Below are 57,671 nucleotides of genomic sequence, written 5' to 3'. Positions count from 1 at the left end.
TTCGGTGAGGCCGCCAGGGCCGAGTGCCTCGAGTACGTCGAGAAGAACTGGACCGACCTGCGCCCCAAGAGCCTGCGCGAGGCCATGGCCGCGGGCTGACGGAGCAGCACGGCTTCGCGGTCGAGTGATCGGTTACGCCCGGGCAAGCACTCTGAGTGGGGGGATGACGGTGGTGAGCGGCGCTGTGAGGACCGCGAGCGGTATCAAGGCGGGGCCGGGGGGCAACAGCGGTGAGCCCGCGCGGCGCGACGTGGTGCCGTCCTTCGTGGGGTCGCAAGCCACGGTGCAGAAGTCGGGGATGATCCTCCCGCAGAACCTGCCGGAGCGCTCCTGGGAGCGGATCGGGACCGACCTGCGCGAGCTCGTGAACTCCTCCGCGTGGTGGCTCGCCGACTGGCTGATCTACGGGGAGGCCACCTACGGGTGGCGGCGGTACAAGGAGGCGATCGAGCGCACCGGGCTGGACTACCAGACGCTGCGCAACTACGCCTGGGTGGCCCGGCGGTTCGAGCACTCGCGCCGGCGGGACGGCCTCAGCTTCGCCCACCACGCCGAGGTGGCCCGCCTGGCGCCGCCGGAGCAGGACTACTGGCTGCGCAAGGCCGAGCAGCAGAAGTGGTCGCGCAACGAACTCCGCCGGTCGGTCCGGGCCAGCCTGGCCGTGCAGAGCGACACGGCCGAGATCCCCCCGGGCGGCGACGAGAAGCAGGACGTGCCCCGGCTGGCCGGTCCGGCGGCCGCCGAGAAGCGCCGGCAGAAGGTCACCACGCTGACCATCGAGCTGTCCGTCGGCCGGCTGGAGTGCCTCGCGGAGACGGCGGCCGCGCACGGCCTGTCCGTCGACAAGTGGGTGGCCCAGATGCTGGAAACCGCCGACCGCAAAACCGCCTAGAGGCGCGCCCGAACGTGCCGGCAACGCCCGTTGCCCGTGTCGCGCCGAGACGGCGCGTGCGGCCGGACACCTCTCACATCGGAGCCAGTTGATGATCCTTCAGGGAAAGCGGGTCGCCCTGCCCCCGGCGCCCGTCGTCCACAAGCGGTTCGAGGCGCACGTGGCGGCCGCCCCCGACGCCGTGGCCGTCGTCCGGGCCGGCCGGCAGGTGACGTACGCCGAGCTGGACGCGAAGGCGAACCGTTTCGCCCACCTGCTCGTCGCGCGCGGACACGGCCGGGGCGCGAAGGTCGGCGTGTGTCTCGACTACTCGGTCGACATGCTCGTGGCCATCCTCGGCACCCTGAAGGCGGGCGCGGCCTACGTACCGTTCGACCCGGCCTACCCGGAGGCCCGGCTCCGGCTGTTGCTGGGCCAGGTCCCCGGTCTCGCCCTGATCGTGGCCTCCCCCGCGACGGCCGCGATGGTCGAGTCCGCGAGCGTCGACGTCATCGACCTGGAGCAGCTGGCCGGTCACCTGGCAGGTCTCCCGGCGACCGCGCCCGACGTCCCCGTCACCGGGGACGACGTCTGCTACGCGGTCTTCACGTCCGGATCGACCGGTACGCCGAAGCTCACCGCGGTGCGGCACGAGGGCTGGTTCAACCTGATGAACTGGCTCCAGGTCGAGTACGGCCTGGACAGCGGGTCGAACAACCTGGTCGTCAGTGCCTTCGGCTTCGACCTCTCCCAGCGCGCCCTGATGACCGCCCTGTTCTGCGGCGCCACCCAGTACCTGCTGGCGAGCCGGAACTTCGACGCCATGATGGCCTACCGCATCCTGAACGAGCACGACATCCGCACGGTCCACTGCGCCTCCAGCACCCTGTACCTGCTGGTGGACTGGGAGACCGCGCGCGGCGGCGACGCCCTCACCCGGCTGGACTACGTCCTCTTCGGCGGCGAGGCCCTGAAGGCCGGGCGGCTCACGGACTGGGCGCGGCGCGAGGGCAACACCTGCACCCTCCTGCACCAGTACGGGGTCGCCGAGTGCACGGACGTCGCGACCTCGTACGACCTCGCCGGGTACCGGCCCGGCGAACAGGACGTCCCGCCGGTCGGCAGGCCGGCGTACAACACCGACATCCACCTCCTCGGCGAGGACCTGCGCGGCGTCGCGCCCGGGGAGCAGGGCGAGATCTGCATCTCCGGGGCCAGCGTCGGCGCGGGTTACCTCAACGCCGGTCCCGAGAACCGGAAGTTCACCACGATCACGGTCGACGGGGAGCCGCGCCGGGCGTACCGCACGGGTGACCGCGGCTACGTGAACGAGGCCGGCGAGCTCGTCGTCCTCGGCCGGATCGACGCGCAGGTGAAGGTGCGCGGCATGCGCATCGACCCCACCGACATCGAGCGCGCGCTCGCCCGGCTGGCCGGGGTCCGGGAGGCCGCCGTGGTGGTCACGTACACCGAGTCCGGCGACGCCGAACTCGTCGCCTTCGTCGTCCCCGCGGGGGACGGCCCCGCCGAGAACGACCTGCGCACGGGCCTCCTGGAGACGCTGCCGCGGAACATGGTCCCGGCCAGGTTCCTGAACATTCCGCGCATTCCGCTGAGCCCGCACGGGAAAGCGGACCGCGCGGCGCTGGCCGATGCTTGCCGAGCCTGAAGACAATCGAGAGGACTGTGATGATCGCCGATCGTGTGCGCGCCATTTGGTGCCGGGAACTCCAGCAGGAAGACATATCGGTCGACGATGATTTCTTCGCCCTCGGCGGCCAGTCCCTGATCATGGTCAACATTCAGGGTGCCTTCATGGACGAATTGGGCGTCGAGGTCCCCATCGACCAGATGTTCCTCAACTCGACGGTGGCGTCGATCTCGGCGTACATCGAGTCCCAGGGCGCGGTGACCTCCTAGCATCGGGCGTGGTCGACGCCGCGCCGTGTCTCGCCGGCGAGACACGGCGCGGCGTCGGTGCGCGTTCTCCACCGCGTTCTCCGCCGCGTTTCCCGCGCTTTCCCCGCCGCGTTCTCCGCCACTGGTTCCCTTCATTCCGCCAGTGCGGACGGCTAGCATCGCATTCATGCCCGGCAGCGGTTGTTCCGTCCGCCGCGCCGATAGCGCGCCCCCCTTGCAACGGCTTGTCCGGTTGCGGCCGCGCTGCGTCAAAAACCACCTGCTAAGAGAGGCGTAGGCGCCATGTACGACGTGATTGTCATAGGTGCTCGTTGTGCGGGTTCGCCGACGGCCATGCTATTCGCGCAGCAGGGATATCGCGTCCTGCTCCTGGAGAAGGCGAATTTCCCGCAGGACACCCTGTCCTCGCACTACCTGCACCAGCCGGGCGTGGCGCTCCTCAACAAGTGGGGGCTGCTCGACAAGCTCCGTGAGGCGGGCTGCCGGCCGATCAACCACGAGAGCTACCAGGGTCCCGAGGTCCGCCTCGACGGCTTCTCCCTGCCGGTCGACGGCCAGCGGACCACGTACGCGCCGAGGCGGTTCGTGCTCGACCCGATCCTCGCGGCCGGCGCGGTCGCGGCCGGGGTGGAGTTCCGCGAGGGCTGCGCGGTCAACGACCTGGTGTTCGAGGACGACCGGGTCGTCGGAGTGCGGTACACGACGCCCGACGGCGCCGAGGCGACGGACCGGGCGCGCCTGGTCGTCGGCGCGGACGGCATGCGCTCGCTGGTGGCCCGCAAGGCCGGTGCGCCGAAGGTCATCGAGCACGCGCGGATGACCTGCGTCTACTACAGCTACTGGGCCGGGGTCCCGTCGAGCTTCGAACTGTACGAGCGGCCGGGGCGCTGGGTGGCCGCCCTCCCCACCAACGACGACCTCACGCTGATCATGACCTACTTCCCGCAGGACGAGTACAACGAGGTCCGCAAGGCGGCGGAGGCCGCCTACCTCGAGGCCGTCCGCACGACGGCGCCCGACCTGTTCGAGCGGATGTCGGCCGGCACCCGCGTGGAGCAGATGTACGGCACCGGGCACCAGGAGAACTACTTCCGCAAGGCCTACGGACCCGGGTGGGTCCTGGTCGGCGACGCGGTGCACCACAAGGACTCCATCACCGCCCGCGGCATCACCGACGCCTTCGTCCAGGCCCAGGCGCTCACCGACTACATCGGGGCGGGCCTCCACGACGACGCCGCGCTCAAGGCGGCGCTGCGGCGCTACGAGAACGACCTGGGCAACAACGCCCTCAGCCTCTACCAGGGCGTGCTCAACGTGGCCGAGCTCAAGCCCGAGGGGCGCACGGAGATGCTGCGCAAGCTGGTCGGTCACCAGGACCTGATCGACCGCTACTTCTCGACGACGTCGGGCGCGATCTCCCTCGACGACTTCTACAACGCCGACCTGTTGACGGTACTCGATCAGTAATTGAGCGGCGGACCGCTCACTGGTAGTTCTGCCGATTTTGGAGAAACAATGATTCCGTTGTCGTTCGCGCAGCGCCGGCTGTGGTTCGTGGACCGGTTCGAAGGCCCTTCGCCGACCTACAACGGCGCTTTCGCCCTGCGGCTGACCGGTGAGCTGGACGTGGATGCGCTCCGGGCGGCGCTCCACGACGTCATCGACCGGCACGAGGTCCTGCGCACGGTGATCGTCGAGGACGGCGACGGCGTCCCGCACCAGCAGGTGCTCCCCCCGGAGGAGAAGCCGTTCGAACTGACGGTCGCCGAGGTCACGCAGGAGGAGCGGGCGGCGGCCGTCGCCGAAGCGGCCACCCGGACCTTCGACCTGGCCGCCGACGTGCCGATCCGCGCCACGCTGGTGCGGACCGGCCCGCGCGCCCACACCCTGGTCCTGGTGGTGCACCACATCGCCCTGGACGGCGAGTCCCTCGGACCGCTGCTCCGCGACCTGAGCGTGGCGTACTCGGCGCGCGGGTTCGGCGCGGCCCCGGTGTGGGAGCCGCTCCCGGTGCAGTACGCGGACTACACCCTGTGGCAGCAGGACGTCCTCGGTGACGAGTCCGACCCGGACAGCCTCGCCGCCCGCCAGCTGGCGTACTGGCGCGAGGCCCTGGCCGGCATGGTGCAGCCGCTGGCCCTGCCGACGGACCGCCCGCGCCCCAAGCGGACGAGCCCCCGCGGCGGCCTGGTCGAGTTCCCCGTCGACGCCGCCCTCGTCGGGGCCGTGGAGAAGTTGGCCGCGGAACAGGACACCACGGTGTCCATGGTCATGCAGTCGGCGCTCGCGGTGCTCCTGCACCACCTCGGCTGCGGCGACGACATCCCCCTCGGCGGGCCGATCGCGGGCCGCACCGACGAGGAACTGCGCGACCTCGTCGGGTTCTTCGTCAACACCTGGGTGCTGCGCGTCGACGTCTCCGGCAACCCGACCTTCCTGGAACTGCTCGGGCGCGTGCGGGAACGGGCCCTGGCCGCCTACGACAACCAGGACATGCCGTTCGAGCGGCTGGTGGAGCTGCTCAACCCGGACCGGTCCACCGCCTACCACCCGTTCTTCCAGGTGATGCTCGCCTGGCAGGAGCCGCTGGGCGCCCTGGACTTCGCCGGACTCGACGTCGAGTCCGAGACGCTCGACACCGGAACGGCCAAGTTCGACCTCTTCTTCAACATGATCCCGAACGCCTCCGGCGGGGCGGGGGTCCGGCTGGAGTACGCCACCGACCTGTTCGACCAGGGCACGGTCGAAGGCCTCGCGGACCGGTTCGTGCGCGTGCTGGGCCGGCTCGTGGCCGACTCGGGACGCGGTGTCAGCGGCATCGACGTCCTCGACGCGGCCGAACGGGACCGGCTGCTCCACCGGTTCAACGACAGCGCCACCGAGCAGTCCGGGCTGACGGTCCCGGAGCTGTTCGAAGGCCAGGTGGCCAGGACCCCGGACGCCCCGGCGGTCCTGTGCGAGGGCCGGACGCTGACCTACCGGGAGCTCGACGACCGGGCGAACGCCCTCGCGCGGGAACTGGTCCGCCGCGGCGCCGGGCCGGAGGACCTGGTGGTCCTGGCACTGCCCCGCACGGAGGACCTGGTGGCCGGCCTGCTCGGCATCCTCAAGTCCGGTGCCGGCTACGTGCCGCTGGACCCGCAGTACCTCGCCGGACGGGCGGAGACCGTGCTGTCCGAGGCACGCCCGCGTTTCGTGGTCACCGACACCGCGACGGGCCGGGACCTGCCCTCCCACGACATGACGAGCGTCAACATCGACCACCGCGCCACGTGGGAGGCGACCCCGGGAACACCCGACGACGCCCCGCGCAGCGCGCCGCCCGGCCCGGACAACCTGGCCTACGTGATGTACACCTCCGGCTCCACGGGCACGCCGAAGGGCGCGGCGATCACCCACCGCAACGTCGTCAACGGCGTGCGGGAACTGGTCCGCGTCCTCGACGCGCCCCCCGGCTGGAAGATGCTGGCCGGCACCTCCGTGAACTTCGACGTCTCCGTCTTCGAGCTGCTGACCACCCTGTCCACCGGCGGCACGGCCGAGGTGGTGGCGAACGCGCTGGAGCTCGCCGACCGGGACGGCTGGGACGGCCACGTCATCAGCGGGGTCCCCTCCGTGCTCGGCGAACTGACCGGCCACCTGGAGAAGGCGGCCGACGTCCGCACGGTCGTGTTCGCCGGCGACGTGCTCCCCGCCCGGCTGGTGCGCCAGGTGCGCGAGGCCCTGCCCGGCGCGCGGATCGTGAACTCCTACGGGCAGAGCGAAAGCTTCTACGCCACCACCTTCGCCCTCCCGGCGGCCGAGGAGTGGGCGGACGGCGACGTCGCGCCCATCGGCACCCCGCTGGGGAACATGCGCGCGTACGTGCTGGGCCCGGGACTCGCCCCGGTGCCGCAGGGCGTCATCGGTGAGCTGTACGTCGTCGGTACCTGTCTCGGCCGCGGCTACCACGGCCGCCCGGGCCTGACCGCCGAGCGGTACGTGGCGAACCCCTTCGGCCCCGCGGGCGAACGCATGTACCGCACCGGCGACCTGGCCCGCTGGAACGCGCACGGCCTGCTGGAATGCGTCGGCCGAGGCGACGGCCAGGTCAAGGTGCGCGGCTTCCGCATCGAGACGGCCGAGGTCGAGGCGGCGCTCACCGCGCACCCCGGCATCAGCGAAGCCGTGGTGATCAGCCGCGAGGTGCCCTCGGGCGGGCGGCGGCTCGTCGCGTACGTGGTGCACACCGGCGAGGGCGGCGTCGGCGACGACGGCGCCGGCGGCATCGGCGACGTGGACGTGCAGGCCGGAGCCTCGGCCGCCGAGCTGCGCAAGTTCGCCGCCGCACGGCTGCCCGACTACATGGTCCCGTCGGCCTTCGTCGCGGTCAGCCGGCTGCCCCTCGGGCCGACCGGCAAGCTGGACCGCTCGGCGCTGCCCGAACCGGAGTTCCTGGGCGAGGCCTACCGGGAGCCCCGCACCGAGGCCGAGAAGATCATCACCGCCGCGTACGCGGACGTGCTCGGCGTGGACCGGGTCGGCGTCGACGACGACTTCTTCGCGGTGGGCGGCGACAGCCTGCGCTCCATCCAGGTCGTGGCGCGGGCCCGCGCCCGCGGCCTGACCCTCACCACCCGGGAGATCTTCGAGAGCCGCACGGCGGCCCGGCTGGCCGAGGTGGCCTCCGACCGCCGGGACGAGGTACCCGTGCTCGCGGAGCTGGAGGGCGGCGGCGTCGGCCCGATGGCCCTCCAGCCGGTGGCGCGCCACGTGTTCGAGCACGGCGGCGGGACGGACCGCTTCGCCATGTCGATCGTGCTGGAACTGCCCGCGGGCATCGACGGGACCGGGCTGGCCGCGACGCTGGACGCCGTCCTCGACCGGCACGACCTCCTGCGCTCGCAGCTGGTGGGCGGCGCAGAGCCCTCCCTCGTCGTACGCCCGCGGGGCGCCGTGCGGGCGGCCGACCTGATCCACCGCGTCCCCTGCGACGGCCGGTGGGACGACCCGTCGGCCCTGGAGGCGGCGAAGGCCGAACTCGACGCCGCGGCCGGCCGCCTCGACCCGGAAGCCGGGACCATGGCGGACTTCGTCTGGTTCGCCGCGGCCCCGGGCGCCGGCCGGCTGCTCGTCGTCCTGCACCACCTCGTGGTGGACGGCGTCTCCTGGCGCATCCTCATGTCGGACTTCGCCGAGGCGTGGCAGCGGGTCCGCTCCGGCTCCGCACCCGAACTCCCCGAGGTCGGCACCTCGGCCCGCCGCTGGGCCGCGGCCCTGGAGACCGAGGCCCTCTCCCCGGAGCGGGAGGAGGAGCTGGAGTACTGGCGGGACCTGCTCGAAGCGTCCGACCCCCCGCTGGGCGCCCGGCCGTTCGACCCGGCCGTGGACCTGATGTCCACCCTCGACACCGTGCGGGTGCAGCTGCCCGCCGACGTCACCGAGGCGGTCCTGACCACCCTCCCCGCCGCGTTCAAGGCCACCGGCACCGACGTCCTGCTCGCCGCGCTCGCCCTCGCGGTGAACGAGTGGCGCGGCGCGGACCGCTCCACCCTGGTCCGGCTGGAGGGCCACGGCCGCGAGGAGGACGTCGTCCCCGGCGCCGACCTCTCCCGCACCGTCGGATGGTTCACCAGCATGTACCCGGCCCGCGTCGACGTGCGGGGAGTGGACCTGGCCGACGCACTGGCGGGCGGCCCCGCCGCCGGCCAGGCCGTCAAGCTGGTCAAGGAGCAGCTGCGCGGGGTCCCGGACAAGGGCATCGGGTACGGACTCCTGCGCTGGCTCAACCCGGAGACCGCCGAACAGCTCGCCGAGTACCCGGCGCCGCAGATCGGCTTCAACTACCTCGGCCGGATATCCGACACCGACGTGCCCGAGCACCTGCGCGCCGACGGGTGGGTGCCGGCGGACTGGTCCTCCGAGCTCATCCCCATGCCCGACCCGGACCTGCCCGCGCTGTCCGCGCTGGAGGTCAACTCGGTCGTCACGGACACCGCGGACGGCAGCCGGCTGCAAGCCGTCTTCATGTTCCCCACCGGAGTGCTGTCCCGGACCCGGACCTCCGAACTGGCCGAGCTGTGGACCCGGGTGCTGCGCGGTATGGCCGCGCACGCCGCACGCCCGGGAACCGGCGGCCTCACGCCCTCGGACGCCCCGCTGGTCTCGGTGCGGCAGGCCGAGATCGACGACTGGGAGGAGCGCTACGGCCGGCTGGTCCAGGTCTGGCCGCAGGCCCCGGGCCAGTCCGGCATCCAGTTCCAGGCGGCGCTCGCCGACGGCACCTTCGACGTCTACCACATGCAGTTCGTGCTGCACCTGACCGGGCACGTGGACCCGGCGCGGATGCGGGCGGCCGGGCAGGCCCTCCTCGACCGGTACCCGAACCTGCGCTCCGCGTTCCTCGCCGGAGCCGACGGCGATCCCGTACAGGTCGTCGCGGAGCACGTCGACGTGCCCTGGCGGCACCTCGACCTGACCGGTCTCGGCGAGGCCGAGCAGGAAGCGGAGCTGGGCAGGGCCCTCGCCGGGGACCGGGCCGACCAGCTCGACCCCACCCGGCCGCCGCTGTTCCGCCTGGCCCTGCTCACCTGCGGACCGCAGAAGGCCAAGCTCCTGATCACCGCCCACCACACCCTCTTCGACGGCTGGTCGTCGCCGCTGGTCATCAAGGACCTGGTGCGGCTGTACGCCGGGACCGAGGAGCTCGCCCCGGTCCGCAGCTACGGCGACTACCTGGGCTGGCTGTCGAAGCAGGACCGGGACGCGTCGGCCGCCCGCTGGAAGGACGAGCTCGACGGATTCGACCAGCCGACCCTCCTGGCCGCCGGCCTGCCCGAGAAGGGCGAGGCCTCCCGCCTCGGCCGCGTCGAGGTCCCCCTGTCGATCGACAAGGGGCGGGAACTCGCCCGGCGCGCCGCCGAACTCGGGGTCACCCTGAACACGCTCCTCCAGGGCGCGTGGGCCGTCCTGCTCTCCACGCTCACCGGGCAGCAGGACGTGGTGTTCGGCGCCGCCGTCAACGGCCGCCCCGCGGACCTGGTCGGTTCGGACGAGATGGTCGGCCTGTTCATCAACACCCTGCCGACCAGGGTGGTCTGCCGGCCGGACCACACCGTGGGCCAGGTCATCACCGACCTCCAGGACCGGCAGATCTCCCTGCTCGACCACCACTACTACGGGCTGGCCGACATCCAGCGCGGCGTCGGACTGCCCGCGCTGTTCGACACCATCGTCGTGTTCGAGAACTACCCGATCGACCGCGAGGGCATCGTCGAGGCCAACGACTCGGCCGGCTTCACCATCGACGCCATCCGGCCGTTCGCGGGCTCGCACTACCCGCTCACCCTCAACTCCTCCGACCCCTACCTGCGGCTCTCCCTCGACTACCAGACCAACCTCTTCGACCACGCCGCGGCCGAGGAGGTCGCCGCCCGGCTCGTCCGGGTGCTGGACCAGGTCCTCGAAGACCCGCAGAAGCCCGTCGGCGCCCTGGAGGTGCTGTCGGACCAGGAGCGGGACTGGCTGGTCAGGGGCGTCAACGACACCGCGGCGGAGGTGGCCGCGGACACCCTGCCGGACGCCTTCGAGGCCCAGGCGGAGCGCACCCCCGACCGGGTGGCACTGATCGGCGAGCACGAGACGCTGACGTACGGGGAGTTCAACCGGCGCGCCAACCGGCTCGCGCACTGGCTCATCGAGCAGGGCGCCGGCCCGGAGCGGCTGGTCGCCGTACGCGTCCCGCGCTCGGTGGACCTGATGGTGGCGGTCTACGCGGTCGTCAAGGCCGGAGCCGCCTACGTCCCGGTGGACACCGAACTGCCCGAGGACCGGGTGCGGCACGTACTGGACGGCGCGAAGCCGCTGCTGGTGCTGGACGGGACCCTCCCGGACGTGTCCGGGTACGCGCCGACCAACCCGGAACGGGAACTGTCCCCGGACCACGCCGCGTACGTCATCTTCACCTCCGGTTCCACGGGCGGCCCCAAGGGCGTGCAGGTGGCCCACCGGTCGATCATGAACCGGCTGAAGTGGGGCCTGTCCCACTTCGACGTCGGCGCCGAGGACCGGGTGCTGCTGAGCACCACGGCCAGCTTCGACGTGTCGGTACCGGAGATCTTCGCACCGCTCCAGGCCGGCGCCGCCGTGGTCATCGCCCGCCCGGACGGACGCCGCGACCCGGCCTACCTCGCCGACCTGATCCGGCGCGAACGCGTCACCGGCGCGGACTTCGTGCCCTCCCTGCTGGAGGCGTTCGTCAACGAGCCCTCCGCCAAGGAGTGCACGAGCCTGCGCTGGATCGAGGTCGCGGGCGAGGCGTTCCCGCCGGCCCTGGCCGACAGGGCCGCCGACGTCCTGCCCGGCTGCGGGATCCACAACCTGTACGGCCCGACCGAGGCGTCCGTGGAGGTCACCGCCTACCAGCACGTCCCCGGCGCCGGCCGGCTGCCGATCGGCGCACCGGTGTGGAACACCCAGGTGTACGTCCTCGACGCGGCGCTGCGCCCGGTCGCGCCCGGCGTCGCCGGCGAGCTGTACCTGGCCGGCACCGGCCTCGCCCGGGGCTACCTGGGACAGACCGGGCTGACGGCGGGCCGCTTCGTCGCCTGCCCCTTCGGCGAACCGGGCACCCGGATGTACCGCACCGGGGACCTGGTGCGCTGGACCCGCGACGGCCAGGTCGACTACATCGGCCGGACCGACTTCCAGGTCAAGATCCGCGGTTTCCGCATCGAACTCGGCGAGATCGAGAACGTACTGGCCGGGCACCCCGACGTCGACGGCGCGGTCGCCCTGGTGCGCGAGGACCGTCCCGGAGACCAGCGGCTCGTCGCGTACGTGGTGCCGCGAGCCGCCGCGGCGGACACGGCCGGACCCGACCTCACGGCCCTGACGGACCTCGCCCGGGAGCACCTGCCGGAGTACATGGTCCCCTCCGCGATCGTCGCGCTCGCCGAACTCCCCGTGACACCGAGCGGGAAGCTCGACCGCAAGGCGCTCCCCGCCCCGGACCGCACCGAGGCCGCCGCCGTCGGACGGGGGCCGCGCACCCCCCGGGAAGAGGTCCTCTGCCGGCTGTTCGCCGACCTGCTGGACGTCGAGGAGGTCGGCATCGACGTCGACTTCTTCGACCACGGCGGACATTCGCTGCTGGCCACCCGGCTGATCGGCCGCATCCGCAACGCGCTCGACGTCGACGTCAAGGTCACGACGGTGTTCCGCAACCCGACCGTCGCCCAGCTGGCCGAGCAGATCGAGGAACTGGCCACGTCGAACCGCCCCCAGCTGCGCCCCAAGCTGGGCCAGATGACCGTATCGGAGACGCGTCGATGATCCCGCTGTCCTTCGCCCAGCGCCGGATGTGGTTCCTCCACCATCTGGAGGGACCGACCTCGACCTACAACATCCCGTTCGTCCTGCGCCTGGACGGGCCGCTGGACACGGCGGCCCTGCTGGCCGCGGTGACGGACGTCGCGAACCGGCACGACAGCCTGCGCACGCTGATCGCCGAGGACGCGGACGGCACCCCGGAGCAGCTGATCCTGCCCCCCGCCGAGGCGGCCCTCCAGTTCCAGGTGGTCGACGTGGCCGCGGACGAGGTGGACGCCGCCCTGCACGCGGCCGTGTCCCGCGGCTTCGACCTGGAGACGGAACTCCCCCTGCGGACCACCGTCTTCCGCGTCTCCCCGCAGGAACACGTCCTGGCGTTCGTGTTCCACCACATCGCCGCCGACGGTTCGTCGATGGCGCCGTTCCTGCGGGACCTGGTCTCGGCCTACACGGCCCGCCGGGGCGGGAGCGCACCGCGGTGGACGCCGCTGCCCGTCCAGTACAAGGACTACACCCTGTGGCAGCGGCAGCTGCTGGGCGAGGACGGCGGTGAGGACGGCGTCGCCTCCCCTCAGCTCGCCTACTGGCAGCGGGAACTCGACGGCGTCCCGCAGCCCGTGGAACTGCCGCTGGACCGGCCGCGGCCGAAGGTGATCAGCCACCGCGGCGGCCACGTCGAGTTCCTGCTGGAGGCCGACGTCGTCGCCGGACTCGGGAAACTGGCCACCGGGCACGGCGCCACGCTGCCGATGGTCGCCCAGGCCGCGCTGGCCGTCCTGCTGAACAAGCTGGGCGCCGGCGAGGACGTCACGATCGGCAGCCCGATCGCCGGGCGCACCGACGAGGCCCTGGCCGACCTGATCGGCTTCTTCGTCAACACCTGGGTGCTGCGCGCCGACCTGTCCGACAACCCGCGGTTCACCGACCTGCTGGAGCAGGTGCGGGACAAGGCCCTCGCCGCGTACGACAACCAGGACGTCCAGTTCGAGCGGCTGGTGGAGCTCCTCGACCTGGAGCGTTCCACCTCCTACACACCGCTGTTCCAGGTGATGCTGGCCTGGCAGTTCGTGTGGCCGGAGATAGAGATCCCGGGGCTGCGGGTCACCCCCGTCGCGGTGGGCACCGACACCGCGAAGTTCGACCTCTACTTCAACATCGTCCCCGACGCGTCCGGCCGCGCCCACGGGCGGCTCGAATACGCGGCGGACCTGTTCGACCCCGCCACGGCCGCAGCCGTCGTCGACCGGTTCGTCCGCATCGTGGAGCGGGTGGCCGCCGACCCGGGTGCGCACGTCGCGGACATCGACGTGCTGGGCCGGGACGAGCGGCGGTGGCTGCTGAGCACGGCGAACGACACGGCCGAGCCGACGCCGGAACCGGGCCTGGCGGAGACCGTGTCCCGGCGGGCCCGGGCGACGCCCGGGGCGCTCGCCGTCGTCGCCGAGGACCTGACGCTGACCTACGGGGAACTGGAGGCGCGGGCGAACCGGCTGGCGCACTGGCTCGTCGGCCGGGGCGTGCGGCCCGAGTCGCTGGTGGCCGTCCGCCTGCCCCGCTCCGCGGACCTGGTGGTCGCCCTGCTGGCCGTACTGAAGGCGGGCGCGGCCTACCTCCCGATCGACCCGGACCACCCGCGCTCCCGGATCGACCACATCCTCGACGACGCCCGTCCGGCACTCGTCCTCGACGCCGACGCGCTGGCCGGCGCGGACCTCTCCGGCCGCCCGGACTCGGCGCCGGCCGTGCGCGTCGCCCCGGACAACACCGCGTACGTCATCTACACCTCTGGATCGACGGGAAACCCGAAGGGGGTCGCGATCCCGCACGGCGCGCTGGCGAACTTCCTCGCCACGATGGGCCGGCGGGTCCCGCTCTCGCCCGCGGACCGGTGGCTCGCGGTGACCACGGTCTCCTTCGACATCGCGGCACTGGAGCTGTACCTGCCCCTGGTCTCCGGAGCGGCGGTGGTGCTCGCGAGCAAGGACACCGTCACCGATCCGTCGGCCGTCGTCGCCGCGATGCGCCGCCACGGCGTCACCGTCGTACAGGCGACTCCGGCGTTCTGGCAGATCCTGGCCCTGCACGAGCCGGACGCCGCACGGGGACTGCGGGTCCTGGTCGGCGGTGAGGCCCTGCCGGCGCGGCTGGCCGGGACGCTGGCCGACCGGGCCGCCGAAGTGCTCAACGTGTACGGCCCGACCGAGACCACCATCTGGTCGACGATGGCGCCCGTGACGGCGGGCACGGGCGTGGCGATCGGCTCACCGATCGGGAACACCCGGGTGTACGTGCTCGACTCCGCGCTGGCACCGGTCCCGCGCGGGGTGCGGGGCGAGCTGTACATCGCCGGCGACGGACTGGCCCGCGGCTACCACGGCCGCTCCGACCTGACCTCCGAACGGTTCGTGGCCTGCCCGTTCGGCCCCGCCGGCGCGCGGATGTACCGCACCGGCGACCTGGTGCGGTGGGGCCGGGACGGCCGCCTGGAGTACGTCGGCCGGACCGATTTCCAGGTGAAGGTCCGGGGCTTCCGGATCGAACTCGGCGAGATCGAGCACGTGCTGGCCGGGCATCCCGCGGTCGCGCAGGCCGTGGTCGTCGTACGGGAGGACGGGCCAGGCGGGCAGGACGGGCAGGACGGGCAGGGCAGGGAGAGCGCCAAGCGCATCGTGGGCTACGTGGTGCCCGCCTCCGACGACCCGGAGGCGACCGGTCCGCTGCTCGCCGAGCTGCCCGCGTACCTGCGCGGCCGCCTGCCGGACTACATGGTGCCCACCGCGCTCGTGCCGCTCGCGGAGATACCGCTGTCCCCGGCCGGGAAGGTGAACCGGCGCGCGCTGCCGGCGCCGGACCAGACGCGGGCGGAGGCCGGCCGGGCGCCCCGCGACCAGCGTGAGGAGGCCTTCTGCGCGCTGTTCGCCGACGTGCTCGGCGTACCGGCGGTCGGCGTCGACGACGACTTCTTCACCCTCGGCGGGGACAGCATCCGTTCCATTCAGGTCGTCGTACGGGCCAGGGCGCTCGGCCTCGCGGTCAGCACGCGGGAGGTCTTCGAGCACCGCACGGTCGCCCGGCTCGCGGAACTCGTCGAAGGCCGGGCCGAGGAACGCGTGACCCTGGCCGAGCTGCCCGGCGGCGGCGTCGGCTGGGCCCCGCCGACCCCGATGGCGGCGCACGTCCTCGCGCTGGGCGGCGGCGTCGGCCGGTTCGCCATGTCCGGGCTGCTGACCCTGCCCGGGGACGTCGGCCGTACGGAGCTGCTCGCCACGGTGCGGGCCGTACTGGACCGGCACGACGTGCTGCGTTCCCGGCTCGACCGGACCCGGCCGGGCCTGCTGATCGCGGAGCCCGGCAGCGTGGACCCCGCCGCGCTGCTGCGGGAAGTCCCCGGCGACGCCGACGTGCACGCCGAACTGGACGCGGCCGCTGGCCGGCTGGACCCGGACGCCGGGGTGATGGCGCAGTTCGTGCGGTTCACCTCCGGCACCGGACCGGAAACCGGCACCGCACCGGAAGCCGGCGCGGCAGCGGGAACCGACGCGGCATCGGGAACGCCCGCGGACCGGCTGCTGATCGTGCTGCACCACCTGGTCGTCGACGGGGTGTCGTGGCGGATCCTGCTGCCCGACCTGGTCGCGGCCTGGCAGCGGGTCCGCGACGGCCGCGCACCGGAACCGGCCCGGGCGGGCACCTCGCTCCGGCGGTGGGCGCACGCCCTGGCCGACGCGGCGGCCGACCCGGAGCGCGTGGCGCGGGAACTGCCCGTGTGGCAGGAGGTCCTGCGCGGCGACGAGCCCGTCCTGGGAGCACGGCAGGTCGACCCGGCGCGCGACGTCGCCTCCACCGTGGACACGGTGCGGGTCACCCTCCCCGCCGACGTCACGCACACCCTGCTGACCACCGTGCCCGCGGTGTTCCGCGGCGGCCCCGACGACGCCCTCCTGGCCGCCCTCGCGCTGGCCCTGGCCGGGCGGCGCCAGGCGCGCGGCGAGTCCGGAACCTCGACGCTCGTCCGCAGGGAGGGCCACGGCCGGGACGAGGACCTGGTCCCCGGCGCGGACCTGTCGAACACCGTCGGCTGGTTCACCTCGGCCCACCCGGTCCGCCTCGACCTGGCCGGCATCGACGTGGCCGACGCCTTCGCGGGCGGCCCCGCCGCCGGCCGGGCCCTCAAGGCCGTCAAGGAGCAGCTGCGGGCGGCGCCGGACCACGGCACCGGCTACGGCCTCCTGCGCCACCTCAACCCCGAGACGGCCGCCGTACTGGCCACCGGACGGGAACCGCAGATCGGGTTCAACCACCTCGGCCGGACCTCCCCCGCGGACCTCCCCGAGGACCTGCGCGGCCTCGGCTGGGCACCGGAAACCACCCACCGGGACCTGACCCCCGCGCCGGACGGGGACATGCCGGTCCTGTCGGCCCTGGAGATCAACGCGGTCACCACCGCCACCCCCGACGGCGACGAGCTGACCGCCCACTTCGCCTTCCCCACCGGAGTGCTCTCCCGCGAGGAGGTGAGCGAACTGGCCGGGCTGTGGGTCCGGGCGCTGAACGCCCTGGCCCGGCACGCCGCGGCCCCCGGCGCCGGCGGTCTGACCCCGAGCGACGCCCCCCTGGTCGACGTGCGCCAGGAAGAGATCGACACCTGGGAAGCCCGCTTCGGCAAGCTGACCGAGGTGTGGCCGGCGACCCCGGCACAGTCCGGGATGCTCTTCCACACGATGCTCGCCGGCACCTCCTTCGACCCGTACCACATGCAGATGGTGTTCCACCTGTCCGGCGAGGTCGACCCGGGGCGGATGCACCGGGCCGGACAGGCGCTCCTGGAGCGCCACCCCAACCTGCGCGCGGCGTTCGCCGACCGCGCCGACGGCGACGTCGTACAGGTCGTCACGGCGGCGGGCACCCCCCTGCCCTGGCAGTACCTCGACCTCACCGCGGCCGAGGAGGCCGAGCGGACGGAGACCTTCGAACGGTTCCTCACCGAGGACCGGGCCGCCCACTTCGACACGGGCGCCCCGCCCCTGATGCGGCTCGCACTCGCCGTCCTCGAACCCGGACGCGCCGAACTCGTGATGACCTGCCACCACGTACTGCTCGACGGCTGGTCCCTGCCCCTGCTGATGCGGGACCTGCTGCTGCTCTACGCGTCCCACGGCGACCCGGCCGCCCTGCCCCGCACGCGCGGCTACGGCGAGTTCCTGGCCTGGCGCGCCCGGCAGGACGACGAGGAGTCCGCCCGGGTGTGGGCGGCCGAGCTCGACGGCGTCGAAGAACCGACCCTGCTCGCCCCCCGCTCCGACGGCGCGGGCGAGAAGGGCGTCGACGAGATCGACGTCGGCCTCCCGGCCGACGAGGCGCGCGAACTGGCCCGGCGCGCCGCCGAGCTGGGCGTCACCGTCAACACCCTGGTCCAGGGCGCCTGGGCGCTGCTGCTCGGGCAGCTCACCGGCCGCCAGGACGTCGTGTTCGGCGCCACCGTCTCCGGGCGCCCGCCCGCGGTGACGGACGTCGACTCGATGGTCGGGAACTTCATCAACACCCTCCCCGTACGCGTCGAGTACGCGCCCGGCGACACCCTCGCCGAGGTCCTGGGCCGGCTCCAGAACCGGCAGGCCGGTCTCCTGGAGCACCACCACTACGGGCTGACGCAGATCCAGCAGGCCGCCGGCGTGCAGTCCCTCTTCGACACGCTGGTCGTCTTCGAGTCGTACCCGATCGACCGGGAGGGCCTCGGCGCCGCCGCCGAGGCCGCGGACGGGATCGCCTTCACCGGCCTGCGCCCGTCCACGGCCACCAACTACCCCCTCGCCCTGATGGCGGCGGCCGACCCGCACCTCCAGCTCGTCCTCCAGTACGCGCCGGGGGTCTTCGGCCGGGAGGCGGTGGAGGCGCTCGCGGCCCGCCTCGTGCGCGTCCTGCGGCAGCTGGCGGCCGACCCCGGGCTCAAGACCGCGCACGTCGACGTCCTGGAGCCGGCCGAACGCGACCGGCTGCTGGCCGGGCTCAACGACACGGCCGTACCCACCCCGGACGTCACGGTGGCCGGTCTCGTCGAGGCGCAGGCGGCGCGGACCCCGGACGCGGTCGCCGTGGACGCCGGGGGCGTGTCGCTCACGTACCGCGAGCTGAACGACCGGGCCCGCCGCCTGGCGCGCGAACTGGCCGGACGCGGCGTGGGCCCCGAGTCGGTGGTCGCGGTGTCGCTGCCCCGGTCCGTGGACCTGGTCGTCGGCCTCCTCGCGGTCCTCAAGGCCGGCGGCGCCTACCTGCCCGTCGACCCCAAGTACCCCAGCCACCGCCTCGCGGCCATCTTCGGCGAGGCTCGGCCGCACCTGGTCCTGACGGACTCCGCGACCGTCGCGGTCCTGCCGCGGCACGACGCCCCGGACCTGCTCCTCGACGCGCTCGACCTGACCGCGGACGACACCGGCCCCGAACCGCGGGTCCACGCGGACCAGCTGGCGTACGTGATGTACACCTCCGGCTCCACGGGCAAGCCCAAGGGCGTCGCCATCACCCACGCCAACGTGGTCAACGGCGTCCTGGAGCTCGCCTCCCGCGTGGACATGGAGCCGGGCAAGCGGCTCCTCGCGGGCACGTCGGTCAACTTCGACGTCTCGGTGTTCGAGATCTTCACGACCCTCGCCGCCGGCGGCGTCGTCGAACTGGTCCGTGACGTCCTGGTCCTCGGGGAGCGGGACGGCTGGAACGGCGCCGTCATCTCCACCGTGCCGTCGGCCTTCGCCGAACTCGTCGACGACATCGCCGGCCGCACCCGCGTGGAGACGGTCGTCTTCGCGGGCGAGGCCCTGCCCGCGTCGCTCGTCGAGAAGGTGCGGGGAGCCTTCCCGGGGGTACGGGTCGTCAACGCCTACGGGCAGAGCGAGTCCTTCTACGCCACCACCTCCACCGTCTCCGGCGGGACGGGCGGCCCGGCGGGCAGCGCGCCCGTCGGCACCCCGCTCGGCAACATGCGGGCCTACGTCCTCGGCCCCGGCCTGGCTCCGGTGCCGCCCGGCGCCGTCGGCGAGCTGTACGTCGGCGGGAACGTGGGCCGCGGCTACCACGGCCGCGGCGAACTCACCGCCGAACGCTTCGTCGCCGACCCGTACGGCCCGGCCGGCGCGCGCATGTACCGCACCGGTGACCTCGCCCGCTGGAACGCCGAAGGGCAGCTGGAGTACGTGGGCCGCGACGACGCGCAGGTCAAGGTGCGCGGCTTCCGCATCGAACCCGGCGAGGTCGAGGCCACCCTCACCGCGCACCCCGAAGTCGACCAGGCCGTCGTCATCGCCCGGCAGGGCGCGGGCACCGGCAAGCGGCTCGTCGCGTACGTGGTGGCGTCGGGCGGGACCGCCACCGAGGACATCCGCCGGTTCACCGCCGAACGGCTGCCCGAGTTCATGGTGCCGTCCGCGTTCGTTCTCCTGGACCGGCTGCCGCTGATGCCCAACGGCAAGCTGGACCGGTCCGCGCTGCCCGAACCGGAGTTCACCGGCGCCCCCTACCGCGCACCGCGCAACGCCCGCGAGGAGACCCTGGCCGCGCTGTTCGCCGAAGTGCTCGGCGTGGACCGGGTCGGCATCGACGACAGCTTCTTCGAGCTGGGGGGACACTCCCTGCTCGCCACCCGGCTGATCAGCCGGGCCCGTACCGAGATGGGGACGGAGATCCCCATCCGCAAGGTCTTCGATCTGCCGACGGTGGCCGCGCTCGCGGCGTGGCACGAGGAATCCGCCGCTCCCCGTCGCCCCAGCCTCCGCCAGATGTTCGCTTGAGGAGTGAACCAATGATTCCGCTGTCATTTGTGCAACGTCGTACGTGGTTCCTGCACCAGCTGGAGGGTGCGGAGACCTGGAACATCTCAGCGGCGTTCCGGCTGACCGGGCAACTGGACCAGGACGCCCTGGTCGCCGCGCTCCGCGACATCGTCGACCGGCACGAGATCCTGCGCACCACCTACCTCACCGACGACGACGGCGAGCCCTACCAGCACATCCTGCCGACGGAGCGGGCGCGGGAGCAGGTGCGGGTGCCGGTGGCCGAGGTGACGCCCGAGGGCGTCTCCGCCGCGGTCGACGAGACCGTCGCGCACTGGTTCGACCTGACGGCCGAAATCCCCCTGCGGGCCCGCCTGCTGCGCTCCGGCCCCGAGGAGCACGTCCTGGTGCTGGTCATCCACCACATCGCCTCGGACGGCAGCTCGGGCGCACCGCTGGCGCGTGACCTGGCCGCGGCCTACAACGCCCGCCGCGCCGGCCGGGCACCGCGGTGGGAGCCGCTGCCCGTGCAGTACAAGGACTACACGATGTGGCAGCGCGAGGTGCTCGGCGACCTGGCGGACCCCGACAGCCTCGGCGCGCGGCAGATCGCGTACTGGCGCCGGGAACTGGACGGGGTGCCGCAGCCGCTCAACCTGCCGCTGGACCGCCCGCGGTCCGTGGAGGCGGGCACGGAGGGCGACGCGGTCGCCATCCCGGTGGGCGCGCAGGTGATGAACGGCCTGCAGAAGCTGGCCGACGGGCGCGGGCTGACCATGTCGATGGTCATGCAGGCCGCGCTCGGCGTGCTGCTGAGCAAGCTCGGAGGCGGTGACGACATCCCGATCGGCACGCCGATCGCCGGCCGGACCGACGAAGCGCTGAACGACCTGATCGGCTGCTTCGTCAACAACCTGGTCATCCGCATGGACCTCTCCGGCGACCTGACGTTCGCGGACCTGCTCGCCCAGGTCCGCGACAAGGCGCTGACGGCCTACGAGCACCAGGACGTGCCGTTCGAGGTGCTGGTCGAACAGCTCAACCCCGACCGCTCCGCGGCCTACCGGCCGATCTTCCAGGTGATGTGCGGCTGGCAGAACACCGAGAAGTGGTCCCTGGAGCTCGACGGCCTCGACGTGGAGTACCGCCAGGCCCTCCTGGCGACCACCCAGGTCGACGTGTTCTTCAGCATGACCACGGACGAGTCGGGGGCGCTGCGGGGAGACATCTCGTACGCGACGCACCTCTTCGACCGGGACACGGTCGAGGACATGGCCGCCCGGTACGCGCGCGTCCTGGAGCAGCTGGCCGCCGATCCGGGCGTGCTCGTCGCCGACGTCGACGTGCTGATCGCGGGCGAGCGGGAGCGGCTGCTGGAGGAGGTGAACGACACCGCCGAGCCGACCCTGGACGGCGGGCTCGTGGAGGCCGTGCGGCGGCAGGTGCGGGCGGCCCCGGAGGCGCTCGCCGTCATCGCCGAGGAGGAGTCCCTCACCTACCGGGAGCTGGAGGCGCGCTCGAACCGGCTGGCGCACTGGCTCGTCGGCCGCGGCGTGCGGCCCGAGTCACTGGTCGCCGTGTGCCTGCCCCGGACCGCGAACCTGCTGGTGGCGCTGCTGGCGGTGCTGAAGTCCGGCGGGGCCTACGTTCCGGTCGACCCGGACCACCCCCGCTCCCGGATCGACTTCGTCCTCGAACAGGCGAAGCCGGTGCTGGTGCTCGACGCGGACGCGCTGGCCGCCGCCGACTTCGACCGGTACCCGGACTCGCCGCCCGAGGTGGGCGTCCACCCCGAGAACACCCAGTACGTGATCTACACGTCGGGCTCGACGGGCACCCCGAAGGGCGTGACGATCCCGCGCGGCGCGGTGGCGAACTTCGTGGCCGCGACCCGGCGCCGGTTCCCGCTGTCGCCGGGGGAGCGGATGCTGTTCAGCACGACGGTCTCCTTCGACATGGCCAACACCGAGCTGTACCTGCCGTTCGTCTCCGGCGCGACGATGGTCCTGGCGAAGAAGGAAGCCGTCACCGACCCGTCGGCCGTGGTGGCGCTGCTGCGACGCCACGAGGTCACCGTGGTGCAGGCCACCCCCGGCTTCTGGCAGATGCTGCTGACGCACGAGCCGGAGGCCGCCAAGGGCCTGCGGATCATCACCGGCGCGGAGGCCGTCCCCGTACGGCTGGCCGAGACGCTGGCGGAGCAGGCCGCCGAAGTGGGCAACTGGTACGGCCCGTCCGAGACGACGACGTGGTCCACCACGGCGCCGCTGAAGGCGGGAGCGGGCGTGGCGATCGGCTCGCCGATCGGGAACACCCAGGTGTACGTCCTCGACCCGCGGATGCGTCTGGTTCCGCGCGGGGTGCAGGGCGAGCTGTACATCGCCGGCGCCGGCGTGGCCCGCGGCTACCAGGACCGGCCGGAGCTGACCGCGGAGCGGTTCGTGCCCTGCCCGTTCGGACCCGCCGGCGCGCGGATGTACCGCACCGGAGACCTGGTGCGGTGGAACAAGCAGGGCCTCCTGGAGTACATCGCGCGCACCGACCACCAGGTGAAGGTCCGCGGGTTCCGGATCGAACTGGGCGAGATCGAGCACGTGCTGGCCGGACACCCCGCCGTGGCCCAGGCGGCCGTCGTGGTGCGCGAGAACCAGCAGGGCGACAAGCGCATCGTCGGCTACGTGGTGCCCGAGGCGGGCGCGGCGGCCGGCGCGGCGGACGCGCTGCTCGCCGAGCTGTCCGAGCACCTGCGCGGGCGGCTGCCCGAGTACATGGTGCCGTCCGCGCTGATCCCGCTCACCGAGATCCCGCTGACGCCGAACGGGAAGCTCGACCGGCAGGCACTGCCGTCCGAGCACACGCCCGCCGTGGCCGGCCAGGCGCCGCGCAACTCCTTCGAGGAGAAGCTGTGCGCCGTCTTCCGCGAGCTGCTCGGCAAGGAGAACGTCGGCGTCGACGACGACTTCTTCGCGCTCGGCGGCCACTCGCTCCTGGCCACCCGGCTCAGCGTCCGCATCCGCAAGGACTTCGACGTCGACCTGCCCCTCAGGACGATCATCAAGTTCCCCACCGTGGCCGAGCTGGCCGCGCTGCTGCTCGCCGGCGCCGTCCCCGACGAGGTCGCCAACCCCTTCGGCGTCGTGCTGCCGCTGAACAGCGACCCCGGCACGGGCAAGAAGCCCCTGTGGTTCTTCCACGGCGGAGGCGGTCTGGGCTGGGCGTACTTCAGCTTCGTGACGCACGTGAAGGACCGGCAGGCCTACGCGCTTCAGTCCCGCGGCGCGGACGGCGTCGAACCGCTGGTGGACTCGATCGAGGAGATGGTCGACCACTTCATCGAGGAGATCCTGAAGGTCCAGCCGGAAGGGCCCTTCAACCTCGTCGGCTGGTCCTACGGCGGCACCCTCGTCCAGGCCATCGCGGAGGGGCTCGACCGGCGCGGGCACGAGATCGCCCTCACCGCCATCCTGGACTCCCAGCCGGGCGGCCAGGGCTGGACGGACATCCACCGCAACAAGACCGTGGCGGACTACCGGGGGGAACTGGAGGAGTTCTTCGGCCAGTACATCGGCACCGGCAACCAGCAGGACTTCCTGGACAACATGTCGAAGGTCCTCGCCAACAACACGAACCTCATGATGGATTGGGAATCCCCGGTCTACCGGGGCGACGTGGTGTTCTTCCACGCGACGCTCAAGGACGACATGTACGCCCACCTGTGGCGGCCCTACGTCCTCGGGACCATCGAGGAGCACGACGTGCGCGCCACGCACCACGAGATGAACCTGCCCGGACCCGTGTCCGAGGTCTTCGAGGTCCTCAACCGCAAGCTGGCGGACGCGCGATGACCGGAGCCCGGATCCCCGCGGCCACGTCAACGAACCACCGAACGGAAGATTGGGGTTGGTCGGGATGACAGAACCCGGCATGTCCGCGGAACACGGGGACAAGACCACGCTGCTGTGCGTGCCGTTCGCGGGAGCGGGTCCCTCGTTCTTCCACCCGTGGCGCGAGCTGGCCGCCGGCCGGTGGCGCGTGACCTCGGTCGAGCTGCCGGGCCGGGAGCGGCGGATCATGGAGGAGCCGTACCGCAACGTCGTCGAGGCGGCCGAGGGCTCGGTCGACGACGTCGTCGCGGACCTCGGCGAAGGGGCTCGGGTCGTGCTGTTCGGGCACAGCCTGGGCGCGGTGCTCGCGTACGAGCTGGTGCACCTGCTGACCGCGCGGGGCGTGCACGTCGAGCGGCTGGTCGTCAGCGGCTCGCCGGGCCCCTGGACCCAGCGCGAGCGGCGGGCGGCGGGCCTGCCCGACGAGGAGTTCCTCGCCAGGGTCGAGGAGTTCGCGGGGTTCAGGCACGAGGCCCTCGACCACCCCGAGATGCGCGAACTGATCCTCCCCGTGCTCCAGGCCGACTGCGAGATGCACGAGGCGTACGTACCGAGCACCGACGCGCCCGTGACGGTGCCGGTCTGCTCGCTGCGCGGCGCCGTCGACGGGCTGGTCACCGCGGAGGAGGCACGGCAGTGGCGGGCGGCGACCACGGCCGGCTTCACCTACGTGGAGTTCCCGGGGGACCACATGTACCTGGTCGACGCCGGCCGCGAGGTGCTGGACGTCATCGAGGCCCAGAGCGCCGGCGACCGGGAGCGGGCGGCGCGCGCATGAGGACCTCGGCGATCTCGGTGTCGGGGCTGCGGAAGGCGTACGGCGACAAAGCCGTCCTGGACGGCATCGACTTCGAGGTCGCCGAGGGCTCGGTCTTCTCCCTGCTCGGCCCGAACGGGGCGGGCAAGACGACGACGGTGAACGTCCTGACGACGCTGATCAGGGCGGACGCCGGAACGGTGCGGATCGCCGGGCACGACGTGGCGACCGCGACCGGGAAGGTCCGCGCGGCCATCGGGGTGACCGGCCAGTCCGCCGCCGTGGACGACCTGCTGACGGGCCGGGAGAACCTGCGGCTGATGGCGGACCTCAGGCGGGTGCCCGCGGCCGCCCGGCTCGTCACGCGGCTGCTGGAGCGCTTCGACCTGGTGGAGTCGGCCGAGAAGCGGGCGTCGGCCTACTCCGGCGGCATGCGCCGGAAGCTGGACCTGGCGATGACGCTGGTCGGCGACCCGGAGGTGATCTTCCTGGACGAGCCGACGACGGGCCTCGACCCGCGCAGCCGGCGCACGATGTGGGGGATCGTCCGCGAGCTGGTGTCCGAGGGCACCACCGTCTTCCTCACCACCCGGTACCTGGAGGAAGCCGACCAGCTCGCCGACCAGGTCGCGGTGCTCCACCAGGGCCGCCTGGCCGCCCGGGGCACCCCCGAGGCGCTCAGGCGCCGCATGCCCGGCACCCACGTCCGGTTCCGGTTCGCCGACCTCTACGAACTCGACTCGGCGGCCCGGATCCTGGTCGAGGCCGCGCGGGACGACGAGGAGCTGACCCTGCGGGTGCCGAGCGACGGGGAGACGAAGTCGGTGCGGGCCCTGCTGGAGCGGCTCGACGTCCACGCGGTCGACGCCCAGGAGTTCTCGGTCCACCGACCGGACCTCGACGACGTCTTCCTCGCCCTGACCGGGCGGACGGGACCGGAGGGGGCGGAACCCGCGTACGAGGGCAAGGAGGCGAACTCACGGTGAGCACCGTACCGACGTCGTTGGCCGATTCGGCGATCATGCTGCGCCGCAACCTGAGGCACACCGCGCGGAACCCGGTCGTGATGTTCAACGCGGTCCTGTTCCCCATCGCGATCATGCTCATGTTCGTGAAGGTGTTCGGGGGCGCGTTCAGCGTCGGTGAGGACTACGTCGACTACGCGACGCCGGGCCTGCTCGTGATGGCCGTCAGCCACGGGCTGGTCGCCACCGCGACGGCCGTGAACGACGACATGACCAAGGGCGTCATCAACCGGCTCAAGGTCATGGACGTCTCCCGCGGCTCCGTGCTCACCGGCCACGTCGTCGTCACGACGGTGCGCTGCCTGGTGTCCTGCGCGGCGATCCTCGGACTGGCCTTCGCGATGGGCTTCGCCCCGTCCGCGAGCGCCCTCGACTGGCTCGCCGTCTTCGGCGTCATCGTGCTGGTCAGCTTCGCGGCCGGCTGGCTGACCGTCGCCCTGGGACTGGCCGCGAAGACCGCGGAGTCCGCGGGCCTGGCCACCGTGCCGCTGATCATGCTGCCGTTCCTGAGCAGCGCTCTCGTACCCGCGGCCACGATGGGGGCCGGCGTGCGGCAGTTCGCCGAGTACCAGCCCTTCACCCCGGTCGTCGAGACGCTGCGCGGGCTGCTGCTCGGCGGCGTGTCGAGCGGTGACGTGATCGCGGCCGTCGCCTGGTGCGCCGGGCTCGCCCTCCTCGGCTACGCGTGGGCGGTCTCCACGTTCGACAAGCGGGCGTGACCGTCCGGCCCGCACCACGACGGCGGCCGCGCAGACCCACCGGGTCCCCGCGGCCGCCGTCGTGACCGGACCTCCCTCACCCCCGCGGGGCCGGACCGAACCAGGTGGTGAGGGCGGCCCGCAGCGCGGAGGTGTCGGGCGCGCCGTCGGCCGCCCAGGCGACATGGCCGTCGGGGCGGACGAGCACCGCGGCCGGCGCGGGCACCTCGCCGATGACGGGGACCGGCCAGAAGCCGTCCTCGCTCCGCGCTTCGACGAGGTCGACGCGATCGGCCCAGCCCTCGGCGGCCGCCACCGCCGCGCCGCCGCCCAGGTCGAGCAGCAGGGGGCGGCCGGCGTGCAGCAGTTCGTAGACGCGGGTGGCACCGACGGACGTCTTGAGATCGGCGTCGGGGACCCGGCGGCCCGCCAGCTGGTGGTCGCCGTCGACCGGATACCGGATGTCCAGCGCGGTCAGCATGCCCCGCAGGTACCCGTTGACGTCGTCGGAGACCATGAGCGCGCTGAACACGTCGCGCAGCGCGTCGGTCTGCGGGCCGGGGCGGGCCAGGGCGGACTGCGCCCTGGTGTTGTGCAGCACGCGTTCCCCGACGGGGTGACGCTCGGCGTGGTAGCTGTCCAGCAGGCCCTCCGGCGCCCGGCCGTTCACGACCGAGGCCAGCTTCCAGCCGAGGTTGAACGCGTCCTGGACGCCCATGTTCAGCCCCTGCCCGCCGGCCGGGAAGTGGATGTGGGCCGCGTCGCCCGCCAGCAGCACCCGGCCCTGCCGGTACCGGGCGGCCTGCCGCGCGGCGTCGTTGAACCGGGACACCCACCGCGGGGCGCGCATGCCGTAGTCGGTGCCCGCCAGCCTGACCAGGGACTCCCGGAGCTGCTCGAACGTCGTGGGCTCGTCGCGGTCCACGACGCGGTCGTACTCGGACGTGATCACCCGGAACCAGCCCGGCTCGAAGGCGATCGCCGAGAAGTCACCGCCCGCACAGCGCCGCACCCAGACGTAGTCCTCGGTCAGACCGGGGAGCTCGACGTCGCCGATCAGCGCGGTCATCGTCGCCGCAGTACCGGGGAAGTCGATGCCCGCCAGCTTGCGCACGGTGCTGCGCCCGCCGTCGCAGCCCACGAGGTAGCGGGCGCGCAGCGTCGAGGGCGGCGCCTGCGGCGTACGCAGTTCGACCGTCACGCCGTCCTCGTCCTGGCGGATCCCGCACACCTCGGACGAGCGGCGCACCCGCACGCCGAGCTCGGCGGCCCGCTCCTCCAGCAGCTGCTCGATCGCGGACTGCAGGATCATCAGCGGGTAGGGGTGCCTGGACTCGTGCTCGTCGAATTCCAGATAAAGGCCGGAGAAATGGCCCACCGGCTGCGGTTCGCCGACGTCGAGGAAACGGTCCAGGATTCCGCGCTGGTCCAGAACCTCAAGGGTCCGGGAATGCATTCCACCGGCCCGCGACTCGCCCGTCCGCTCCGCGAGCCGCTCCAGCACCACCACCTCGACGCCCGCCAGCCGCAGTTCGCAGGCGAGCATCAAGCCCGTCGGCCCGGCCCCCGCGATCACCACGTCCGCATCCATGCCGGTGTGTCCCACGTCGTTCCCCCTCACTCCACTGCGCCTCTAACGTCGTTGAATCACCCCCACGTTCACTGAACGCGGATCAGCCGGTCAAGGAACGCCGGGGCCGGTACGGGACGGGCCGCAGCCGCGCTTGCCTGTCCCGCCGGCGGGACGGGCGGCTGCTCCGGGCGCCGGCATGCAGGCCGGCCGGTCCACTCTCAACCCCGCGGGCGGTGAAACGCCGGACACCGCCGATGCGGTGTGCGCGGACGCGCATTCACGCGACGCTCCATTCGGCCATTCGAAGAATTCGTCTCGCCGGCGGGACAGCGTGAAGGGCCGCAGCGCCCGTCACGGCGATGACGGACCGGGACGGGACCGAAAAGGACGCGAGCGGGCATTCCCGGTCGGCGGAGGAAGGAAAACGGGCAATGGAATCGTCGCCGCAGGTGCTCCACCCGCGAGGTGGACAGGACGAGACGTCGCAGCGACAGGACGCGCCTCCGGGCGCGCCGGTGCCGCTGGCGCAGGAGATCGCGGAGCTCTGGGGGGAATTCCTCACCTCCGGCGAGGTCGGGGTGGACGACGACTTCTTCGTGCGCGGCGGCAATTCGCTGATCGGCATCAAGATCATCGAGCGGGTGGCGCAGGACTACGGCGTCAAGCTGTCCGTCCGCGACTTCTACCTGGCCCAGACCCCGGCCCGGGTCGCCGAGCTGATCGAGCAGGGGAGGGCCGCGGCGTGAGACTGACGCCGGGTCCCGGGCGCGACATCGACCTCGACGACGTCGACCTGTTCGACCTGGACCTCTACGCTTCGGGCGATCCGCACCCGGTCTGGGACGTGATGCGGGCCGAGACGCCCCTGCACCACCAGGTCCTGCCGGACGGCCGCGAGTTCTGGTCCGTGACCCGGTACGAGGACGTCCGCCGCGTGCTCGGCGACCACCGGGAGTTCACCTCCGAGCGCGGCACCGTCCCCACCCACCTCGGGACGGACGACGTCGCCGCCGGCGTGCTGATGACCTCCACCGACCCGCCGCGGCACACCGAGGTCCGCCGGCCCCTCGGCTCCAAGCTCACCGCGCGCGCGGTGAAGGCCTGGGAGGACCGGATCCGCGCGACGGTCGTGCGCTTCCTGGAGCCGGCGCTCGACGGGGGCACCTTCGACCTCGCCGAGCAGGCACTGCTCCTCCCGGCGCTGGTCACCGGCCCGCTGCTCGGGATACCGGAGAAGGACTGGGAAGAGCTCGTCCGGCTGACCGCGATGGTGACGGCCCCCTCGGACCCGCACTTCCGGCTGGGCAGCGAAGCCGCGACGCTGGCCATCTCCCACCACGAGCTCGTCACCTACGTCAAGGACTGGGTCAAGGAGCGGCGGGACACCGGGGACGAGGGCGACAGCCTCCTCCACCACCTCATGAGCGTCCGCCCGGGAGGCGAACCGCTGGACGACGAGGAGATCGCCCTCGACGGCTACAGCATCCTCCTCGGCGCCAACGTCACGACGCCGCACACCGTCTCGGGCACCGTGCAGGCGCTCATCGAGCGCCCCGAACAGTTCGACAAGGCAGCGGCCGACCTGTCGCTGGTACCGAACCTGGTCGAGGAAGGGCTGCGCTGGACGTCGGCCGCCTGCAACTTCATGCGGTACGCGGTGGACGACGTCGAGATCGGCGGGGGCACGATCCCGGCCGGCGGCGCGGTCGTGGCGTGGATCGGGTCGGCCAACCGCGACGAGACCCTGTTCCCCGACCCGCACACCTTCGACATCACGCGGGAGGGCGCGAAGCGCCAGGCCGCGTTCGGGTTCGGACCGCACTTCTGCATCGGCGCCCCGCTGGCCCGCATGACGCTGCGCGTCTTCTTCGAGGAACTGCTCCGGCGGTTCGAGTCGATCGAGCTCGCCGGCGAACCGGAGCACCTGCGTTCGTACTTCATCGCCGGAATGACCCACCTCCCCATCGTCGGCCAGAAACGACAGACGCCATGACAACCGGCTCCACCACCGCCGCCTCACCGTGGTTCGTCCGGCCGGGGGCCGCCGAGCACCCCGCCCGGATCTTCTGCCTGCCCTTCTCCGGGTCCGGGGCGTCGGCCTTCAGCGCCTGGCCGGCCGCGATCGGCGACGCCGAGGTCTGCCCGGTCCAGTTCCCCGGCCGCGAGAACCGGCTGGGCCACCCCCACTACGGCACCTACGAGAACCTGGCCGCCGGCCTGGCCGAAGCGCTGGAGCCGCTGCTCGACCGGCCCTTCGCGTTCTTCGGGCACTGCGCGGGCGCGCTGCCGGCGTACGAGACCGTGCTCCGGCTCGCCGAGCTCGGCCTGCCCGGCCCGGACCGCCTCTACGTGTCCGGCCAGCCCGCCCCGCACGACGCCTCGCGCGACCGGATGCTCACCATGACCGAGCCCGAGCTGCGCGCCGAACTGGAGTCGTTCCTCCGCGGCCGCGGCATCGAACCCCGGCCGGACATGATCGACATGGGCATGTTCGTGCTGCTCCGCGACCACGCCGCCGCGGGTGCCTACCGGCGGCCGGAGCCGGTCAGGATCGACTGCCCCATCGTCGTCCTGCACTGGCGCGACGACCCCGACGTGAGCGCCGAGGAGCTGGAGGGCTGGCGCCGGTACTCGGACTCGGTCGAGATCCGGGTCGTCGACGGCGGCCACTACGACTTCATGGACGCGCCGGACGAGCTGCTGACGCTGCTGGCCGGCCGGCGGTGAGAGCAGTTCAGCCCGCACGAGCCGTAAGCCGAGGGAACCGGAAGGAATTCGTATGAGTGGCGCAGCCGCCGGCATCGCCGTCATCGGGATGGCGTGCCGCTTTCCCGGCGTGAACGACCTGGGTGAGTTCTGGCGCCTGCTGTCCGACGGGAAGTCGACCGTCGGACAGTTCCCCGACCACCGGGCGGCCGGCTCGGCGTACACGTCCCATCCGGACGCGGACACCCTGAGGTCGGGGTCGTTCTTCGACTCCGTCGACGGGTTCGACGCGGAGTTCTTCGGCACGGGCGCGGCGGAGGCGGCCGCCATGGACCCCGTGCAGCGGCTGGGGCTGGAACTCGCCTGGGAGGCCGTCGAAGACGCCCGCGTCCCGGCGAGCGCGCTCGCGGGCCGCGAGATCGACGTCGTGGTCGCCACCGCGCCCTCCGGGTACGACCTGCTCCGCAAGCTGTCCGGCAGCGACCGGGACGACCACTACGCCGCGCTCGGATCGAGCGGTGCGCTGATCGCGAACCGCATCTCGGCCCTGTTCGACGTCCGCGGCATGAGCTTCTGCGCGGACTCGGGCCAGTCCTCCTCGCTCGTGTCGCTGGCGCTGACGTGCGAACGGATACGCGCCGGCGCGGTCGACATGGCGATCGCGGGCGGCGTCCACCTGATCACCGATCCGGAAGCGGGAGGCGCGCTGGCGAACCTGGGCGCCCTGTCGCCCGACGGCCGCTGCTTCACCTTCGACGAGCGGGCCGGCGGTTTCGCCCGGGGCGAGGGCGGGGCGTTCGTCGTGCTGAAGCGGCTCGACCTCGCCGTCGCCGACGGGGACCACGTCTACGCGGTCGTGCGCGGCTGGGGCGTCGGCAACGGCGGCGCCTCCACCCGGATGCCGGATCCCAGCCCCGAAGGGCAGGCGGCCGCGGTGCTGGCCGCCCTCGACCGCGCGGCCGTACCGTTCGACAGCGTCGACTACGTCGAGGCCCACGGCACCGGCACCCGCATGGGCGACCCGGCCGAGATCTCCGGCCTGCGCCGGGTGTTCCGGGAGACCGGCCGCAGCCGCCCCCTGGCGATCGGCTCGGCGAAGACGAACGTCGGGCACCTGGAGCCCGCCGCCGGCATGGTCGGCTTCGTGAAGGCGGCCCTCTGCGTGGACCGCGGCCGGCTGGTGCCGAGCCTGAACTTCCGCTCCCCCAACCCCGGCATCCCCGACTTCCACGAGGACTTCGAGGTCCCGCGGGCCGCACGGCCCTGGCCGGGCGAACCCGGCCGGCCGCGACGCGCGGGGGTGTCGGCGTTCGGCATGGGCGGCACCAACGCGCACGTGATCCTCGAACAGGCCCCCGAGCAGCGGACGGAACCCCGCCCCGCCGGGGAGGACGCGGCCTCCGCGGGCGGTTCCGCGGTGCGGCCGTGGGTGCTGTCGGCGCGGTCGGAGCCGGCCCTGCGCGAGCAGGCGGCGCGGCTGCGGGACCTGCTGGCCGCGGACGCCTCGCTGTCGGCCGCCGACGTCGGCCACTCACTGGTGTCGACCCGGTCGCTGTTCGACCACCGGGCGGTCGTCCTGGGCGCCGGCCGCGAGGAGGCGCTGGCAGGCCTCGACGCGCTGGCGGCGGGCGATGACGCGGCGACGGTGGTCCGCGGGGCGGCCGCCGGAACGGCGGGTCCGGTCGTCTTCGTGTTCCCCGGCCAGGGGTCGCAGTGGCTCGGCATGGGCCGGCGGCTGTACGCCGAGTCGGAGGTCTTCCGGCACGGCATCGACGAGTGCGCGCGGGCCCTGGAGCCCTGGGTGGACTGGTCGCTGGTGGACGTGGTGACCGGCGCGGAGCCGGCCGGGTGGATGGAGCGGATCGAGATCGTCCAGCCCGCGCTGTTCGCGATGCTGGTGTCGCTGGCGCGGGTGTGGCGCTCCCTGGGGGTGACGCCGGACGCGGTGATCGGGCACTCCCAGGGCGAGATCGCCGCGGCCTGCACGGCGGGCGTCCTGACCCTGGCGGACGCGGCCAAGATCGTGGCCCTGCGCTCCCGGCTGCTCGCCACGGTCGCCGGACAGGGCAGCATGGCCGGGATCCTGCTGCCCGAACAGCAGGTACGGGAACTGCTGGAGCCGTGGGGAGCCCGGGTCGGGATCGCCGCGGTCAACGGCCCGAACTCCACCACGGTCTCCGGCGAGAGCGCGGTCGTCGAAGAGCTCGTCGCGGCCTGCGAGTCCCGGGGCGTGCGCGCCCGGCTCATCAAGTCGACCGTCCCCGGCCACTCGCCGCTGCTGGACCAGCTGGAGGACCGGCTCACGGACGGGCTCGGCCGGATCACCCCCGGCCCTTCGCCGGTGGCGGTCTACTCGACGGTGACCGGCGACCTGATCGACCCCGCGGAACTGGACACGGCCTACTGGTTCCGCAACCTGCGGCAGACCGTCCGGTTCGAAGCGGCCATGAGGCGCGTCATCGAACACGGACACGGCACGGTCGTCGAGATCAGCCCCCACCCCGTGCTCCAGGTGGCGGTCGAGGAGACCGCCGACGCGCTGGCGGCCTCGCCGGTGGTGGCGGGCACCCTGTACAAGCACGACGGGAGCACGGGCCGGGTCCTGGCCTCGCTCGCCGAGCTGTGGGTGCGCGGCGTGCCGGTCGACTGGGAGGCGGTGTTCGCCGCGGACCGCCCGCGCCGGATCGGCCTGCCGCACTACGCCTTCCAGCGGCAGCGGTACTGGCTGACGGCGCCCGACGACGGCGGCGCCACGAACGGCTCCTCCGCCCGGGCGGGCGCACCGGGGGCGGCCGGACCCGGGACGGGCACCCGGGCCGCGGACCTGGACTCCGAAGCCGCGGTCCTCACCCTCGTGTGCGCGGAAACGGCGGCGCTGCTGCGGGCGAAGGGCACGGACCTGACGGGCGCCGGCCTGGAAGCGAGGCCGACGGACACCTTCAAGTACCTGGGCTTCGACTCCTCGCTGGCGGTGGCCCTGCGCAACCGGCTCGCCCCGGCGGCCGGAGTACGGCTCCCGGCCACCGTCGCGTTCACCTACCCCACCCCGCAAGCCCTCGCCCGCCGGCTCTTCTCCCTCCTCCGGCCGCAGGAGCCCGAGACCCCGGAGACGCCCCCGCAGGCGCCCCGGGTCCCGGAAGCCGCGGAGGGGACGGGCCCGGAACACCACAGCGATGACGATCTGTACGCACTGATCGACCGCGGATACGTGTAGCCGCACCCGTAGCCGCACCCGTTCTTTCAAGAAACCGTAGGGGGAGGTCCTGGTGGAGGATGTCGACAAGCTCCGGTCCTATCTGCGACGCGCCGTCGGCGACGCGCAGGAGCTGCGCGAGCGGGTGCGCGAGCTGGAGGATTCCGCCCGCGAGCCGATCGCGGTCGTGGGCGTGGGGTGTCGCTTCCCGGGCGGCGTGACGTCCCCCGAAGGGCTGTGGGGGGTCGTGGCCGACGGGGTGGACGCGATCGGCGGCTTCCCGCAGGACCGGGGATGGGACCTGGAGGCGCTGTACGCCGCCGATCCCGAGGCGCCCGGCACCACGTACACGCGCTCGGGCGGGTTCCTGCACGGTCTCGCGGACTTCGACGCGCCGTTCTTCGGCATCAGCCCGCGCGAGGCCCTGGCGATGGACCCGCAGCAGCGGCTGATGCTGGAGACGTCGTGGGAGGCGCTGGAGCGGGCGGGCATCGACCCGGCCGGACTGCGCGGTTCGGCGACCGGCGTGTTCACCGGGATCTACGCCGTCGACTACGGCCCGCGGATGGGCGGCGGGGCGGCCGCCGAGGTGGAGGGCTTCGCCCTCACCGGGACGAACGCCAGCGTGGCCTCGGGCCGGGTGGCGTACGTACTGGGCCTGGAGGGCCCGGCGGTGTCGACCGACACCGCGTGCTCCTCGTCGCTCGTCGCCGTCCACCAGGCCGTACGGTCCCTGCGGTCCGGGGAGTCCACCCTGGCCCTCGCCGGAGGCGTGTCGGCCATGCCCACCCCCGGACTGCTCGTGGAACTGAGCCGGCAGCGGGGCCTGTCGGACGACGCACGCTGCAAGGCCTTCGCGGACGCCGCGGACGGCACCGGCTTCTCCGAGGGCGCGGGCGTACTCGTCCTCGAACGGCTCTCCGACGCCCTGCGCAACGGCCGCCGGATCTGGGCGGTGATCCGCGGCTCGGCGGCCAACCAGGACGGCGCCTCCAACGGCCTCACCGCGCCGAACGAACTGGCGCAGCGCCGGGTCATCAGGGCCGCCCTGGCCGATGCCGGGCTGCGGACGGGCGACGTCGACGCGGTCGAGGCGCACGGTACCGGCACCCGGCTGGGCGACCCCCTGGAGGCGGAGGCGCTGCTGGCCACCTACGGGCAGGACCGGGACCCGGACAGCCCGCTCTGGCTCGGCTCGCTGAAGTCGAACATCGGCCACACCCAGGCGGCCGCCGGCGTCGGCGCCACCATAAAAATGATCATGGCGATGCGGCACGGCGTACTGCCCAGGACCCTGCACGTGGACCGTCCGACGACGCACGTCGACTGGTCGGCCGGCGCGGTCGAACTGCTCACCGAGGCCCGGGAGTGGACCAGCGCACCGGGACGTCCCCGGCGGGCCGGCGTCTCCGCCTTCGGTATCAGCGGCACCAACGCCCACCTGATCCTCGAACAGGCACCCGAGACCCCCGACCCGGCCCCCGTACCACAGCGGGCCCCGGCCCGCCCCGCCCCCGCGTCCGTGCCCTGGGTGCTGTCGGCCCGGTCGGCGGAGGCGCTGCGCGGACAGGCGCTGCGGCTGCGCGACGCCCTGGCCGCGGACGCGGACCTGCCGCTCGCCGGCGCGGGACACGCGCTCGTGACCACGCGCTCGCTCTTCGACCACCGCCAGGTGGTCATCGGCGCCGACCGCGACGGACTCCTCGCCGCCCTCACCGCCGCTGCCGAGGGCGACGACAGCGCCGCCGGCGTGGTGTCCGGGGTCGCCAAGCCCGTCGGCAAGACGGTGTTCGTCTTCCCCGGCCAGGGTGCCCAGTGGGCCGGGATGGGCCGCGAACTGTGGGAAACCTCCCCGGTCTTCGCACGCCGGATGCGCGAGTGCGCCGACGCGCTGGCGCCCCACGTCGACTGGTCCCTCCACGACGTGCTCGGGGACGCCGACGCGCTGGAGCGCGTGGACGTCGTACAGCCCGCGCTGTGGGCCGTGATGGTCTCGCTCGCCGAGCTGTGGCGCTCGCACGGGGTGCACCCCGCCGCGGTGGTGGGCCACTCGCAGGGCGAGATCGCCGCCGCCTGCGTCGCGGGCGCCCTGTCGATCGAGGACGCCGCCAAGGTGGTGGCCCTCCGGGCGAAGGCCGTCCTGACCCTGTCCGGTACCGGGGCCATGGCGTCGATCGCACTCCCCCTGGAGGACGTGCGCGCCCGCCTGACCGACGGGCTGTCCGTCGCCGCCGTCAACGGGCCCTCCTCCGTCGTCGTGGCGGGCGACGTGACCGCACTGGAGGCGTTCCTCACCGCCTGCGAGGCGGACGAGGTGCGGGCCCGCCGGGTAGCGGCGGACTACGCCTCGCACTCCGCGCACGTGGAGGCGCTCCACGGGGAACTGCTCCGCGTCCTCGCCGGACTGGAGCCCCGCACGGCCGAGGTCCCGTTCTTCTCCACCGTGACCGCCGACTGGCTGGACACCACGGTCATGGACGCCGAGTACTGGTACACCAACCTGCGCGGGACGGTCCGCTTCGAGGAGGCGACCCGGGCCCTGGCCGCCCAGGGCTTCCGCTTCTTCGTCGAGGCGTCCGCCCACCCGGTCCTGACGCTCGGGGTGGAACAGACCCTGGACGCCGCGGGCGCCGAGGCCACCGCCGTGGGTACGCTGCGCCGCGGCGAGGGCGGCCTCACCCGCTTCCACCGGTCGGCCGCCGAGGCCTTCGTGGCGGGCGCCGAGGTGGCGTGGGAGACGGCGTTCCCCGAAGGGGACCGCCCGTGGGTCGAACTGCCCACGTACGCCTTCCAGCGACAGCGCTACTGGCTGAACACCCCCCACGAGACCACCACCGGGACCACGTCGGACCACCCGCTGCTCGACGCCGCGATCGACCTGCCCGACGACGGGGACGGCGGCGGCGTCGTGGGCAGCGGGCGGCTGTCCCTCGAAACCCACCCGTGGCTCGCCGACCACGTCGTCCACGGCGCCGTCCTGGTGCCCGCCGCCGTGCTGCTGGAACTGGCGCTCTGGGCGGCGCACAGGGCGGGCCACGACGCCGTCGACGAACTCACCCTGGAAACCCCCCTGGTGCTGTCCCGGACGGCCGGACGCGAGATCCGCGTCGTCCTCGACGGCAAGGGCGCGATCAGCGTGCACTCCCGCGGCGAGGCCGAACCCGCATGGACGCGCAACGCCGTCGGCGTCGCCGGGTCCGGCGCCGGACGCCCCCGCGCCGAGGAGGGCCTCACCGCGTGGCCCCCGCCCGGAGCGGCCGCCGTCCCGGCCGAGGACGAGTACGACCGGCTGTCCGCCCTCGGCTTCGGCCACGGCCCCCTCCTGCGCGGCCTGCGCAAGGCGTGGCGCCGCGACGACACCCTCTTCGCGGAAGTGGAGCTGCCCGCAGCCGACGGCGCGGGCGGCCGGTACCGGATCCACCCGGCGCTGCTCCACGCCGCTCTGCTCCCGGCCGGCCTGGGGCGGACCGCCGACGGCTCCCGGCCCGGAGGCCGGCTCCCGTTCCGCTGCACGGGCATCCGCGTGGACCCCGCCGAGCCGGCCGCGCTGCGCGTCCGGCTGACGCCCGCGGGGGAGGACGCGCTGTCCCTGACCCTCGCGGACCAGGACGGCGCCCCCCTCGGCGGCATCGCCTCGCTGAGCCTGCGGCCCGCGGACGCCGAGGAGCTGACGGCCCTGGGCTTCGACGACCAGGACTCGCTGTTCCGGGTGGACTGGGTGCCCCTCCCGGTCCCCGCGGGTACCACCCCGGGCCGGTACGCGGTGCTGGGCGACCCCGGAGCGGTCCCCGGGGCCCCGGACACGGACGTCTTCGCCGGCCTCGACGCGCTCGCCGCGTCCGGCGGCGCGGTACCCGCGCTCGTCGTCGCCGCCCTCGACCCGGCGGGCGCGGACGACGCGGACACCCCCGCCGCCGTCGGGCGGAACCTGCACCGCGTGCTGCGGTGGACGCGGGACTGGCTCGCCGACGACCGGTTCGCCGACTCCCGCCTGGTCATCGTCACGCGGGACGCGGTCCAGGACGGCCAGGTGCTCCGCACCGACCCCGCGGCGGCCGCCGTCTGGGGATTCGTACGCACCGCGCAGACCGAGAACCCCGGCCGGTTCACGCTCGTGGACACCGACGGCCGGGCCGCGTCCCTGGCGGCCGTCCCGGCCGCGGCCGGCACCGGGGAACCCCAGCTCAAGATCCGCTCCGGCGAGGTGACCACGCCGGAACTGGTACGCGCCCGCGACGCCTCCGCCGGCCGGGGAGCCCCCGGCGGGGCGGCGGACCTTCCCGCCCTCGGGCCGGGGACGGTACTGATCACGGGAGGCACCAGCGGCCTGGGCGCGATGCTGGCCCGGCACCTCGTGGACCGTCACGGCGTACGCCACCTGCTGCTGACCAGTCGGCGGGGCCCGGCGGCCCCGGCGGCGGCAGCGCTGCGGGAGGAGCTCACCGCGGCCGGAGCACACGTGGAGATCGTGGCCTGCGACGTCACGAGCCGTGAGTCCGTCGCCGGACTCGTCGACGCGGTACCGCACGGGCACCCGCTGACAGCGGTGGTCCACTGCGCGGGCGTGCTGGCCGACGGGGTCGTCGAGGCGCTGACCGAGGAGCAGGTGGACGCGGTCCTCGCGCCGAAGGTGCGCGGTGCCTGGCACCTGCACGAGCTGACCCGGCACCTGGACCTGTCCGCGTTCGTGCTGTTCTCCTCGATCGCGAGCGTCCTCGGGACGGCCGGTCAGGCCAACTACGCGGCGGCCAACGGCTTCCTCAACGGCCTCGCCGAAGCCCGCCGGGCCCAGCGACTGCCGGCCACCTCGCTGTGCTGGGGCTTCTGGGCCGAACGCAGCGAGATGGTCGCCGGCATCGGCGACACCGACGTCGTACGCCTGCGACGCCAGGGCGTACTGCCCCTGGCGTCACGGGAGGGCCTCGCGCTCTTCGACCGGGCCGTCTGCCTGGACGAGCCGGTACTGGTGCCCGCGCGCCTGGACCCCGCGGCGGCGGGCGCGGCCTCGCCGCTCCTGCGCGCCCTGACCGGGACACCCGCCGGACCCGGCGGCCCGGCCGGCCGGGACACCACCGGCACCGGCCTCGCGCGGCAGCTGACGACGCTGCCGCCGGCCGAGGCGGAGGCGGTCCTGCTCGACGCCGTCCGGACGCAGACCGCCCTCGTGCTCGGCCACCCGGACACCAAGAGGATCGGCCCGGCCGCGACGTTCAGGAAACTGGGGATCGACTCCCTCACGGCGCTCGAACTGCGGAACAAGCTCTCGGCGGTGACCGGCCTGAAGCTGCCCGCCACGATCGCCTTCGACCACCCGAACCCGAGCGCCCTCGCCCAGTTCCTGCACGCGGCCGTCACACCCGGCTCCGCGGCCCCGGAATCTCCCGCCGGCCACCTGGCCAACGAGATCGAGGGCCTGGGCGCCCGGCTGGAGGACGCCTTCCTCCAGCTCGCTCAAGAGGAGCGGGACACCCTTTCCACCCTGCTCGGCGAACTGCAGGGTCGGATCCGTTCACTGGCGGGCGCCGGATCACCGGCCGGCCTCGTCGACCAGATCAGTTCGGCCTCGGCGGGAGACCTTCTCGCGCTACTGGACAGAGAGCTCGGCTAGGGGATAGCGATGACCAACGACAACAACGCCGAAGTCCTCGACTACCTCAAGCGGACGTCGATCGAGCTGATCGAGACGCGCAAGCGCCTGAAGGAACTGACGGAGGCCGCCGCCGAGCCCATCGCGGTGGTGGGCGTCGCCTGCCGGTACCCGGGTGGCGCGGCCTCCCCGGAGGCACTGTGGGACCTGGTGCGGGCCGGCGCGGACGTGGTGTCGGACTTCCCCGAGGACCGCAACTGGGACCTGGAGGGCCTGTACGACCCCGATCCCGACCGGCCGGGCACCTGTTACACGCGCTCCGGCGGGTTCCTGCCCGACGCGGGTGACTTCGACGCCGAGTTCTTCGAGATCAACCCGCGCGAGGCGCTGGCCGCCGACCCGCAGCAGCGGTTGCTGCTGGAGACCTCGTGGGAGTCCCTGGAGCGGGCCGGCATCGACCCGCAGACCCTGCGCGGCAGCAGGACCGGCGTGTTCGCCGGTCTCGCCTACTTCGGATACGGCAACCACTTCCAGACCCCCGAGGCCATCTCGGGGTACGCGCAGACCGGTTCCCTGACGAGCGTGGCGTCCGGCCGCGTGTCGTACGCGCTGGGTCTGGAGGGCCCGGCGGTGTCGACCGACACCGCGTGCTCCTCCTCGCTCGTGACGGTGCACCAGGCGGTGCAGTCGCTGCGGCAGGGCGAATGCGGCCTCGCGCTGGCCGGCGGGGTCACCGTCATGGCGATGCCGCAGGTGTTCCGCGAGTTCGCGCGGCAGCGGGGACTCGCGCCGGACGGCCGGTGCAAGGCGTTCGCGGACGCCGCGGACGGCACCGGCTTCGCCGAGGGCGTCGGGATGCTCGTCCTCGAACGGCTCTCCGACGCACGGCGCAACGGACGCCGGGTCTGGGCCGTGATCCGCGGCTCGGCGATCAACCAGGACGGGGCCTCCAACGGCCTGACCGCACCGAGCGGGCCCGCGCAGCAGCGCGTGATCCGGGCGGCGCTGGCGAACGCCCGGGTGCAGCCCGGCGACGTCGACGTGGTGGAGGCGCACGGGACCGGCACCACGCTCGGCGACCCCATCGAGGCCCAGGCGCTGCTCGCCACCTACGGGCAGGACCGGGACCCGGGCAACCCCCTGTGGCTGGGCTCGCTGAAGTCGAACATCGGACACACGCAGGCGGCCGGCGGCGTCGGCGGGATCATCAAGATGATCATGGCGATGCGGCACGGCGTACTGCCCAAGACGCTGCACGTGGACCGTCCGTCGACGCACGTGGACTGGTCGGCCGGCGCCGTGGAACTGCTCACCGAGGCCCGGGAGTGGACCAGCGCGCCCGGCCGCCCCCGGCGGGCCGCCGTGTCCAGCTTCGGGGCCAGCGGCACCAACGCCCACCTGATCCTCGAACAGGCCCCCGAGGAGGAGACAACCCCCGGCACCGGCCCCGACAGCGCCCCCGACGCCGCCGACGGCGTGCCGGCCGGCGCCGCCGGCCCGGTGCCGTGGGTGCTGTCGGCGCGGTCGGAGCAGGCCCTGCGGGCGCAGGCCGAGAAGCTGCGCGAGTTCGTCGCCGCCCACCCGCACGCGGACGCCGCCGCGATCGGCGCGTCCCTCGTGTCGGGCCGGTCGCGGTTCGAGCACCGCGCGGTGCTGCTGGGACACGGCCGGGACGAGTTCCTGACCGCCCTGACGGCGCTGGGCGAGGGCGCCGAATCCCCCGCGGTGGTGCGCGGCGCGGCCGGGGAACCGGGCGGGTCCGTCTTCATGTTCCCGGGCCAGGGAGCGAAGTGGACCGGCGCGGCACGGGAGCTGTACGACACCTTCCCCGTCTTCGCGCAGAGCCTCGACGAGGTCTGCGCGGCTTTCGACGCGCACCTCCCCTTCGCCCTGAAGCCCCTGCTCCTCGCGGACGAGCCCGCCGAGCCCGCCGACCCCGCCGGGCCCGCCGGGCGCACGGACGTCATGCAGCCGGCGCTGTTCGCCCTCCAAGTCGCCCTGTACCGGCTCATCACCCGGTACTGCCCGCCGCCGGACCACCTGATCGGCCACTCCGTCGGCGAGATCGCGGCCGCCCACGTGTCCGGCGCCTTCGGCCTCGACACCGCGACCAGGCTCGTCGCCGCTCGCGGACGGGTCATGCAGACCGTCACCGAGCCCGGCGCCATGCTGGCCGTCCGCGCCTCGGAAGCCGAGGTGGGCACGCTGCTCGGCCGCTACGCCCGGGTCGGCTTCGCCGCCGTCAACGGCCCCGAATCGGTGGTGGTGTCGGGCCTGCGCGACGAGGTCCACGACCTGCGGGACCGCCTCGTCGCCGACGGCCGGTCGGCGAAGCTGCTCCCCGTCGCCCACGCGTTCCACTCCCCGCTCATGGACCCCGTCCTGGAGGAGTTCGCGCAGGCGCTCCACGCCCTCCCCGGGGGCGGCGAGCTGACGGTCCCGGTCATCTCGACCAGGACGGGCCGCGAGGCCACGCTCCAGGAGCTGACGTCCGTCGGGCACTGGGTGGACCACGTCCGCGAACCCGTGCGCTTCCACGCCGCGGTGGAGCGCGCGCGTGAGGCCGGGGCGAACGTCTTCCTGGAGGTCGGGCCGGGATCGACGCTCGCCGGCCTCACCAAGGACGCCTTCGCCGCCGAGGGCGTGCACGACGCGGTCGTCGTGTCCTCGTCGCGGCGCGGCCGCGGCCCGGCGCGCGCGCTGGCCGGCGCACTGGCCGAACTGCACGTCCGGGGCGGGTCCGTGGACTGGGCCGCCCTGACCGGCACGCACCCGCGCGTGGACCTTCCGACGTACGCCTTCCAGCGGCAGCGCTACTGGATGGACTTCCTGGCCGGGACGGAGCAGACGGACGTGGCATCCGCCGGTCTGTCGGCCCCCGGGCACCCGTTGCTGGGCGCCGTCGTGGACCACCCCGGCACCGGCGAGGTGGTGTTCACCGACCGGTGGTCCCTGCGGACCCACGCCTGGCTCGGCGATCACGCCGTGTTCGGTGCGGCCGTCGTCCCGGCGACGGCCTACCTGGATCTGGCGCTGTCGGTGGGCGGCCACGTCGGGTGCGCGGCCGTCGGGGAACTCTCCCTGGAAGTCCCGCTGGTCCTCCCCGACCCGGGCGAGGTACAGGTGCGGATCGTCGTCGGCGCCGCGGACGGAACGGGACGCCGCCCGCTGGACGTGTACTCGCGCCCCGCCGAGGACGCCGCGACCACCGGCGGCTGGACCCGGCACGCGACGGGCCACCTGGCACCGGGCACACCGCCGGCCGCCGAAGGGGCCGACGGCGCGGACGCGCTCGCCGTGTGGCCGCCCGCCGGGGCCGAACGGCTGGGCTTCGACGGCCTCTACGACTCCCTCGTGGACGCGGGCTTCGACTACGGCCCGGCGTTCCGCGGACTGCGCGAGGTCTGGCGGCGCGGCGACGACCTCTTCGCCCTCGCCACCCTGCCCGAGGACGCCGGGGGCGCCGACGGCACGGCCGGGGGCGGGTTCGCCCTGCACCCGGCGCTGATCGACACCGTGCTCCACTCGGTCGTCGTCGGCGGCGTCATCGAGGTCACGGGAGAGCAGGGCTGGATGCCCTTCTCGTGGTCCGGCGTGCACCTCTCCGGGGAGTGCGGACCCACCGTGAAGGTCCGCATCACCCCGTCCGGCGAGGGCGTCGTGTCCCTCACGGTCGCCGACGGGCACGGCCGCGAGATCGCCCGCGCCGACGCGCTCGCCTTCCGGCCCGCCCGCGCCGAGCAGGTCCGCTCGGCGCCCGGCGGCCGGGAACGGCAGCTGTACGAGGTGCGATGGCGGCCGGCCCCCCGGGCCGCGCGGGAAACCGGCCGCGGACCGTGGGCCGTCGTCGGCGCCGAGAACGGCCAGGCCTCCCGGCTCGCCGGGACGGCCCGGGGGAGCGCCACGCTCCACACCTCCGTCGACGCGGTCCTCTCCGGGGACGCCCCCCGGCACGTCGTCCTCTGCCTGGACGACGTCGTCACCGCCGGGCCCGACCTGCTCACCACGGTCGGCGACGCCGACAAGCACGTACTGGACCTGCTGCAGCGGTTCCTCGCCGAGGAGCGGCTCGCCGGATCCACCCTGGTCGTCCTCACCCGCCTGGCCCTCGCCACCGGTGCGGGGGAGGGCGTCGAAAGCCTGCCCGGCGCCTCCGTGTGGGGTCTGGTCCGCTCCGCGCAGACAGAACACCCGGGCAGGTTCCGCCTGGTCGACGTCGACGACGAGGAGACCTCCTGGGCAGCCGTCCCGGACGCCGTCGCCCTCGGCGAGGAGCAGCTCGCGCTGCGCGGCGGCGCCCCCCTCGTCCCCCGCATGGCGCCGGCCCAGCCCGCGGACCACCGGCTCGAACCGCCGGCGGACGGCGCCCACCGGCTGGGCATCCCGAAGAAGGGCACCCTGGAGAACCTGACGTGGGTGCCGTGCCCCGAGGTGGAAGCACCCCTGACGAGCGGGCAGGTCCGCATCGCCGTACAGGCCGCGGGCCTCAACTTCCGCGACGTCACGATCGCCCTGGGACTCATCGACAGGACGGCCTTCGACGCCGGACTCGGCAGCGAGGGCGCCGGCGTCGTCCTGGAGACGGCCGACGACGTGACCGGTTTCGCACCGGGCGACCGGGTGACCGGCATCTTCAACGGCGCCTTCGGACGCGTGGCCGTCGCCGACCACCGCCTGCTGACGGCCGTCCCCGACGGATGGAGCCACGCCGAGGCGGCGTCCGTGCCGAGCACCTTCCTCACCGCCTACTACGCGCTCTTCCACGTGATGCGGCTGGAGAAGGGACAGCGCATCCTCGTCCACGCCGCGGCGGGCGGCGTCGGCATGGCCGCCGTCCAGCTGGCCAAGCACGTCGGCGCCGAGGTCTACGCCACCGCGAGCCCGGCCAAGTGGCCCGCCCTGCGCGCCCTGGGGCTGGACGACGCGCACCTGGCCTCGTCGCGCGATCTGGAGTTCGTGGAGAAGTTCCTCGGCTCCACGGCCGGCGACGGCGTCGACGTGGTCCTCAACTCCCTCGCGCACGCCTTCGTCGACGCCTCGCTGGAGCTGCTGCCCCGGGGCGGACACTTCATCGAGATGGGCAAGACGGACATCCGCGAGCCCCGGCAGGTGGCGTCCGACCACCCCGGAGTCCACTACGAGGCCTTCGACCTCTACGGCTCGGCGGGCACGGACATCATCCACGACATGTTCCGGGCCGTCATGGAGCTGTTCGCCGACGGACGCCTGGAGCTGAGCCCCGTCTCCGTCCGCGACATCCGCGACGCGCGCGCGACGTTCCGCGAGATGAGCCAGGGCCGCCACATCGGCAAGCTGGTCTTCGACGTGGGCGGCGGATTCGGCGGCGGGACCGTACTGGTCACCGGCGGCACCGGGGGAGTGGGCTCCCTCGTCGCGCGGCACCTCGTCACCGGACACGGAGTACGCAGCCTGGTGCTGGCGAGCCGCCGGGGAACGGCGGCCGAAGGGGTCCGCGAACTGGTCGCGGACCTGGAGGGAGCGGGCGCCGCCGTCCGGGTCGTCGCCTGCGACGTCGCGGACCGGGCCGCCCTGGCGGAGGTGCTCGCGGACATGCCCGGCCGGTACCCGCTGACGGCGGTCGTGCACGCGGCCGGCGTGCTGGCGGACGGCACCGTCGCGTCGCTGACCGCGGAGGGCGTCGACCACGTCCTGCGCGCCAAGGTCGGCGGCGCGGTCAACCTGCACGAACTGACCGGGGGACACACCCTGTCGGCGTTCATCCAGTTCTCCGCCCTCGCGGGCACGCTCGGCACCGCTGGACAGGCGAACTACGCCGCAGCGAACGGCTTCCTGGACGGTCTGGCGGCCCGGCGCACCGCGTCCGGTCTCCCCGGCACCTCACTGTGCTGGGGCTGGTGGGAACAGAGCAGCGGCATGACCGGGGACCTGAACCAGGCCGACTTCTCCCGGCTCCGGAGGATGGGCATCGACGCCATGCCGACGGCCGAGGCACTGGCCCTGTTCGACGCGGCGTACGCGTCCGGCAAGCCGGTCCTCATCCCGGCCCGCGTGGACGTCACCGCGCTGCGGAAGAAGACCGCCGACGAACTGCCGCCGCTCCTGCGCGGCCTCGCCGACGGCGGCCGCCCCCGCCGGAACAAGACGGGCACCCCCCAGGACGGCGGCCCGGCCGGCCTGCCCGCCCGGCTGGGCACCCTCCCGGCCGACGAGGCGCAGGCGTCCCTCCTGGACTGGGTCCGCGACCAGGCCGCCATCGTGCTCGGACACCCCTCCAGCGCGGCCGTCGACGCCGACCAGCCGTTCACCCAGCTCGGATTCGACTCGCTGACCGCGGTCGAACTGTGCAACCGGCTGGCCGCCGCGACCGGACTGCGCCTGGCGTCCACGCTCGTCTTCAGCTACCCCACACCGCGCGAGCTGGGCCGGCACCTGCTCGGCCTGCTGCGCCCCGCGGCGGACCCGGCCGCGGACGAGGACGCGCGGATCCGCGAAGTGCTGCGGACCGTGCCCGTCGACCGCCTGCGCAGCGCCGGCCTCCTGGAACTGGTCCTGGCGTGCGCCGACCCGACCCGGCCGGACGGCGCCGCGGACACGGCGGAAGCGGCGGCCACCGGCACCGGTGCGGACGCGGACGCACTCTCCGACATGGACCTGGACGCGCTGCTCGACCTGGCTCTGGATGAAAGAGGTAAGTGACATGACCAACCCCGGGGATCAGCCGGCGGAGGGCACGGACCGGGTCCAGCGGGCGCTGCGCACCCTGCTGGAGGAACGCGACCGCCTGCGCCAGGAGAACGAGGCCCTGAAGGCCGGCCACGGCGAGCCCATCGCCGTGGTCGCCATGGCCTGCCGCTACCCGGGAGGCGTGGCGTCGCCCGAGGACCTGTGGGACGTGGTCCGCGAAGGCCGCGACGTCGTGGGCGAGTTCCCGACGGACCGCGGCTGGCGGGACGTGTACGACCCGGACCCCGACACCGTCGGCAGCGCCTACGTCCGCCACGGGGGCTTCCTCACGGACGTGGCCGGCTTCGACGCCGACTTCTTCGGCATCAGCCCGCGCGAGGCACTGGCCACCGACCCGCAGCAGCGCCTACTGCTGGAGACGTCCTGGGAGGCCTTCGAACGGGCCGGCATCGTCCCCGCCGACGTGCGCGGCGCCGACGTCGGGGTCTTCTCCGGGGTCAGCTCGACCGAGTACGGGTGGCGCTTCCTGGAGGCGGGCCAGAGCGAGCTGGAGGGCTACCTGCTGTACGGCAGCTCGCTGAGCGTCGCGTCCGGCCGGGTGGCGTACGAACTGGGCCTGACCGGGCCGGCGGTGTCCGTGGACACGGCCTGCTCCTCGTCCCTGGTCACCCTGCACCTGGCGGTCCAGTCACTGCGCGCCGGGGAGTGCTCGCTCGCGCTCGCGGGCGGGGCCCTGGTGATGTCGACGCCCGCGCCCTTCGTGGAGTTCGCCCGGCAGGGCGCCCTGTCGGCCGACGGCCGGTGCAAGGCCTTCGCGGACGGGGCCGACGGAACCGGCTGGGCCGAGGGCGTGGGCGTACTGCTGCTGGAGCGGCTGTCCGACGCCCGCCGCAACGGCCACCCGGTCCTCGCCGTCGTCCGGGGTTCCGCCGTGAACCAGGACGGGGCCAGCAACGGGCTGACCGCCCCCAACGGCCGCGCCCAGGAGGCGGTGATCCGGCGGGCCCTGGCGAACGCCGGGGTCGCGGCCCACGACGTGGACCTGGTCGAGGCCCACGGCACCGGAACCACCCTGGGGGACCCCATCGAGGCGGGCGCCCTGCTGGCGACCTACGGCAAGGACCGGGCCGGGGACAGGCCGCTCTGGCTGGGATCCCTCAAGTCGAACATGGGCCACGCCCAGGCCGCCGCCGGCGTCGGCGGGGTCATCAAGACCGTCATGGCCCTGCGCCACGGCTACCTGCCGAAGACCCTGCACGTGGACGCCCCCTCGCGGCACGTGGACTGGTCGTCCGGCGGGATCGAACTGCTGGCGGAGGGCCGCGAGTGGACCCGTACGGACGGTCCGCGGCGGGCCGGCGTGTCGTCGTTCGGCGTCAGCGGCACCAACGCGCACGTCATCCTGGAAGAGGCGCCGCACCAGGAAGAGGACCGGGAGCGGGCCGGCGGAAACGCTCCGGACCCGGCGGCCGCCCGCGCACTGGTGCCGTGGATCCTGTCGGGCAAGAGCCCGGCCGCCGTGGAGCGCCAGGCGGCCAGGCTGCGCGACTTCGTCGCCGCCGGTCTGCACACGGACCTCGCCGCCGTCGGCGCTTCGCTGGTGTCGGACCGGTCGCGGTTCGAGCACCGTGCGGTGGTGCTGGGGCGCGACCGCGACGAACTGCTCGGCGCCCTGACCGCGCTGAGCGAGGGCGCCGAATCCCCCGCGGTGGTGCGCGGCGCGGCCGGCGCCCGCGGCGGGGTCGCCTTCGTGTTCCCCGGACAGGGATCGCAGTGGGCCGGCATGGGCCGGCAGCTGTACGACACCTTCCCCGTCTTCGCGCGGAGCCTCGACGCGTGCGCGGCCGCACTGGACGAGTGGGTGGACTGGTCGCTGCTCGACGTGGTGCGGGGCGCCGCGGGGGCGGCGTCACTGGACCGGGTGGACGTGGTCCAGCCCGCGCTGTTCTCGGTGATGGTGTCCATGGCCGCCCTGTGGCGTTCCTGGGGCGTGGAACCGGCCGCGGTGGTGGGACACAGCCAGGGCGAGATCGCCGCCGCCCACGTGTGTGGCGCGCTGTCGCTGCGGGACGCGACCCGGGTCGTGGCCCTGCGCAGCAAGGCGCTGGTGGACCTGATCGGTCACGGCGGGATGGCATCGGTCGCCGAGTCCGCGGACCTCGTGGCGGAACGTCTCGCTCCGTGGGGTGGCCGGGTGAGCATCGCCGTCGTCAACGGGCCCCGCTCGGTGGTGGTGTCCGGGGAGCCCGACGCGCTCGACGAGTTCGTCGAGAAGATGAAGGCCGAAGGCTCCCAGGCCCGGCGGATATCGGTCGACTACGCCTCGCACTCCCACCACGTGACGCGGGTCCGCGACCAGGTCCTCGAAGCGCTGCCCGGCCTGAGCCCGAAGACGTCCGCGCTGCCCTTCTACTCGACGCTGCACGGGGAGGTCATCGACACCGCCCGGCTGGACGGCGGCTACTGGTACGACAACCTGCGCGAGAAGGTCCTCTTCGAGACGTCCGTCCGGCGGCTGGCCGACGACGGCTTCCGGGTGTTCGTCGAGATGAGCCCGCACCCCGTCCTGACCGTCCCGGTACAGGAGACGGTCGAGGACGTGGACGACGCGGTGGTGCTGTCCTCGACCCGGCGGGACCGGGACGAGGTGGCGGACCTGGTCGCCTCGCTGGCCCAGCTCCACGTCCGCGGCGGACCGGTGGACTGGGACGCCCTGCTCGGCACGGACCGGCGCGCGGACCTTCCGACGTACGCGTTCGAGCGGCAGCGGTACTGGCTCAGCGCCTCGCGGACGGCGGCGTCCGCGGAAGTGCCGCCGACGCAGCCGCCCGCGGGCGACGACCACCTCGTCCCGCTCGCGGACCGGGTCTCCGCGCTCCCCGGCGACGAGGCCGAGGCACTCGTCCTCGACCACGTCCTGGAGCGGGTCGCCGTCGTCCTCGGGCGCCCCTCCGGCGCCTCGGTCAACCCCGACCAGGAGTTCAAGGAGATCGGGTTCGACTCGCTGCTGTCGGCCGAGCTGAGCAAGCGCCTGACCGCCTCCACCGGCCTCAAACTGCGGGCCAACCTGGTCCTGAAGCACCCGTCACCCCGCCGGATCGCCGGGCACATCGTGTCCTCGATGGCCGCATAGGCGGCGCGGCCCGCCGGCGGGAATGTCTCGCCGGCGGGACACCGCAAGCCCGGCCGCGGCCCGTCCCGCCCGGCACCGAGTTGCATTGAACGGCCGTGTCGCTTCCCCGAAGGTGGGGGTGATCTGCGACGACTTCCGATTCCGGTCCTGTCTGCTGAGAGGTTGATCTGTATGCCTTCGTTCGGCGCGTCGTCTGCGCACAAGGGGTTGTGGCGGGCGCAGGAAATGGCCGCCGACACCCCGAACCACGCGCTGACCATGTGGGACGTGGCCGGTGAGCTGGACGCGGCGGTCATGGACACCGCGTTCCTGCACGTGATGGGCGAGGCGGAGGTACTGCGCGTCAACTTCGTCGACGACGGCACCGGGCTGCGCCTGGTCCCCAGGGAACTGGGCGACTGGCGTCCGTTCTTCCTCGACCTCAGCGCCGGGCCCGACCCCGAGCAGGCGGCGCGCGAAGCGCTGGCCGACCTGGTGCGGCAGCCGTTCGACCTGGAGCGGGACCTGCTGTTCCGGCTGGGCGTCGTCAAGCTCGCCGAGACCCGCTCCCTCCTGGTGATCGCCTACCACCACCTCATATCGGACGGGTTCGGCGCGGGCGGCCTCCTCTCGCGGCGCCTCGCCGAGGTGTACACGGCGCTCGCGCGGGGCGAGGACGTCCCGCCGCTGCCGCACCCCTGGGACGTCGCGTCCTTCTCGGCCGAGGCCGTGGACTACCTCGCCTCCGACACGTTCACCGAGGACACGGAGTTCTGGCGCGACTACCTGAAGGACGCGCCGGCGCCCGCCCGGGTACCGCGCGTCACCCTGTCCGACTCCGCGCGGACCGCGCTCTCCGAACCCCTGGGCAACGCCGACCGCTGGGCGGAGGTGGCCGGCGCCATCGGCATGTCCGGCCGGACGCTGACCGTCCCGCGCGCCCGGGCGGACGCGTGGACCGCGACCGCGACGTCCATGGGCGTGTGGACGTCCCAGATGCTGACCGCGGCCGCCGCGGTGTACTTCCGGCACCGCTGCGACCGTCCGGAGTTCCTCCTCTCGCTGGCCGTCGGCAACCGGGTCGGCGTCGCGAGCAGGACCCCCGGCCTGGCCGTGAACGTCGTACCCGTGCGCGTGGCCGTTCCGCTCACGGCGACGTTCACCGAGATCGCCGACGCGATCGTCGACGAGACGTACGAGCTCTTCGGTCACACCGCCTGCCACTACTCGGACATCCAGCGCGCGAGCGGCACCGTCCTCAGCGACCGCGGCAGCTTCGGCGCCGTCGTCAACGTCGTCGAGTTCGCGGAGCAGCTCCACTTCGCCGACAGCCCGGCGAGCTACTTCGGCGCGACCACCGGAACCTTCGACGAACTGTCGATCGGCGTGTACTCCGACGGCACCCCCGACAGCGACCTCTTCATCCGCCTCGACGCCCCCGAGAGCCTGTACTCCCGCCCCGAGCTGCGGTTCGTCGGCGAGGAACTCATCGCGTACGTCGACGCGCTGGTGGCCGCCGCGGACCAGCCGGTCGGCGCCCTCGACGTGGTGAGCGGCGTCGAACGGGACCGGGTGCTGACCGCGCCGGGCGACACGCGGGAGCCGGCCGCGGAGCCGGCCGCGCCGCGGGAGCTGACGGTGCCGCGGCTGTTCGCCCGGCAGGTGGAGCGGCGCCCCGACGCCGTCGCCCTGGTCTCCGGGGACTCGGCGCTCTCGTACCGGGAACTGGACGACCGCTCGACCCGCCTGGCCGCGGCGCTGAGGCGGCGCCGGATCGGCTCCGAGACCGTCGTCGCGGTGGCCCTGCCCCGCTCCGCGGACCTGGTCGTCGCCCTGCTGGCCGTGGCGAAGGCGGGCGGCGCCTACCTGCCGGTCGACCCGGCGCTCCCGGCCGAGCGCACCACCGCGCAGCTCCTCGGCTCCGCCGCGCGCGTCCTGCTCACCGACGCGAAGACGGCCGGCGCGCTCTCCATCGGCCCCGACGTCTCCCCGATCCTGTTCGACGACATCGCGTCGGAGCCCGCGTCGGAGCCCGCCGACGGAGCCGACGGCGTGCCGGAGGCCGCGGCCCCCCACCCGGACGGCCTGCTGGCCGTCGCGTACGGCTCCGGACCGGCCGCAACGGCCACCGCCGTCACGCACCGCAACCTGAGCCGGTTCGTCACGGACACCAACTGGACGGAAGCCGGCGACGGCACCGTGCTGTGGCACGCGCCGCACACCTGCGACTCCCTCGCCCTCGAAGTGTGGGCGCCGTTGCTCAACGGCGGCACGGTCGTCGTGGCCCCGCCGGGCGACCTGGACCTCGACGCGCTCACCCCTGCGGGGGAGGCGCACGGCGTCTCCGCGGTGTGGCTCCCCGCGGCCCGGTTCTCGGCGATCGCGGCGCAGCGCCCCGAACTCCTCGCCGGGCTGCGCGAGGTGTGGACCGGCGGTGACCGGGTGCCGGCGGCCGCGCTGCGACGCGTCCGGGAAGCCTGCCCCGGGCTGACGGTCGTCCACGGCCACGGCCCGACGGAAACCACCGTGTTCGCCGCCTGCCACCGCCTGGCCGCCGGCGAACCCGTCCACCGCGCGGGCGCGGTCGGCCGCCCCCTGGACGACACCACCCTCTACGTACTGGGCCCGGGACTGGCACCCGTCCCCGCCGGCGTGGTGGGAGAGCTGTACGTGGCCGGACCCGGAGTGGCCCGCGGATACGCCGGCCGGCCCGGGGCGACCGCCGAGCGCTTCGTGCCCTGCCCGTTCGGTCCGCCCGGCGCCCTCATGTACCGGACCGGGGACCGGGTCCGCTGGGGCACCGACGGCCGGCTGGAGTACGTGGGCCGGTCCGGCGCCCAGCTGGAGGTGCGCGGAGTCCGCGTCGAACCGGCCGAGGTCGAAGAGGCGCTGGCCGAGTACACCGGGCTGGCGCAGTCGGTGGTCGTCGCCCGCGAGGACGGCACCGGGCAGCGGCGGCTGGTGGCCTACGTGGTCCCGGTCGCCGGCCGGACCGTCCCGGCCGACGAGCTCCGCCGGTTCGCCGCCGGGCGGCTGCCGGAGTCCGGGGTACCGACGGTGTTCACGGTCCTGGAGCACCTGCCGGTGACGTCCGACGGCAGGGTGGACCGGCCGGCGCTGCCGGCACCCGGGTTCGACGACGGGAAGTACCGGGCGCCGCGCAACGACACCGAGCGGATCCTGACCGGACTGTTCGCCGACGTGCTCGAAGTGGACCGGGTCGGCATCGACGAGGACTTCTTCGACCTCGGCGGGAACTCGCTGCGCGCGATCCGGCTGGTCGGCCTGATCCGGGCGGAGCTGAAGCAGGAGGTGTCGATCCGCAAGCTGTTCGCGGCGCGCACCGTCATCGGCCTGTCCGACATGTGGAAGGACCTCGACCGGTCCAGCAGGCCGAGCCTGCGCAGGAGGACGAAGGACGGCGCGGTCCTCTGACCGCTGCCCGCCGCCCGGCCGCGGAGTTCGGCCACTGCGAAGGAGTGAGGCAACATGGATTCTTTGACCGAGGCCCTGCTGGGCGGGGCCGGCCCGGACGAGATCGAAAGACACGCCCTGCCGACGGAATACGAGGCCGCGCACCTCCTGGCCTCCGACGTCGGCATGTTCGACGGCGTGCAGGACAAGGACGTCCGCAAGTCGCTGCACGTCGGCCGGGTGCCGATGCCCGACCTCGCCCCGGACGAGGTGGTCGTCGCCGTCATGGCGAGTTCCATCAACTACAACACGGTGTGGTCGGCGACGTTCGAGCCGGTGCCCACCTTCGAGTTCCTCAAGCGCTACGCCCGGGAGGGCGGGTACGCCGCCCGCCACGACCTGCCGCACCAGGTGGTCGGCTCCGACGCGGCCGGCGTCGTCGTGCGCGTCGGCGCCGGGGTGCGGCACTGGAAGGCCGGCGACCACGTCGTCGCCAGCTGTGTCCAGGTCGACGAGCAGGAGCCCGCCACGCACGCCGACGCGATGCTCGGGTCGGGCCAGCGCATCTGGGGCTACGAGACGAACTTCGGCGGACTCGCCCACTACTCGGTGGTGCGCGCGAGCCAGCTGCTGCCCAAGCCGCCGCACCTGACCTGGGAGGAGTCGGCGGGTGTCCTGCTGACCGCGGCTACCTCGTACCGGATGCTGGTCGGTGACAACGGCGCGCGGATCAAGCAGGGCGACGTCGTGCTCATCTGGGGCGCGACGGGCGGGCTGGGCGCGTTCGCGGTACAGATGGTGAAGAACGCGGGCGGCATCGCCGTCGGCGTCGTCAGCTCCGAGCACAAGGCCGGGGTGCTGCGCCGCCTCGGGTGCGACGTGGTGATCAACCGCAACGAGATCGGCATGGGCGGGGACGACGCCCTCACCCCCGAGCGGACGATCGAGCTCGGCAAGCGGCTCGGCCGGGAGATCCGGCGGCAGGTCGGCGAGGACCCGCACGTCGTGTTCGACTACGTCGGGCGGGCCACCTTCGGGATCTCCGTCTTCGTCGTGCGCAAGGGCGGAACGGTCGTCACCTGCGGATCGAGCACGGGGTACGACCACCACTTCGACAACCGCTACCTCTGGATGAACCTCAAGCGGATCATCGGCAGCCACGCCGCGAACCTCCAGGAACAGGCCGAGTGCAACCGCCTGTTCCGGCTGGGACAGCTCTCCCCCATCCTCTCCGAGGTGTTCCCGCTGAAGGAGGTGGGCGAGGCCGCACGACTGGTCCAGCTGAACCGCCACACCGGCAAGGTCGGCGTGCTCTGCCTCGCACCCGGGGAAGGGCTCGGCGTCACCGATCCCGTCCTGCGGGAGAAGATCGGGGCGGCCCGGCTCAACCCGCTGCGCGGCTCCGGCGCGCCCGCCGCCGAGGTGTCCTGACGTGGGGATCGGCATCCTCTCCACCGGCTCCTACCTGCCCAAGAACGAGGTGGGCAACGAGGAGGTCGCCGAGCGGGTCGGCGTCACCGCGGAATGGATCGAACGCAAGACCCAGATCCGGTCCCGGCGCTACGCGGCCCCCCACGAGGCGACCTCCGACCTGGCCCTGAAGGCCGCCGAACGGGCGCTGGAGCAGGCGGAACTGACCGCCGACCAGATCGACTACCTCATCGTCTCGACCTCCACCGGCGACCACCCGCAGCCACCCACCTCCTACCTCGTCCAGCACGGGCTCGGCGCCTACGGCGCGGCCTGCTTCGACGTCAACGTCGTGTGCAGCGGCTTCGTCTACGCGCTCGCGCTGGCCCACAGCCTGGTGGCCGTCCGCCCGGACGCCCGGGTCCTGGTCATCGGGGCGGACGTGTACTCGCGGATCCTGGACTTCACCGACCGCAGGACGGCGGTCCTGTTCGCCGACGGCGCCGGGGCCGCGGTCGTCGGCGCGGTGCCGGACCCGTACGGGATCATCGCGAGCGACCTGGCCAGCCGGGGCGACGCGCACCACCTGATCCGTGTCGAGGCCGGCGGCAGCCGCACTCCGGCATCGGCGCAGACCCTCGCGGACGGCGGCCACTTCTTCCGGATGGACGGCCGCGGAGTACGGGACTTCGTCGCCGAACACGTACCGCCGGCCCTGATCGCGCTGACGCGCAGGGCCGGAGTGGACATCGGCGCCGTCGACCACTTCGTACCGCACCAGGCCAACGGCGTGATGCTCGGCGAGGTCGTCGAACGCGCCGGGCTGACCGCCGCGCACACCCACCGCACGCTGATCCGGTACGGCAACGTCGGCAGCGCCTCGGTGCCCGTCGCCCTCGACGAGGCCAACCGGACGGGAGCGCTGTCGCCGGGAGACCTGGTGCTGCTCGCCGGGTTCGGCGGCGGCATGTCGATCGGAGCGTCACTTCTGACCTGGGGGACCCGCACATGACCACGTCCACGCAGAACGCAGCCGCCCGCATCGACCGGGTGGGTGTCGTCGGCAGCGGCATCATGGGCACCGGCATCGCCGAACTGTGCGCGAAGGCCGCACTGGACGTCACGGTCGTGGTGTTCTCCGAGCCGTCGCTGGTCACGGCGCCGCGGCGGCTCGCCGCGTCCCTCGACCGGGGGGTGGCCAAGGGCAAACTGACGGAGGAGCAGCGCGACGCGGCGCTGGGCCGGGTGTCGTTCACCCGTGACCTCGGCGAGCTGGCCGACCGTCACCTGGTGATCGAGGCGGTCAAGGAGGACGAGCAGGTCAAGCTGGACCTGTTCGCCGCCCTCGACAAGATCGTCGAGGACCCGGACGCGATCCTGGCGACCAACACCTCCTCGATCCCCGTCGTCCGGCTCGCCGCCGCGACCGCCCGACCGGGCCGGGTGCTCGGGATGCACTTCTTCAACCCGGTGCCGGCACTGCCGCTCGTCGAGCTCGTCGACTCGGTGCTGACGGACGGGGAGGCGAGCGCGCGGGCGCTGGTCTTCGTCCGGGACGTCCTCGGCAAGGAGCCCGTCGCCTCCCCGGACCGGGCGGGCTTCCTCGTCAACGCGCTGCTGTTCCCGTACCTGCTGTCCGCGGTCCGCATGGTCGAGTCGGGCCTGGCGACCGCCGAGGCCGTCGACCGGGCCATGGTGGCGGGCTGCGCGCATCCGATGGGGCCGCTGCGGCTCGCCGACCTGATCGGCCTGGACACCACCGTGTCCATCGCGCGGGCCATGTACGAGGAGTTCAAGGAGCCGCTGTACGCGCCCCCGCCGCTGCTGCTGCGCATGGTCGAGGGCGGTCTGCTGGGCAAGAAGTCCGGCCGCGGTTTCCACACGTACGCGTAGGGCGGTGTCGGTCCTGCCGGCTCCCCGGGTCCCGGGCAGTCGGCAGGACCACGCGCACGCTCAGGAGACGGCCGCGCCGGCGAGCAGCCCCTCGGTGACGGCCGAGGCGACCTGGTCCAGATGGTCGTTGAGGTAGAAGTGGCCGCCGGAGAACACCTCCAGGGCGAACGGGCCGCTGGTGTGCTCCCGCCAGGCCAGGGCCTCCTGGACCGTCACCACCGGGTCGCTGTCCCCGACCAGGGCGGTCACCGCAGTGGTGAGCGGCTCACCGCCGCCCCAGCTGTACGTGCTCAGGGCCCGGTAGTCGGCGCGCAGCGCCGGCAGCACCATCTCCAGGATCTCGGGGTTGTCGAGCGTCGTCTGGTCGGTGCCGCCCAGCCTGCGGACCTCGGCCAGCACCGCGGCGTCGTCGAAGCGCCGGTAGTGGGCGCTCGACTTGCGCAGGCCCGGAGCGTCCCGGCCGGAGAGGAACAGCCGCTGGGGGCCCGGGAGCCCGTCGCGGGCCAGCAGCCGGGCCGTCTCGAACGCGACGAGCGCGCCCATGCTGTGGCCGAACAGGGCGTACGGTCTTCCGGGATCCTCGGCCAGTTCGCGGGCCAGTTCCCCGGCCACCGCCTCGACGAGCGGATCCAGGGCCGTGAACGGTGCCTCCAGGTACCGGTCCTGGCGTCCCGGGTACTGCACGGCCACCACGTCGAAGTCCGCGGGCAGGGTGCGCGCCAGGTTCGTGTACGCCGTCGCGGAACCGCCCGCGTGCGGGAAGCACACGAGCCGCGGACCGTTGCCCGCGGCCGTGGTGAAGCGCCGCAACCATGTGTTGTTCACCGGTGTCTGTCCTCTCGTGTGGACGCCCGGCCGTACGGCTGCGGGGCTCCGAGCGGACCGGGCCCGGCGGCCGGGACCCCGCGGGGGCGCGCGTCCGTCCGTACCGGACCTGACCACCGAATATCCCGCTCCGGCCTCGACCGGTCCTCGTACAGCGGTGGAGCACCCGCGCGGACTCCCTCCGGCGGCCGGGCACGCGAACGGGGCGGTGTGCGCCGGCGTGGTGTCGGCGTACACCGCCCCGGGGCGGGACGGGCTGCGGGCGGTGTGGTCCCCGCTGTCACGGCGGCTACTTCGGGTCGTGGTTGAACTTCGAGGTCGACCAGAAGTACCCGAGGACCGTGAGGGCCAGGCACCAGGCGACGGCGAGCCAACCGTTGTGGCCGATCTCGCTGCCGAGGAGGAGCCCGCGGAGGGTCTCGATGGCGGGGGTGAAGGGCTGGTACTCGGCGATGGGCTGGAACCAGCCCGGCATCGAGTCGACCGGCGTGAAGGCGCTGGAGAGGAGCGGCAGCAGGATCAGCGGCATGGCGTTGTTGCTGGCGGCCTCGGCGGTGGGGCTGATGAGGCCCATGCCGACGGCGATCCAGGTGAGCGCCAGGGCGAAGAGGACGAGCAGGCCGAACGCCGCCAGCCACTCCAGGGCGGTCGCGTCCGTGGAGCGGAAGCCGATGGCGACGGCGACGGCGCCGACGAGGACCACGCTCGCGATGGACTGCAGGACGCTGCCGATGACGTGCCCGACGAGTACCGAGGGGCGGTGGATCGCCATGGTCCGGAAGCGGGCGATGATGCCTTCGCTCATGTCGTTGGAGACCGACACGGCGGTGCCGATGACGGTGCTGCCGATGGTCATCAGCAGCAGGCCGGGGACGAGGTAGGCGATGTACGCCGACCGGTCGGGGGTGCCGCCGGTGATGCCGGCGCTCATCGTGCCGCCGAAGATGTAGACGAAGAGCAGCAGCAGCATGATCGGGGTGAGCAGGAGGTTCAGGGTGAGGGAGGGGTAGCGGCGGGCGTGCAGGAGGTTGCGGCGCAGCATCGTGGACGAGTCGCGCACGGCGA

General features: G+C 73.4%; 25 protein-coding genes (1 of these 25 running past the window's edge). 22 read left to right on the top strand and 3 right to left on the bottom strand.

The window, feature by feature from the left end:
* The 11 genes from ABZZ17_RS28050 to ABZZ17_RS28000 form a co-directional block, all read left to right on the top strand.
* Window positions 1–99 carry the end of an MbtH family protein gene (locus ABZZ17_RS28050; protein ID WP_356879838.1) on the top strand. Its footprint begins 117 nt before the window's first position, so only the last 99 of its 216 coding nucleotides appear in the window; its start codon lies off the left edge, out of view; it ends in the stop codon at window positions 97–99.
* A 73-nt stretch (window positions 100–172) separates the two neighbouring features.
* Window positions 173–892, top strand: a complete 720-nt coding sequence (locus ABZZ17_RS28045; protein WP_356879836.1) for an LmbU family transcriptional regulator — start codon at window positions 173–175, stop codon at window positions 890–892.
* A gap of 91 nt (window positions 893–983) precedes the next feature.
* The gene (locus ABZZ17_RS28040; protein ID WP_356879835.1) at window positions 984–2,540 is read left to right on the top strand and encodes an amino acid adenylation domain-containing protein; all 1,557 of its coding nucleotides are present in this window, start codon (window positions 984–986) and stop codon (window positions 2,538–2,540) included.
* Window positions 2,541–2,575: 35 nt separating this feature from the next.
* Complete coding sequence (locus ABZZ17_RS28035; protein ID WP_356879834.1) at window positions 2,576–2,791, top strand: phosphopantetheine-binding protein; 216 nt, start codon at window positions 2,576–2,578, stop codon at window positions 2,789–2,791.
* Window positions 2,792–3,073: 282 nt separating this feature from the next.
* Window positions 3,074–4,258: an NAD(P)/FAD-dependent oxidoreductase gene (locus ABZZ17_RS28030; RefSeq protein ID WP_356879832.1), complete on the top strand. Its 1,185-nt coding sequence runs from the start codon at window positions 3,074–3,076 to the stop codon at window positions 4,256–4,258.
* Window positions 4,259–4,306: 48 nt separating this feature from the next.
* Window positions 4,307–12,103: an amino acid adenylation domain-containing protein gene (locus ABZZ17_RS28025; protein WP_356879830.1), complete on the top strand. Its 7,797-nt coding sequence runs from the start codon at window positions 4,307–4,309 to the stop codon at window positions 12,101–12,103.
* Window positions 12,100–19,881, top strand: coding sequence for an amino acid adenylation domain-containing protein (locus tag ABZZ17_RS28020; protein WP_356879828.1), 7,782 nt, complete (start codon window positions 12,100–12,102; stop codon window positions 19,879–19,881). Before ABZZ17_RS28025 ends, ABZZ17_RS28020 begins: the two co-directional genes overlap by 4 nt.
* An 11-nt stretch (window positions 19,882–19,892) precedes the next feature.
* Window positions 19,893–23,708: an amino acid adenylation domain-containing protein gene (locus ABZZ17_RS28015; RefSeq protein WP_356879826.1), complete on the top strand. Its 3,816-nt coding sequence runs from the start codon at window positions 19,893–19,895 to the stop codon at window positions 23,706–23,708.
* 79 nt (window positions 23,709–23,787) lie between these two features.
* Entirely contained in the window at window positions 23,788–24,525 is a 738-nt protein-coding gene (locus ABZZ17_RS28010; RefSeq protein WP_356879824.1) for an alpha/beta fold hydrolase, read from the top strand.
* Window positions 24,522–25,490, top strand: a complete 969-nt coding sequence (locus tag ABZZ17_RS28005) for an ATP-binding cassette domain-containing protein (RefSeq protein WP_356879822.1) — start codon at window positions 24,522–24,524, stop codon at window positions 25,488–25,490. The genes ABZZ17_RS28010 and ABZZ17_RS28005 overlap by 4 nt, the downstream gene beginning before the upstream one ends.
* Complete coding sequence (locus tag ABZZ17_RS28000) at window positions 25,487–26,248, top strand: ABC transporter permease (protein WP_356879820.1); 762 nt, start codon at window positions 25,487–25,489, stop codon at window positions 26,246–26,248. Before ABZZ17_RS28005 ends, ABZZ17_RS28000 begins: the two co-directional genes overlap by 4 nt.
* Window positions 26,249–26,324: 76 nt before the next feature.
* Here ABZZ17_RS28000 and ABZZ17_RS27995 read toward each other — a convergent pair whose 3' ends face one another.
* Window positions 26,325–27,833, bottom strand: coding sequence for an FAD-dependent monooxygenase (locus tag ABZZ17_RS27995; RefSeq protein WP_356879818.1), 1,509 nt, complete (start codon window positions 27,831–27,833; stop codon window positions 26,325–26,327).
* A gap of 398 nt (window positions 27,834–28,231) precedes the next feature.
* Between ABZZ17_RS27995 and ABZZ17_RS27990 the strand changes: the two genes are divergently transcribed.
* From ABZZ17_RS27990 to ABZZ17_RS27940, 11 genes are all read left to right on the top strand, one after another.
* Window positions 28,232–28,546 (top strand): phosphopantetheine-binding protein, encoded by a 315-nt coding sequence (locus ABZZ17_RS27990; RefSeq protein ID WP_356879816.1) that lies wholly within the window; start codon window positions 28,232–28,234, stop codon window positions 28,544–28,546.
* A complete protein-coding gene (locus ABZZ17_RS27985; RefSeq protein ID WP_356879814.1) occupies window positions 28,543–29,793 on the top strand; it encodes a cytochrome P450 in 1,251 nt (416 codons plus the stop codon). Before ABZZ17_RS27990 ends, ABZZ17_RS27985 begins: the two co-directional genes overlap by 4 nt.
* Window positions 29,790–30,527, top strand: a complete 738-nt coding sequence (locus ABZZ17_RS27980) for an alpha/beta fold hydrolase (RefSeq protein ID WP_356879812.1) — start codon at window positions 29,790–29,792, stop codon at window positions 30,525–30,527. Before ABZZ17_RS27985 ends, ABZZ17_RS27980 begins: the two co-directional genes overlap by 4 nt.
* 52 nt (window positions 30,528–30,579) lie before the next feature.
* Window positions 30,580–33,720 (top strand): acyltransferase domain-containing protein, encoded by a 3,141-nt coding sequence (locus ABZZ17_RS27975; protein WP_356879810.1) that lies wholly within the window; start codon window positions 30,580–30,582, stop codon window positions 33,718–33,720.
* 52 nt (window positions 33,721–33,772) lie between these two features.
* Entirely contained in the window at window positions 33,773–39,307 is a 5,535-nt protein-coding gene (locus tag ABZZ17_RS27970) for an SDR family NAD(P)-dependent oxidoreductase (protein WP_356879808.1), read from the top strand.
* A gap of 9 nt (window positions 39,308–39,316) precedes the next feature.
* On the top strand, window positions 39,317–45,964 hold the full coding sequence (locus ABZZ17_RS27965; protein WP_356879806.1) for a type I polyketide synthase: 6,648 nt from the start codon (window positions 39,317–39,319) through the stop codon (window positions 45,962–45,964).
* A gap of 1 nt (window position 45,965) precedes the next feature.
* On the top strand, window positions 45,966–49,085 hold the full coding sequence (locus tag ABZZ17_RS27960) for an acyltransferase domain-containing protein (RefSeq protein ID WP_356879804.1): 3,120 nt from the start codon (window positions 45,966–45,968) through the stop codon (window positions 49,083–49,085).
* Between the two features lie 171 nt (window positions 49,086–49,256).
* Complete coding sequence (locus ABZZ17_RS27955; RefSeq protein WP_356879802.1) at window positions 49,257–52,499, top strand: amino acid adenylation domain-containing protein; 3,243 nt, start codon at window positions 49,257–49,259, stop codon at window positions 52,497–52,499.
* A 54-nt stretch (window positions 52,500–52,553) separates the two neighbouring features.
* Window positions 52,554–53,909, top strand: a complete 1,356-nt coding sequence (gene ccrA / locus ABZZ17_RS27950; RefSeq protein ID WP_356879800.1) for a crotonyl-CoA carboxylase/reductase — start codon at window positions 52,554–52,556, stop codon at window positions 53,907–53,909.
* A gap of 1 nt (window position 53,910) precedes the next feature.
* Entirely contained in the window at window positions 53,911–54,900 is a 990-nt protein-coding gene (locus ABZZ17_RS27945; protein WP_356879798.1) for a ketoacyl-ACP synthase III, read from the top strand.
* Entirely contained in the window at window positions 54,897–55,781 is an 885-nt protein-coding gene (locus ABZZ17_RS27940; protein ID WP_356879796.1) for a 3-hydroxybutyryl-CoA dehydrogenase, read from the top strand. Before ABZZ17_RS27945 ends, ABZZ17_RS27940 begins: the two co-directional genes overlap by 4 nt.
* Before the next feature lie 60 nt (window positions 55,782–55,841).
* On the opposite strand, the gene ABZZ17_RS27935 is transcribed toward ABZZ17_RS27940, so the two are convergent.
* Together ABZZ17_RS27935 and ABZZ17_RS27930 are read right to left on the bottom strand one after the other, a co-directional pair.
* Window positions 55,842–56,606 (bottom strand): alpha/beta fold hydrolase, encoded by a 765-nt coding sequence (locus ABZZ17_RS27935; protein ID WP_356879794.1) that lies wholly within the window; start codon window positions 56,604–56,606, stop codon window positions 55,842–55,844.
* A 289-nt stretch (window positions 56,607–56,895) separates the two neighbouring features.
* Window positions 56,896–57,671: ABC transporter permease (locus tag ABZZ17_RS27930; RefSeq protein ID WP_356879792.1), on the bottom strand; the 776-nt coding region annotated here is incomplete at its 5' end.

It is taken from the genome of Streptomyces sp. NPDC006512 (assembly GCF_040611935.1).
GTDB lineage: Bacteria > Actinomycetota > Actinomycetes > Streptomycetales > Streptomycetaceae > Streptomyces.
Note: the sequence above shows the minus strand (reverse complement) of the source record. Positions and strands in the feature narration are given on the sequence as shown.

Bases quoted from the DNA above. Each gene is read 5' to 3' on its own strand.
- ABZZ17_RS28040 (WP_356879835.1), top strand. From the start codon at position 984: ATGATCCTTCAGGGAAAGCGGGTCGCCCTGCCCCCGGCGCCCGTCGTC.
- ABZZ17_RS28030 (WP_356879832.1), top strand. From the start codon at position 3,074: ATGTACGACGTGATTGTCATAGGTGCTCGTTGTGCGGGTTCGCCGACG.
- ABZZ17_RS28025 (WP_356879830.1), top strand. From the start codon at position 4,307: ATGATTCCGTTGTCGTTCGCGCAGCGCCGGCTGTGGTTCGTGGACCGG.
- ABZZ17_RS28020 (WP_356879828.1), top strand. From the start codon at position 12,100: ATGATCCCGCTGTCCTTCGCCCAGCGCCGGATGTGGTTCCTCCACCAT.
- ABZZ17_RS28015 (WP_356879826.1), top strand. From the start codon at position 19,893: ATGATTCCGCTGTCATTTGTGCAACGTCGTACGTGGTTCCTGCACCAG.
- ABZZ17_RS28010 (WP_356879824.1), top strand. From the start codon at position 23,788: ATGTCCGCGGAACACGGGGACAAGACCACGCTGCTGTGCGTGCCGTTC.
- ABZZ17_RS28005 (WP_356879822.1), top strand. From the start codon at position 24,522: ATGAGGACCTCGGCGATCTCGGTGTCGGGGCTGCGGAAGGCGTACGGC.
- ABZZ17_RS27990 (WP_356879816.1), top strand. From the start codon at position 28,232: ATGGAATCGTCGCCGCAGGTGCTCCACCCGCGAGGTGGACAGGACGAG.
- ABZZ17_RS27980 (WP_356879812.1), top strand. From the start codon at position 29,790: ATGACAACCGGCTCCACCACCGCCGCCTCACCGTGGTTCGTCCGGCCG.
- ABZZ17_RS27975 (WP_356879810.1), top strand. From the start codon at position 30,580: ATGAGTGGCGCAGCCGCCGGCATCGCCGTCATCGGGATGGCGTGCCGC.
- ABZZ17_RS27965 (WP_356879806.1), top strand. From the start codon at position 39,317: ATGACCAACGACAACAACGCCGAAGTCCTCGACTACCTCAAGCGGACG.
- ABZZ17_RS27960 (WP_356879804.1), top strand. From the start codon at position 45,966: ATGACCAACCCCGGGGATCAGCCGGCGGAGGGCACGGACCGGGTCCAG.
- ABZZ17_RS27955 (WP_356879802.1), top strand. From the start codon at position 49,257: ATGCCTTCGTTCGGCGCGTCGTCTGCGCACAAGGGGTTGTGGCGGGCG.
- ccrA (WP_356879800.1), top strand. From the start codon at position 52,554: ATGGATTCTTTGACCGAGGCCCTGCTGGGCGGGGCCGGCCCGGACGAG.
- ABZZ17_RS27940 (WP_356879796.1), top strand. From the start codon at position 54,897: ATGACCACGTCCACGCAGAACGCAGCCGCCCGCATCGACCGGGTGGGT.